At 65.8% G+C, this 57,344-nt stretch carries 51 protein-coding genes and 1 pseudogene (1 of these 52 running past the window's edge); 17 read left to right on the top strand and 35 right to left on the bottom strand.

The genetic code is table 11. From position 1 onward, the window contains the following. The 3 genes in view from ACIQ7H_RS09540 to surE are tightly spaced (at most 31 nt apart) and all read right to left on the bottom strand, a layout consistent with a single transcriptional unit that may run on beyond the window. Positions 1-26: the start of a YqaA family protein gene (locus ACIQ7H_RS09540; RefSeq protein ID WP_395790768.1), read on the bottom strand. It extends 289 nt beyond the left edge of the window; only the first 26 of its 315 coding nucleotides appear in the window; the start codon lies at positions 24-26; the stop codon falls past the left edge of the window. Continuing rightward, a complete protein-coding gene (locus ACIQ7H_RS09535) occupies positions 26-703 on the bottom strand; it encodes a protein-L-isoaspartate(D-aspartate) O-methyltransferase (protein ID WP_395790766.1) in 678 nt (225 codons plus the stop codon). Before ACIQ7H_RS09535 ends, ACIQ7H_RS09540 begins: the two co-directional genes overlap by 1 nt. Positions 704-734: 31 nt before the next feature. Next, positions 735-1,511, bottom strand: coding sequence for a 5'/3'-nucleotidase SurE (gene surE / locus ACIQ7H_RS09530; RefSeq protein ID WP_395790764.1), 777 nt, complete (start codon positions 1,509-1,511; stop codon positions 735-737). Positions 1,512-1,596: 85 nt separating this feature from the next. Between surE and ACIQ7H_RS09525 the strand changes: the two genes are divergently transcribed. Further along, a complete protein-coding gene (locus ACIQ7H_RS09525; protein WP_395790762.1) occupies positions 1,597-2,214 on the top strand; it encodes a Smr/MutS family protein in 618 nt (205 codons plus the stop codon). Between the two features lie 6 nt (positions 2,215-2,220). Here the strand turns inward: ACIQ7H_RS09525 and ACIQ7H_RS09520 are convergent, their stop codons facing one another. The 6 genes from ACIQ7H_RS09520 to rpsO all read right to left on the bottom strand — a co-directional run bounded on the left by ACIQ7H_RS09520 (position 2,221) and on the right by rpsO (position 10,950). Further along, a complete protein-coding gene (locus ACIQ7H_RS09520) occupies positions 2,221-4,146 on the bottom strand; it encodes an alpha/beta hydrolase family protein (protein ID WP_395790760.1) in 1,926 nt (641 codons plus the stop codon). A 117-nt stretch (positions 4,147-4,263) separates the two neighbouring features. Continuing rightward, on the bottom strand, positions 4,264-5,364 hold the full coding sequence (locus ACIQ7H_RS09515; protein WP_395790758.1) for a hypothetical protein: 1,101 nt from the start codon (positions 5,362-5,364) through the stop codon (positions 4,264-4,266). Positions 5,365-5,754: 390 nt separating this feature from the next. Next, a complete protein-coding gene (locus ACIQ7H_RS09510) occupies positions 5,755-7,920 on the bottom strand; it encodes an SUMF1/EgtB/PvdO family nonheme iron enzyme (RefSeq protein WP_395790756.1) in 2,166 nt (721 codons plus the stop codon). Positions 7,921-7,990: 70 nt separating this feature from the next. Further along, positions 7,991-8,443: a DUF4442 domain-containing protein gene (locus ACIQ7H_RS09505; protein WP_395790786.1), complete on the bottom strand. Its 453-nt coding sequence runs from the start codon at positions 8,441-8,443 to the stop codon at positions 7,991-7,993. A gap of 126 nt (positions 8,444-8,569) precedes the next feature. After that, positions 8,570-10,669 carry a polyribonucleotide nucleotidyltransferase gene (gene pnp, locus ACIQ7H_RS09500; protein ID WP_395790754.1) on the bottom strand — a complete coding sequence of 700 codons (2,100 nt, stop codon included), beginning with the start codon at positions 10,667-10,669 and terminating at the stop codon, positions 8,570-8,572. Positions 10,670-10,689: 20 nt separating this feature from the next. Beyond that, on the bottom strand, positions 10,690-10,950 hold the full coding sequence (gene rpsO, locus ACIQ7H_RS09495; protein ID WP_395790752.1) for a 30S ribosomal protein S15: 261 nt from the start codon (positions 10,948-10,950) through the stop codon (positions 10,690-10,692). Between the two features lie 440 nt (positions 10,951-11,390). On the opposite strand from rpsO, the gene ACIQ7H_RS09490 reads away from it, so the two are divergent. Genes ACIQ7H_RS09490 through ACIQ7H_RS09480 form a run of 3 tightly spaced genes read left to right on the top strand, consistent with a single transcriptional unit; the run spans position 11,391 to position 14,790 of the window. Next, positions 11,391-12,830: an efflux RND transporter periplasmic adaptor subunit gene (locus ACIQ7H_RS09490; protein WP_395790750.1), complete on the top strand. Its 1,440-nt coding sequence runs from the start codon at positions 11,391-11,393 to the stop codon at positions 12,828-12,830. Beyond that, positions 12,827-13,516 carry an ABC transporter ATP-binding protein gene (locus ACIQ7H_RS09485; protein WP_395790748.1) on the top strand — a complete coding sequence of 230 codons (690 nt, stop codon included), beginning with the start codon at positions 12,827-12,829 and terminating at the stop codon, positions 13,514-13,516. The genes ACIQ7H_RS09490 and ACIQ7H_RS09485 overlap by 4 nt, the downstream gene beginning before the upstream one ends. Continuing rightward, positions 13,513-14,790 (top strand): ABC transporter permease, encoded by a 1,278-nt coding sequence (locus ACIQ7H_RS09480; RefSeq protein ID WP_395790746.1) that lies wholly within the window; start codon positions 13,513-13,515, stop codon positions 14,788-14,790. Before ACIQ7H_RS09485 ends, ACIQ7H_RS09480 begins: the two co-directional genes overlap by 4 nt. Before the next feature lie 265 nt (positions 14,791-15,055). On the opposite strand, the gene moeB is transcribed toward ACIQ7H_RS09480, so the two are convergent. The 9 genes from moeB to ndk form a co-directional block, all read right to left on the bottom strand. Further along, positions 15,056-16,177, bottom strand: a complete 1,122-nt coding sequence (gene moeB / locus ACIQ7H_RS09475) for a molybdopterin-synthase adenylyltransferase MoeB (protein ID WP_395790744.1) — start codon at positions 16,175-16,177, stop codon at positions 15,056-15,058. Beyond that, complete coding sequence (locus tag ACIQ7H_RS09470) at positions 16,174-16,824, bottom strand: hypothetical protein (protein WP_395790742.1); 651 nt, start codon at positions 16,822-16,824, stop codon at positions 16,174-16,176. The genes moeB and ACIQ7H_RS09470 overlap by 4 nt, the downstream gene beginning before the upstream one ends. 7 nt (positions 16,825-16,831) lie before the next feature. Next, positions 16,832-18,241 (bottom strand): ribosome biogenesis GTPase Der, encoded by a 1,410-nt coding sequence (gene der, locus ACIQ7H_RS09465; RefSeq protein WP_395790740.1) that lies wholly within the window; start codon positions 18,239-18,241, stop codon positions 16,832-16,834. Between the two features lie 267 nt (positions 18,242-18,508). Further along, entirely contained in the window at positions 18,509-19,669 is a 1,161-nt protein-coding gene (gene bamB, locus ACIQ7H_RS09460) for an outer membrane protein assembly factor BamB (RefSeq protein ID WP_395790738.1), read from the bottom strand. A 2-nt stretch (positions 19,670-19,671) separates the two neighbouring features. Then, complete coding sequence (locus ACIQ7H_RS09455) at positions 19,672-20,319, bottom strand: YfgM family protein (protein WP_395790736.1); 648 nt, start codon at positions 20,317-20,319, stop codon at positions 19,672-19,674. 70 nt (positions 20,320-20,389) lie between these two features. Continuing rightward, positions 20,390-21,286 (bottom strand): helix-turn-helix domain-containing protein, encoded by an 897-nt coding sequence (locus tag ACIQ7H_RS09450; protein ID WP_395790734.1) that lies wholly within the window; start codon positions 21,284-21,286, stop codon positions 20,390-20,392. A 29-nt stretch (positions 21,287-21,315) separates the two neighbouring features. Further along, positions 21,316-22,092 carry a type IV pilus biogenesis/stability protein PilW gene (gene pilW / locus ACIQ7H_RS09445; protein ID WP_395790732.1) on the bottom strand — a complete coding sequence of 259 codons (777 nt, stop codon included), beginning with the start codon at positions 22,090-22,092 and terminating at the stop codon, positions 21,316-21,318. Next, positions 22,076-23,299 carry a 23S rRNA (adenine(2503)-C(2))-methyltransferase RlmN gene (gene rlmN / locus ACIQ7H_RS09440; protein ID WP_395790784.1) on the bottom strand — a complete coding sequence of 408 codons (1,224 nt, stop codon included), beginning with the start codon at positions 23,297-23,299 and terminating at the stop codon, positions 22,076-22,078. Before rlmN ends, pilW begins: the two co-directional genes overlap by 17 nt. Before the next feature lie 100 nt (positions 23,300-23,399). Further along, complete coding sequence (gene ndk, locus ACIQ7H_RS09435) at positions 23,400-23,825, bottom strand: nucleoside-diphosphate kinase (protein WP_395790730.1); 426 nt, start codon at positions 23,823-23,825, stop codon at positions 23,400-23,402. A 286-nt stretch (positions 23,826-24,111) separates the two neighbouring features. On the opposite strand from ndk, the gene ACIQ7H_RS09430 reads away from it, so the two are divergent. The 3 genes from ACIQ7H_RS09430 to ACIQ7H_RS09420 all read left to right on the top strand — a co-directional run bounded on the left by ACIQ7H_RS09430 (position 24,112) and on the right by ACIQ7H_RS09420 (position 28,667). Beyond that, on the top strand, positions 24,112-24,750 hold the full coding sequence (locus ACIQ7H_RS09430; RefSeq protein WP_395790728.1) for a TetR/AcrR family transcriptional regulator: 639 nt from the start codon (positions 24,112-24,114) through the stop codon (positions 24,748-24,750). Positions 24,751-24,797: 47 nt separating this feature from the next. Continuing rightward, entirely contained in the window at positions 24,798-27,158 is a 2,361-nt protein-coding gene (locus tag ACIQ7H_RS09425) for a 3-hydroxyacyl-CoA dehydrogenase/enoyl-CoA hydratase family protein (RefSeq protein WP_395790726.1), read from the top strand. A gap of 309 nt (positions 27,159-27,467) precedes the next feature. Beyond that, positions 27,468-28,667 (top strand): acetyl-CoA C-acyltransferase, encoded by a 1,200-nt coding sequence (locus ACIQ7H_RS09420; protein WP_395790724.1) that lies wholly within the window; start codon positions 27,468-27,470, stop codon positions 28,665-28,667. A 126-nt stretch (positions 28,668-28,793) separates the two neighbouring features. Here ACIQ7H_RS09420 and ACIQ7H_RS09415 read toward each other — a convergent pair whose 3' ends face one another. The 13 genes from ACIQ7H_RS09415 to rlmE form a co-directional block, all read right to left on the bottom strand. Next, on the bottom strand, positions 28,794-29,132 hold the full coding sequence (locus ACIQ7H_RS09415) for a DUF423 domain-containing protein (protein ID WP_395790722.1): 339 nt from the start codon (positions 29,130-29,132) through the stop codon (positions 28,794-28,796). 29 nt (positions 29,133-29,161) lie between these two features. Continuing rightward, positions 29,162-30,403, bottom strand: a complete 1,242-nt coding sequence (locus tag ACIQ7H_RS09410) for a DUF4340 domain-containing protein (protein ID WP_395790720.1) — start codon at positions 30,401-30,403, stop codon at positions 29,162-29,164. Next, complete coding sequence (locus ACIQ7H_RS09405) at positions 30,400-32,268, bottom strand: Gldg family protein (protein ID WP_395790718.1); 1,869 nt, start codon at positions 32,266-32,268, stop codon at positions 30,400-30,402. Before ACIQ7H_RS09405 ends, ACIQ7H_RS09410 begins: the two co-directional genes overlap by 4 nt. 17 nt (positions 32,269-32,285) lie before the next feature. Next, complete coding sequence (locus ACIQ7H_RS09400; RefSeq protein WP_395790716.1) at positions 32,286-33,020, bottom strand: ABC transporter permease; 735 nt, start codon at positions 33,018-33,020, stop codon at positions 32,286-32,288. Beyond that, positions 33,017-33,961, bottom strand: coding sequence for an ABC transporter ATP-binding protein (locus tag ACIQ7H_RS09395; protein ID WP_395790714.1), 945 nt, complete (start codon positions 33,959-33,961; stop codon positions 33,017-33,019). The genes ACIQ7H_RS09400 and ACIQ7H_RS09395 overlap by 4 nt, the downstream gene beginning before the upstream one ends. A gap of 251 nt (positions 33,962-34,212) precedes the next feature. Further along, complete coding sequence (locus ACIQ7H_RS09390; protein ID WP_395790712.1) at positions 34,213-35,334, bottom strand: polyketide cyclase; 1,122 nt, start codon at positions 35,332-35,334, stop codon at positions 34,213-34,215. A 224-nt stretch (positions 35,335-35,558) separates the two neighbouring features. Next, positions 35,559-36,410 carry a sulfurtransferase gene (locus ACIQ7H_RS09385; protein WP_395790710.1) on the bottom strand — a complete coding sequence of 284 codons (852 nt, stop codon included), beginning with the start codon at positions 36,408-36,410 and terminating at the stop codon, positions 35,559-35,561. Between the two features lie 105 nt (positions 36,411-36,515). Next, positions 36,516-37,169: an NUDIX hydrolase gene (locus ACIQ7H_RS09380; RefSeq protein WP_395790708.1), complete on the bottom strand. Its 654-nt coding sequence runs from the start codon at positions 37,167-37,169 to the stop codon at positions 36,516-36,518. After that, positions 37,162-37,350: a DUF1289 domain-containing protein gene (locus ACIQ7H_RS09375; RefSeq protein ID WP_395790706.1), complete on the bottom strand. Its 189-nt coding sequence runs from the start codon at positions 37,348-37,350 to the stop codon at positions 37,162-37,164. The genes ACIQ7H_RS09380 and ACIQ7H_RS09375 overlap by 8 nt, the downstream gene beginning before the upstream one ends. Positions 37,351-37,459: 109 nt before the next feature. Next, the gene (locus ACIQ7H_RS09370) at positions 37,460-38,140 is read right to left on the bottom strand and encodes an FKBP-type peptidyl-prolyl cis-trans isomerase N-terminal domain-containing protein (protein ID WP_395790704.1); all 681 of its coding nucleotides are present in this window, start codon (positions 38,138-38,140) and stop codon (positions 37,460-37,462) included. Between the two features lie 124 nt (positions 38,141-38,264). Beyond that, positions 38,265-39,167 (bottom strand): dihydropteroate synthase, encoded by a 903-nt coding sequence (gene folP, locus ACIQ7H_RS09365; RefSeq protein WP_395790702.1) that lies wholly within the window; start codon positions 39,165-39,167, stop codon positions 38,265-38,267. Between the two features lie 95 nt (positions 39,168-39,262). Beyond that, complete coding sequence (gene ftsH / locus ACIQ7H_RS09360; RefSeq protein ID WP_395790700.1) at positions 39,263-41,170, bottom strand: ATP-dependent zinc metalloprotease FtsH; 1,908 nt, start codon at positions 41,168-41,170, stop codon at positions 39,263-39,265. Further along, on the bottom strand, positions 41,167-41,880 hold the full coding sequence (rlmE, locus tag ACIQ7H_RS09355; RefSeq protein WP_395790698.1) for a 23S rRNA (uridine(2552)-2'-O)-methyltransferase RlmE: 714 nt from the start codon (positions 41,878-41,880) through the stop codon (positions 41,167-41,169). Before rlmE ends, ftsH begins: the two co-directional genes overlap by 4 nt. A gap of 34 nt (positions 41,881-41,914) precedes the next feature. Between rlmE and yhbY the strand changes: the two genes are divergently transcribed. After that, positions 41,915-42,217: a ribosome assembly RNA-binding protein YhbY gene (yhbY, locus tag ACIQ7H_RS09350; RefSeq protein WP_395790696.1), complete on the top strand. Its 303-nt coding sequence runs from the start codon at positions 41,915-41,917 to the stop codon at positions 42,215-42,217. A gap of 30 nt (positions 42,218-42,247) precedes the next feature. Continuing rightward, a complete protein-coding gene (locus ACIQ7H_RS09345; RefSeq protein ID WP_395790694.1) occupies positions 42,248-42,634 on the top strand; it encodes an Mth938-like domain-containing protein in 387 nt (128 codons plus the stop codon). A gap of 19 nt (positions 42,635-42,653) precedes the next feature. Here the strand turns inward: ACIQ7H_RS09345 and ACIQ7H_RS09340 are convergent, their stop codons facing one another. Continuing rightward, complete coding sequence (locus ACIQ7H_RS09340) at positions 42,654-45,173, bottom strand: protein kinase (RefSeq protein WP_395790782.1); 2,520 nt, start codon at positions 45,171-45,173, stop codon at positions 42,654-42,656. Between the two features lie 142 nt (positions 45,174-45,315). Between ACIQ7H_RS09340 and ACIQ7H_RS09335 the strand changes: the two genes are divergently transcribed. From ACIQ7H_RS09335 to ACIQ7H_RS09325, 3 genes are read left to right on the top strand one after another with little or no spacing between them, the layout of a single operon-like run. Beyond that, on the top strand, positions 45,316-46,647 hold the full coding sequence (locus ACIQ7H_RS09335; RefSeq protein WP_395790692.1) for a hypothetical protein: 1,332 nt from the start codon (positions 45,316-45,318) through the stop codon (positions 46,645-46,647). Continuing rightward, positions 46,647-47,408, top strand: a complete 762-nt coding sequence (locus ACIQ7H_RS09330; protein WP_395790690.1) for a hypothetical protein — start codon at positions 46,647-46,649, stop codon at positions 47,406-47,408. Before ACIQ7H_RS09335 ends, ACIQ7H_RS09330 begins: the two co-directional genes overlap by 1 nt. A gap of 3 nt (positions 47,409-47,411) precedes the next feature. Next, positions 47,412-50,213: an AAA family ATPase gene (locus tag ACIQ7H_RS09325; protein WP_395790688.1), complete on the top strand. Its 2,802-nt coding sequence runs from the start codon at positions 47,412-47,414 to the stop codon at positions 50,211-50,213. A gap of 110 nt (positions 50,214-50,323) precedes the next feature. On the opposite strand, the gene ACIQ7H_RS09320 is transcribed toward ACIQ7H_RS09325, so the two are convergent. The 3 genes from ACIQ7H_RS09320 to ACIQ7H_RS09310 all read right to left on the bottom strand — a co-directional run bounded on the left by ACIQ7H_RS09320 (position 50,324) and on the right by ACIQ7H_RS09310 (position 53,163). Then, a complete protein-coding gene (locus ACIQ7H_RS09320; RefSeq protein ID WP_395790686.1) occupies positions 50,324-50,962 on the bottom strand; it encodes a DUF2306 domain-containing protein in 639 nt (212 codons plus the stop codon). Positions 50,963-51,126: 164 nt separating this feature from the next. Then, positions 51,127-52,491, bottom strand: coding sequence for an ATP-binding protein (locus tag ACIQ7H_RS09315; RefSeq protein ID WP_395790684.1), 1,365 nt, complete (start codon positions 52,489-52,491; stop codon positions 51,127-51,129). 6 nt (positions 52,492-52,497) lie between these two features. Further along, on the bottom strand, positions 52,498-53,163 hold the full coding sequence (locus tag ACIQ7H_RS09310; RefSeq protein WP_395790682.1) for a response regulator: 666 nt from the start codon (positions 53,161-53,163) through the stop codon (positions 52,498-52,500). Between the two features lie 199 nt (positions 53,164-53,362). On the opposite strand from ACIQ7H_RS09310, the gene ACIQ7H_RS09305 reads away from it, so the two are divergent. From ACIQ7H_RS09305 to ACIQ7H_RS09285, 5 genes and pseudogenes are all read left to right on the top strand, one after another. After that, positions 53,363-54,169: a MipA/OmpV family protein gene (locus ACIQ7H_RS09305; RefSeq protein WP_395790680.1), complete on the top strand. Its 807-nt coding sequence runs from the start codon at positions 53,363-53,365 to the stop codon at positions 54,167-54,169. 135 nt (positions 54,170-54,304) lie between these two features. Then, positions 54,305-54,763 carry a hypothetical protein gene (locus ACIQ7H_RS09300; protein WP_395790678.1) on the top strand — a complete coding sequence of 153 codons (459 nt, stop codon included), beginning with the start codon at positions 54,305-54,307 and terminating at the stop codon, positions 54,761-54,763. Between the two features lie 285 nt (positions 54,764-55,048). After that, the gene (locus ACIQ7H_RS09295) at positions 55,049-55,648 is read left to right on the top strand and encodes a hypothetical protein (protein ID WP_395790676.1); all 600 of its coding nucleotides are present in this window, start codon (positions 55,049-55,051) and stop codon (positions 55,646-55,648) included. 67 nt (positions 55,649-55,715) lie between these two features. After that, a complete protein-coding gene (locus tag ACIQ7H_RS09290; protein ID WP_395790674.1) occupies positions 55,716-56,048 on the top strand; it encodes a nuclear transport factor 2 family protein in 333 nt (110 codons plus the stop codon). A gap of 1,032 nt (positions 56,049-57,080) precedes the next feature. Continuing rightward, a pseudogene (locus ACIQ7H_RS09285) lies at positions 57,081-57,344 on the top strand (hypothetical protein); the annotation flags it as partial.

Below are 57,344 nucleotides of genomic sequence, written 5' to 3'. Positions count from 1 at the left end.
TCATAGATCGGTCCAGACAGGCGCATCAGGCTGTCCCGCCCAGCAAGGGCACGAACAGGGCCGGCCCGAGGTCGTCCTGCTGCCAGCGATCGTCCACCCAGCGCAGACGCACCAGGCGCTGGCCATCGGCGCCGCCGACGGGCGCCACGAACACGCCGCCCGGCTTGAGCTGCGCGATCAGCTGCGGGTCCACCCGATCGGCCGAAGCGGTGACGATGATGGCGTCGAACGGCGCGTGCTCCGGCCAGCCCAGGCGGCCGTCGTCAAACCGCGCGCGCACATTGCCGAAGCCGAGCTTGCGCAAGCGCTTGCGCGCCAGCCGCGACAGTTCGTCGATGCGCTCGACGCTGCTGACCTGTTCGACCAGCATCGCCAACACCGCCGCCTGATAGCCCGACCCCGTGCCCAGCTCCAACACAGATGCCGGCAGGCCGAACTCGATCAAGGCTTCAGTCATCCGCGCCACCACATAGGGCTGCGACAGGGTCTGGCCGCGGCCGATCGGCAGGGCGGTGTCGTCGTAGGCGCGGGTCGCCAGCGCTTCATCGCAGAACAAATGCCGAGGCAGTGTGCGCATCACCTCCAGCACCCGTGGATCGCGGATGCCCTGCTCACGCAGGCGGTCGACCATGCGGTCGCGCGCGCGCTGCGAGGTCATGCCGAGGCCAAGCGCCTCGCGCGGTAAACGCAGGCCGAAGCTCATGTACGTGTGAGGCTCATGCGCATGGATGCACTCATGCACGCGAGGGCAAGGTGTCGCTGAGCGCCGAGACCCAGCCGGAGACCTTCTCCAGCGCCTGATAGCGGGTCAGGTCGACGTGGATCGGGGTGATCGAAATGAAGCCCATCCGTACCGCATGGAAGTCGGTTCCCGCGCCGGCATCCTGCTCAGGGCCCGCCGGGCCGATCCACCAGATGCGCCGGCCGCGCGGATCGTGCTGGGGGATACAGGGCTCGGCGCGATGGCGATGCCCAAGACGCGTGACCTCGAAACCGCGGATCTCGTCCCAGGGCAGGTCAGGCACGTTGACGTTGAGGATGGTGTCGGCCGGCAGCGGATCGATCTGCAGACGCTTGACAATCGCGCACGCGGCACGCGCGGCGCTGTCGAAGTGGCGGCCGCTGCCTTCGCGCGTCACCAGTGACACCGCAACCGCTGGATGGCCGAGAAAACGCCCTTCCATCGCCGCCGCCACCGTGCCGGAATAGATCACGTCATCGCCGAGATTGGCGGCATTGTTGATGCCGGAAACCACGATGTCGGGATCGAAGTCGAGCATGCCGGCCAGGGCCAGATGCACGCAGTCGGTCGGCGTACCTGCGACCCGATAGGTCTCATCGTCCATCTGCAGTACGCGGATCGGCTGGTCCAGTGTCAGCGAGTTGCTGGCGCCGCTGCGATCGCGATCAGGCGCCACCACGGTGACCTGCCCCAGAGCCCGCAGGCCTTGCGCCAGAATCTTGATGCCGGGGGCATCCACGCCGTCGTCGTTGCTGACCAGAAAACGCATCGCAAACCCCACTTGGAAAGCCGGCAATGATACAGGCCGCAGCCTCCGCCTTCCCCCTTCACGCACGCGCCGCTATGGTGACGTTATGTCTCGTCGCCCATCCAAGCCCACCGCCGCTCCCGTTCATCCGAGCGATGACGATCTCGCCCTGTTCCACGAGGCGATCGGCCCGGTGCGCCGGATCGAAGTGGAAGAAGCCGCCGCAGCCGCCAGTGCGCCCCGCCCTGCCCCGCGGCCACGACAGCGCGAAGCGGATGAACGTCAAGCCGGCGAAGACTTCCGCCTGCGTCCCTTCGAGTTCGCCATCGACGGCCTCGGCGACGGTTTGGAGTATCTGGCGGCGGGCCATTCGCCACGCATTCTGAAAGAACTCAAGCGCGGCCAATTCGCGGTGCAGGACGAGCTCGATCTGCACCGGATGAACGCCGGTCTGGCCGACGAGTGCATCCGCGTGTTCCTGGCCGAGGCCAACCAGCGCGGGTTCCGTTGCGTGCGGATCATCCACGGCAAGGGCCTGCGCTCGAAGGACTCGACGCCGGTGCTGAAGCTGCTCACCGACAAGGTGCTTCGCTTCCGCGCCGATGTGCTCGCATTCGCCTCGGCGCGACCGGCCGAAGGCGGCACCGGCGCCGTGGTGGTGCTGCTGCGGCGGCCGCGAACCCAGCACCATAACGCTGAATCTGATGACGGCGACGGACGCTGAGGCGGTTCAATCGGGCTGAACCGCCGCGCCCAGATGCCGCTGCAGAAAATCCAGCATGCGCCGGTAGTACTCGCGACGGTGTTCCAGCAAATGGAACCCGTGTCCGGCCGTGTCAACGTAGTACGTCTCGACCTCTGCATCGCGCTTGTTGAGCGCCCGCGCCATACGCCGGCTGTGCTCGATCGGCGCGATACGATCCTCTCCACCCGCCGCCAGCAGGACAGGCGCCTGGATACGCTCAGCCAGTTCGGTCGGCGATACCGCGCCGAGCTCGGATGCGTCTCCGACCCACTCTTGATGCCAGGCGAGGTTGCGGCGACCCGTTCCCTTCTCATCGCGGACCATCAGCGCCAGGTCGAACACACCGACATACCCCACCGCGCACGCATACAGCTCGGGCTCCCGCACCAGTCCCATCAGCGCGGCGTAGGCCCCATAGCTGGCACCGACGATACAGATGCGGTCGGGCGCGGCAATCCCCTGCTCCAGCGCCCACCGGGTCGCATCGGTGAGGTCATCCTGCATCGTTCCGCCCCACTGGCGGGCACCTGCCCGCTGGAATTCGGCGCCGAAGTTGCCAGAGCCACGATAATTCACCTGCAGCACGGCATAACCGGCCGCGGCCAGCATCTGGACTTCCGGATTGAAATCGATGCGGTCATAGACGCCGAACGGCCCGCCGTGCGGCAAAAGAACCAGCGGCAGCGCCTGCGATTCTGCGGCGTCGCGCGGCCGCGTCAGCAAGCCCTGCAGGAGCAGTCCGTCGCGGGCGGTGATGTCTACCGCACGCGTCGCGGCCATCTGCTCAGGGTCGATTCCTGGAAGCCGGCTGTTGAGGAATGTCGCGCGCTTCGCGACGGTGTCGTACAAGAAGAAGCTGCCGGGATCACGATCGCTGCGCACCTCGAACAGGCGGATCGGCGCGTCCACCGGTGCCGGGTGCAAGTAGACGTCACTGTTCGCAAAGCTGCGCTGCAGCGTGGCCTGCAGACGTGCATCAACGTGGTCAGGCTCGAAGAACTGGATGCGCCGACGCTCGCCGTGGAAAGCAACCCCGATCACCGACCCGTTGGCGTCGAGCACCGCTTCAGCAGGGTCGACGCGTTGATCGCGTGCAAGCTCGATGCGACTGTCATCGCCCGGGTTCCAGGCGGCGATCGAACTGCTGCCCTGCGCGGCAGTCACGCTGAGGTAGGCGCGCGCGCCATCCGGCGAGAAGCCCAGCGGAAACTCATCGCGACCGCTTTGGGCCTGATCGTTCAGCAGTCGCCATTCGGAATCTCCGGGCTGGCGTGCAAACAGCCGGCTGGAGGTGCCGTCGGCGAAGCCATACGCGAGGCGGGGCTCGCCGGATGGATCCGTGCGCACGGTGGCAGAACGTACCGGTGCGCTCATCACCAGCCTGCGCCGGCCGTTATCGAGCACGAGCCGCTCGATCCGACTGAGCGGGTTGGCGCCGGTCCACTCAACCACTTCGATCAGAATGCGGTCGGCATCCGCTGGCAAGGTGTCGATCAGCTGTGCGGTGCGATAGGTTCGGGCCTGCCCACGGTTGGCATTGCTGGATTCCGACTCGGCGGGGTAGCGCTGGAACAGCAGCCGCGGCGAGCTGCCATCCGTGCTGACCAGATGCAGTTCGCCAGTTGCCAGCGGGGTGTCGAGATCGCCGAATCGCTCCGCGGCGCTCACCAGCACACGCTGGTTGTCCAACCACTTGAAGCCCGCGACGGCTGAGTGCTCGGCGCCCGCCACACGCGCCACCGGCTGCATGTCCTCGCGACGGATCAGCACCAGGATCTCGCGATCGGGCATGGCATACGTCGCGGCCAGATGTCGGCCATCGGGCGAGAGTCGAATCTCGCCATACGCACCACGCTTGAGGAATACATCCAGGTCGAGGCTCTCGGCCTGGGCGGGAATCAGGGTGCTCATGCAGAGCAGAAGACAGAAAAGGCGCATTCGAAAAAGACCGCGGCAGCAGGGACGATCGCGGAGAATACGTCAGCGCAGCCCGCACATTGGAATCTCAGCCACGGGATTCGCCTGCGCTCAGTTGCCCGGCAGCGCCTTCAGCCGGATCAGGATCGAGAACCGCATGCGCCCCTCGGGCGAGGCTTGCACCTGCACCAATTCGGCGTTCTCCACATCGACATCCTCATGCAGCCAGCGCAGCAACTCGGACACCTCTCGATTGCTGCGGCGGCTGCCCTCAAACTGGACCTGCCCCTGTGTGGCCTCGAAACGATGGACCTCGTCGACGTTGCTGAGCCAGCTGCGCAGCCTGACCTCAAGCTGTGCCACGCGCTCATCCTCCGCTGCCTGCGGCGCATCCGGCACCACGGGCAGCGCCTCGATCACGGCGGTTGGCGGCGGTGCGGGTGCAGCGACGGTCGGAGACGCGGGCTCGATGGTGGCGAACGCGATCTCTGGGGGTTCGGAACCAGGTGTTTCCGGCGCTGCCAGCGCGGGCAGCCGCTGCACATTCAGTGTCCACAGAGCTTCCGGCTCCGCCGGGGGGAAACGCATCCAGCGCTGGGTGGTACTGACGTGGTAAGGGATACCTTTGCAGCCATCGCCACACCAAATCGTGATTTCGCGGCGATCGAGCTCGACGACGACCCTCATCAGCAGGCCGCCTTCGCGGTCGCGGGTCAGCCAGACCTCATCGCCGCCGGCAGCCGAGCTGCCTTCGAGGTCGACCTTGGCGGCAAACGCCTGACCAACTTGCATCCAGCCCGCCTCGCAGTGCGGGCGCAGCTGGAGCCAGGTGCGTTCCTGAGCAGGCCCATGCTCCGCCAGCGCATCAAAATGCAGCTTCAGGTTGCTGCGCAGATCGCCCTGAAGCCCGACGCCTTGGCGCGCCAGCCGCCACCAGGTCCGATAGGCCTGCGGGCTATCCGCTCGCAGGCGTAGCGCGGCCGCATCGACACTGTCCGGGTGCAGACGCTCGACCACGCTCACCTGTCCGTTCGTCTCCTGTTCGATGCGCAGGGTGCTCGGCAGCAGCGGCACGGGGTTCACGCCCTCGCGCTCGGCGATCTCCCGCTGCAGTTTGGCCGTGCGCGCATCGACCGCCAACGCGTAGTTGCCACGCAGATCCGGGCATTCAGGGGCATCGACAAATCGCGCCTGAAGGTCGGGCTCGGCCATTCCGGGTGGAAGCCCACCGCCAGAGCACCCCGCCAGAGCAAGCGCTCCAGCCAGCAACGGAAAACAGTGACGCCGCATGTGGATCTCCATGTCTGCGACGCCGCGGCGCCGATGCGGCCGTACCGGGGCCTGCGGGTGCGTAGTGTGACATCGTCATACCTGCCAGCTGCCAGCTGCAAGCGACATTCAGACAGTGGAGCTTCTGCGGATCCAGATTCCAGCCGCCCCTTGCGCGGCGAGCCGGACGGAGCGGGTTTCATCAGCAGCACGCGGCGCTGCGGCGTGGATCGCGGCGAGCGCAGACCAAGCCCGTCGCACGGGCCACTTGGCCGGACTCGGAGTGGCGCGGCAAGTTCGGAATCGAAACTGCGTCAGGCTGCTCAGCCAGCCTCAGTTCACAGCGGGGGGCAGCCGGGCCGGGTCGAGTTCGCGCAGCAGGCGCAGCCCGACATCGTCAAAAGCGCGGGAGGCGTCCGCCTCATCCACTGCCAAACGCAGATCCGCCGCAAAGGTTTCGCGCCAGGATCCACCGGCAACCAGACGCCGTTCGCAACCGCCACGCGCGCAGTCGACGGTCCACTCCGCCACATTGCCGCTGAAGTCGGCGAAGCCCAGCGCATCGGCCGGGAATCGACTGGCTTGTGCGGTGTTGCGCACGCCGTCGCGACAACCGTCGCGTTCGGCCAGGTTGGCCGCGCCACAGCGCGCAGGCCGGCTGCCGGCCTGCGCGGCATGGCGCCACTCGCCCAGGGTCGGCAAACGATAGCGGGCGCCGGAGCGTACGCTCAGCCATTCGGCGAACGCGCGTGCGTCAGCATGGCTGATGCAGACCACCGGTTCGTTCTCGTTCTGGTCAAACCCAGGATCGTTCCAGCGGCGGCGCAATGGCGAGGGCAGCAGACTGCCGCGGCGGCGGCATGACGAAGCATCGCGACGGGTGGCGACCACGAAACGGGCGTACTCGGCCCGGGTCAGTTCACGCTGCATGAGCGCAAAGGGCCTTTCGACCCGCGAATTGCCCTGCCGCGCCGGCACGAACAACAGCGGCGGACCGTTTGCATCGGCCAAGCGCATACCTGGCGTCGGCAGGGCCGCAATGCGTTCGGCCAAGAGGTTGATCTCAGCGCGGTCACCGCCGAGATCGCGCCAGCGCCCCAAGATTGAATCCGCGCCGATGCGGTCGAGCGCATCGATATTGGCTTCGACGCGTTGCCGCATCAATGCGGCCAAGGAACCCTGAAAGCGCTGCCAACCGGGGCGCGCCTGCAGCTGCGCGCTTTCCGCCAGCAGCCGTGCCTGCTCGACCGTCTCCAAGGCGGCGTCGTCCTGGCCCTGCGACAGGCCGGCGATGGCGCGCTGCGACAGGCCATCGAACACCGCATCCAGCCCGCTGAGCGCTTCCTCGTTCTCGGGCCTGGCCTGCAATACGGCCAGATAGCTCTCGGCAGCATTGTCGCCGGCAGGCACCACCAACTGGCCTCGCGCCAGCAGCAAGGCGGCTTCATCGAGGCGTCGCTGCACTGCAGCCGCAGCGGCAGGATCTTCGACCGGGACGGCCGGCATCGTCTCCGCCGGCTCCTGCGCGGGCGGACGAAGCTGATCGAAGACTGTGGCGCCGAGCAGGCTGACGAACAGCCCCAGCAACAACAGCACCGGCGGTGAACGCAGCGGCTGCGCCCGCGCCTGCAGCCACAGGCGACGAATATTCAGGCCGGACAGACCGTGCGCAGAGAGCGCATCCAGCGCGCGCTGCATCGCCTGCGCATTGCGGAAGCGTCGGCGCGGGTCCTTGGCCATGGCCTGGTCGATGAAGCTCTGCCAGTGCTTGACCTCCGTCGGCAGGCGCGGTGGCGGGCTTTGCGCATGCATCAGGGCCAGGGTGAGACCGTCGCTGGCCTTGAACGGCAGCTCGCCGGTGAGCAGCTCGAAGGTCAATACACCGAGGCTGTAGATGTCGGCACGACCGTCGACGTCTTCGCCGCGCGCCTGTTCGGGGCTCATGTAGCCGCCTGAGCCCAGGGCCAGGCCGTCGCTGGTGATGCGCGCATTGGTGCTGCGGCGTGACAGTGCAATTCCGAAGTCAGCCAGCTGCGGACGGCCGCCACTGTCGAACAGCACGTTCTCGGGCTTGACGTCACGGTGGACGATGCCGCGCGCGTGCGCATAGCCGAGCGCGTCCAGCAGCTGGGCGAGGATGTCGGCAATCTGGTGCTCATCGGCCGAGAGATCGCGCTGCGACAGATCGCCACGGGCGAGGTAAGGCATCACGTAATAGGGCCGACCCTCGCGGGTGCGACCGACCTCGTGAATGCCGACGATGCTCGGGTGTTCCAGCCGCGCGATGATCCGGGCCTCACGCTCGAAGCGCTCGGCGCGATCCGCATCGGCGCTGGCATCGAGCGCCATCACCTTGATCGCCACCTCGCGATCCAGCGACAGCTGCACCGCCAGATAGACCACCGCCATGCCGCCGCGGCCGAGTGGACGCAGCAGCCGGTAGCCGGCGATCTGCGGCAGGCCGTCAGCGGGCAGCGTGTGGTCGGCGTCAGAGCTCATCAGTGCGGCGGCTCATCCATATCTCGGGCCGGCGAGCATAGGCGAGCAGTGCGCTGCAGAGCGAGCCCTCTCACTCCGCTGGCCGTTTGCGGCGGATGTAGAGCTGCTTGCGGACGCGTGCCACCACCTCGCCATCGGCATCGCAGACCGTCGTTTCGAACCAGTGGCGGACGCTGCGCTCAGCGTCGGCCTGCACGCGCAGCGCATCGACCACACCGGGCTCGATCCGGAAGTTCGCGTGAACGCGGCCGCGGCCCGGGCGTACGAACTCGATCTCGCCGGCTTTATCCCAGACGATGTAGTCGCGCCCCAGCGCCTCCATCATCAGCAGCATCCAGAACGGATCGGTCATCGCGAACAGACTGCCGCCGAAATGGGTGCCGACGTAGTTGCGGTTGTACCAGCGCAGGTCCATGCGAACACGGGCCGCGCTCCAGTCCGCAGCGATGTGTTCAACCCGGATACCGGCGAACAGATAGGGCGGCCACAGGTTGAAAATCCAGCGCAGGCGGCGCGGAGTCATGCGCATGGATCTATCCGTACGGCTGAGTATGGGCGAGCCTTATACCGCAAATCGCCGGCCTGAAAAGCGAAAGGCGGACCCGAGGGCCCGCCTTTCACGCGGAAACTGCGCTTGAAATGCCGGCGATTACTCGGCGGCGTCTTCCAGCACGGCCTTGATCGACAGGCGGATGCGGCCCTGCTTGTCGACTTCCAGCACTTTCACCTTGACGATGTCGCCTTCCTTCAGCTTGTCGGAAACCTTCTCGACGCGCTCAGAGGAGATCTGCGAAACGTGCACCAGACCGTCCTTGCCCGGGGCGATGGTGACGAACGCACCAAAGTCCATCAGCTTGGCGACCTTGCCCTCGTAGATCCGGCCCGGCTCGACGTCGGAGGTGATCTGCTCGATGCGGGCCTTGGCGGCCTGCGCCTGCGCGGCATTGACCGACGCGATGACGATGGTGCCGTCATCCTGGATGTCGATCTGGGTGCCGGTTTCCTTGGTGATGCCCTGGATGGTGGCGCCGCCCTTGCCAATCACTTCGCGGATCTTGTCCGGGTGGATCTTGATCGTCAGCAAGCGCGGGGCGTACTCGCTCATCTCCGAGCGCGGTGCATTGATGACCTTCGCCATCTCACCGAGGATGTGCAGTCGACCGGCCTTGGCCTGATCCAAGGCGATCTTCATGATCTCCTCGGTAATGCCCTCGATCTTGATGTCCATCTGCAGGGCCGAGATGCCGCCCTCGGTGCCCGCCACCTTGAAGTCCATGTCACCGAGGTGATCTTCATCACCCAGGATGTCGGACAGCACGGCGAAAGCCTCGCCTTCCTTGATCAGGCCCATGGCGATACCGGCCACCGGCGCCTTGATCGGCACGCCCGCGTCCATCAGCGCCAGCGAGGAGCCGCACACCGAAGCCATCGACGAGCTGCCGTTGGATTCGGTAATTTCGGACACGCAGCGGATGGTGTAGGGGAAGGACTCCATCGACGGCATCACCGCCAGCACGCCGCGCTTGGCCAGACGACCGTGGCCGATCTCGCGACGCTTCGGACCCATCATCGGACGGGTCTCGCCGGTGCAGTAGGGCGGGAAGTTGTAATGGAACAGGAAGTGCTCTTTGTACTCGCCTGACACCGCATCGATGATCTGACCGTCACGCGCGGTGCCGAGGGTGGCCACCACGATCGACTGCGTTTCACCACGGGTGAACAGGGCCGAACCGTGGGTACGCGGCAACACGCCAGTACGCACACTGATGCCGCGGACGGTGGTCAGGTCACGACCGTCGATACGGGTTTTGGTGGCCAGCACCATCGCGCGCATCGTGCTGTATTCCAGCTCGCCGAATTCGGCGCCAAACTGCTTGGCGGTCCAGCCATTGGCTTCAAACTGCGGTTCCAAGGCGGCCAGCACGTCCTTCTTCAGAGCGTTGATGGCATCACGGCGCTCGGCCTTGACGCGGGTCGCGTAGGCCTGCTCCAGACGACCGCCGATCGCCGCCTTGATGGCATCGATGAACGTCGTGGCCGGAGCCGGCGCGACCCACGGGAAGGCCTTCACGCCGACTTCGGCGACCAGCTCGTTGATCGCATTGATCACCGTCTGCAGCTGCTGGTGGCCGAACATCACCGCACCCAGCATCACTTCTTCGGACAGCAGCTTGGCCTCGGACTCGACCATCAGGACTGCGTCCTTGGTGCCGGCCACGACCAGCTCGAGGTCGGAGGTCAGCAGTTCGGTGGCGGTCGGGTTCAGCAGATACTGGCCGTCCTTGTAGCCGATCTTGGCCGCGCCAATCGGGCCGGCGAAGGGCACGCCGGTCAGGCACATCGCGGCGGACGCACCGATCAGGGCCGGGATGTCGCCGTCGACTTCCGGGTTCATCGACATCACGGTCGCGACGACCTGAACCTCATGCCGGAAGGTTTCCGGGAACAGCGGGCGCAGCGGACGATCGATCAGACGCGAGGTCAGCGTCTCTTTCTCGGTCAGACGACCTTCGCGCTTGAAGAAGCCACCGGGAATCTTGCCGCCGGCGTAGAACTTCTCCTGGTAGTCGACCGTCAGCGGGAAGAAGTCGACCCCGTCGCGCAGGCCCTTGTTGGCAACTGCCGTGACCAGCACGACGGTGTCGGCCATCTTGACGAGGACCGCACCGCCAGCCTGGCGGGCGATTTCACCCGTCTCCAGCGTGACCTGGTGGTTTCCGTACTGAAAAGTCTTGGTTACTTTCGCCACGTTGTACTTCCCCTTTGGGATTAGCGACGGATGCCGAGGCGCTCGATGAGCGTCTTGTAGCGTTCAACGTCCTTGCCCTTGAGGTAGCTCAGGAGACTGCGACGCTGGTTGACCAGGTGGATCAGGCCGCGACGGCCGTGGTGGTCAAGCTTGTGAATCTTGAAATGGGCGGTCAGCAGTTCGATGCGCGCCGACAGCAGGGCGACCTGCACCTCGGGGGAACCGGTATCGGCCGGACCGCGCTTGAAATCTTCGATGATCTTCTGGGTGTCGATGGACATTTGGAGCCTCTTTGATGCGGGAACTGCAGGAACACCGGGGCGCGCTTTGGCGCGCGGTGCACCGCTCGGACCGCCGTGGGTGGAGTGTGGATTCGCCGCCTTCGATCACAACCGCGTGCAGCGGGTTGACCCGAGGGGCGCGAAATTGTAGTTCAGACGGGGGTTTGCCGACAACCGGCGTGTTGCGGGGAGTTTGGCGGCCGAGTCGATTTCGCATCTCTGTCACGTGACTTGCGGGGTTCGACCGCAGCGCAATTCACCTGCACGCTGTGTGGAACTGAATGCACCCGGGGCACGTCGCAGCCCGCGGCGACGGATTTCAGTCTAAGCCACGTTCGATGCCCCATTCGCCCTCTTCCCCTTTCGGAGTTTCTGGCCGCATGTCCACGCGCCCCACTGCCCCACGCCGTTCTCGTTCTGTGTATATCGTCGGTGTCTGCATGCTCATGGGACTGGCGGCTGGCGCCTACGTTTGGATGGGCGACTCGGCCCCCAAACTGAGCTACCGGACGGCCAAGGCCGAGCCCGGCGATCTGCGGGTAACGATCTCGGCCACCGGCGCATTGAAGGCGCTGTCGACGGTGGACATAGGCTCGCAGGTGTCCGGACAGGTGCTTGAGGTGCTGGTCGATTTCAATGATCGGGTCGAGCGCGATCAGATCATCGCCCGACTGGATCCCTCCAACTACGAAGCACGCCTGACCCAGTCGCGGGCCAGCCTGGCCAGCGCCCGCGCCAGCCTGCAGGAAGCCCAGGCCTCGCAGAAGAACGCGGAGGCCGACTACAACCGCAAGCAGGAGCTGGCTGTGCGCCAGCTGGTATCCCGTGCAGACGTGGATCTGGCCATTGCCGCTCGCGAGCAGGCCACCGCCCGGGTCGCTTCCGCGCGCGCCCAAATCCAGCAGGCCGAGGCCAATGTCGCCAACGCCGAACTTGATCTGACCTACACCATCATCCGGTCACCGGTCGATGGCGTGGTGCTCAGCCGTACTGCCGAGCCGGGCCAGACCGTGGCGGCCAGCTTCCAGTCGCCGGTGCTGTTCCAGATTGCCGAAGATCTGAGCCAGATGCAGATTGAGCTCAGCGTCGATGAGAGCGATGTCGGCCAGATCCGTGCGGGCCAGCCGGTTCGGTTTGGCGTCGATGCGTTCTCCGGCCGCGAGTTCAGCGGCGAAGTGCGTCAGGTGCGGCTGTCGGCAACCAACACTCAGAACGTGATCACCTACCCGGTAGTGATCTCGGTCAACAACCCTGACTTGAGCCTGCTGCCGGGCATGACCGCAAGCGCGAACATCGAGGTCAGCGAGCGCCGGGGCGTGCTGCGGGTGCCGAACGCTGCACTGCGTTTCAAGCCCGCCGATGCGCCGATCGCAGCGGCCGGCGGCTTTGGCGCCGCGTTCAATGTCGGCAGCGAGTTGCCGGCACTGGCCGAATCGCTGGGATTGAACGACGCCCAGCGCGCCGCCTTCGAGACCGATGCCGCGGCCGCGCGCGAGCGCGCCGAGCGTATGCGCGAGCAGTTCGCCCAGCGTGCTGCGCAGGGCGGCGCCGGCGGCGGCGTGCCGTCCGGCGCGGTGATGATGGGCGGTGGCAGCGGTGGCCCGAATCCGGCGGCGCTCGCCGCGGCGGTGGGCACGCGAATCAAGGAAGGCTACGCAGACTTCTACGCAAGTCTCGACGCCGCCCAGCAGCAGCAGTTCGACGCAGGGCTGACCGCCCTGCTGAGCGCACGCGCGGTGACCCTGTACGTGCTGGAGGACGGCAAACCGGTCGCGATCAATACGCGCGCCGGCCTGTCCGATTCCAGCCATACCGAGATTGTCGGCAAGGCGCTGAAGCCGGGTGCCGAAATCATCATCGGCAGCGGGGCCGGCGCGTGAGTCCACGTCCACCGGTGATCCATGCCGACAGTCTGCGCAAGGTGTACGCCGAGGGCACGGCAGCCGAAGTGGTCGCTCTGCGCGGCGTCAGCTTCGACATCCGCCACGGCGAGTTCGTTGCGATCATCGGGCCGTCCGGCTCGGGCAAGTCGACCCTGATGAACCTGATTGGCTGCCTGGATTCAACCAGCTCGGGCACCTATGTCTGTGACGGTGTGGATGTGGCCGAACTCGATGCCGCCCAGCGCGCGCGGCTGCGACTGGAAAAAATCGGCTTCGTGTTCCAGGGCTTTCATCTGCTTACCCGCATGAGCGCGCTGGACAACGTCATGTTGCCGCTGACCTATGCCGGCGTGCCGCCACAGGAGCGCCGCGAGCGCGCCCACGGCGCGCTGAGCGAAGTCGGCCTTGGCGAGCGCTCTGGCCATCGACCGAGCGAGCTGTCGGGCGGCCAGCAGCAGCGCGTGGCCATTGCCCGCGCGTTGATCAACCGCCCACCGATCCTGCTCGCCGACGAACCCACCGGCGCGCTCGATTCGAAGACCGGTGAGGACATCCTCAACCTGTTCAAACGGCTGCAGGAAAACGGGCATACGATCGTGCTGATCACGCACGACCCGGAAGTCGCAGCGCGCGCCGACCGCGTGCTGTCCATGCACGATGGTGAGATGAAGGAAGTGCGATGAGCCCGAACCCGCCCAGTACCTTTGCCGCACCCGGCCACGTGCGCGTCCGCGACATCCTCTACATGGCAGTGTTCGCGCTGCGCGGCAACTGGTTGCGCAGCACCTTGACCGCTCTCGGCGTGATCATCGGCATCGCCGCGGTGATCATCATGGTTTCCGTCGGCCAAGGGACCCAGGCCCAGCTCGATGAAACCATCTCGCGACTGGGCTCGAACCGCATCGACGTGATGCCCAACTGGGGCCGCCAGGGCGCCGTGCGCATGGGCGCGGCCAGCGTGTTCTCGCTGACCAGCGACGATGTCGAAGCCATTCGCGAGCGCATCCCGCAGGCGCGCCATGTCAGCGGCATCGTCAGTGGCAGCGTGCAGGTCATCAATGCCGAACAGAACTGGAGCACGCGCTGGCAGGGTGTGGAGCCGGACTACTTCCAGGTCCAGGACTGGACCCTCGCGCTGGGCGATCCGGCCGAGTTCGGCGATTACGCAGGTACCGACACCATCGTCATCCTCGGCCAGAGCGTGCGCGACAAGCTGTTCGGCGAGGAAGATCCGGTCGGCAGCTCCATCCGCGTCGGTCGGGTGTCCTTCACTGTGGTCGGCGTCACCAACGTCAAGGGCCAGAGCGGTTGGGGCGGCGATCAGGACGACGTCATCTTTGTGCCGCTGGACACCGCGCGGCGGCGCTTGATGGGCCAGATGCAGATGCCGCCCGGCACGGTGCAGCAGATCACGGTCGGCGCCGCCAGCGCGGCCGATATGGCCAGCGTCGAGGCCGAGCTCAACGCGCTGCTGAAGGAAACCCACAAGATCCCGCCCGGTGGCGAAGACGATTTCATGGTGCGCAATCTGACCCAACTGGTCAGCGCACGCTCGGAAACCACCCGCCTGATGTCGATGCTGCTCGGCGCCGTCGCCGGCATTTCGCTGATCGTCGGCGGCATCGGCATCATGAACATCATGCTGGTGTCGGTCACCGAACGGATTCGCGAAATCGGCCTGCGCATGGCAGTGGGTGCCGGCCCCAAGGAGATCCAGCGCCAGTTTTTGGCTGAGGCGATGATGATCTCGCTCGGCGGCGGCCTGATCGGCATCGCCATCGGCATCGCCGGCGCCCTGCTGGCCGGCCGCATCGGCGCCCTACCGGTTGAGCTGAATATGGAGGTGATCCTGCTCGCAACCGGTTTCTCAGTCGCCACCGGCCTGTTCTTCGGCTTCTATCCGGCGCGCAAAGCGGCCCAGCTCGATCCGATCGAGGCACTGCGGCATCAGGGTTGAAGACCGGCTGGGCAGTGACGCAGCGGGCATCGTGAGCTGCAAGGGCTCGCGCTCGGCAGCTCCGCAGTGCAGCGGCTCCCCGGCTCAGCCGCGATGGCTCGGGGCTGGGGACTACAGCAGCGGGGCGATGGCGTCAGGGTTGCCGGCCCTGGCCAAACGCTGGCGCAGCCATCTCTTGCACAGACTCATCGCGACGTCAGTGACGGCAAGTCCGGTCGAATCCGCCAAGGCTCGTCACAACGCGCGATCCGGCCTAAGCACCCGCTCAGCGGGCTGAGCAGGACTGCTCGTAGTCGAAGTAGCCACCGAACACTCGCCCCGGTGCGCAGACCACGCATTCGGGATCTACCGGCACCTGCAGCTCACGAAAAACCATGCCGAGCGCATCGACACTGAGCAGGCGTCCGTCAAGCGCACGCCCGATGCCGAGCAGCCACTTCAACGCCTCGGTCGCCTGCAGCATGCCGATGAGGCCCGGCAGTACGCCAAGCACGCCGGCTTCGGCACAGTTGGGCGCCTCCAGCGGCGGCTCAGGAAACAGGCAGCGATAGCACGGCGATTGGCCGCGCCGGAGCCCGGCGGCGAACACGCTGACCTGGCCGCTGAATCGCTCGACCGCGCCGTAGACCAAGGGCAGCCGAAGCTGCACGCAGGCGTCGGAGATGAGATAGCGGGTCGGAAAGTTGTCGCTACCATCGATGACCAGCTCGACGCCATCGAGCAGACGCTCGATGTTGGCGGCGTCGATGCGGCTGGCGCGGGTGTCGAGGTCAAGCGTCGGGTTCAAGGCCAGCAGGCGCTCGCGGGCGGAGTCGACCTTGTAGTCACCCACCGCCGCTTCGGTGTGCAAGACCTGACGCTGCAGATTGCTGCGGTCGACGCGATCGTCGTCGATCAAGCGAATATGGCCCACACCAGCGGCCGCCAAATACAAAGCAACGGGCGAACCCAGGCCACCAGCGCCGATGATCGCCACCCGCGCGCGCTGCAGCCGGCGCTGGCCTTCAAGGCCAACCTGCGGCAGGCGCAGGTGGCGGTCGTAGCGTTCCAGGAAGTCGGCCGGCTCCAACGCCTGCGCCCACGGCAGCGCGTGTACCCGCCACGCGCCGCAGCCACCGCGTATCGAGGCCACCCGTGCATAGCCCAATGCCTGCAGCTGAGTGGCTGCGCGCAGGGAGCGCGCGCCGGCCGCACAAATCAGCAGCAGCTCGCGCTCAGTGTCCGCGTGCTCATGAATGCGCGCCGCGACCTGGCCCAGCGGCAAGGCGATCGCACCGACCGGCAGGCCTGCGGCACGCTCGCTGTTCTCACGAACATCCACCAGAAGTGCGCCCTGCCCTTGCCGTAGCAGCGCTTCCTCCGGATCGAGCTCGATCACCCGATTCACGCGGTGACCGGCTTGGCGTACTGCAGGGCTGCGATCAATGGACGCACCCAGTGTTCGAACTGCAGCTGAAGTTGAGCCGGCTCCGAATCGAGCCAGAGCAAGCGAGCGCGGGAGCTGCGCCAGCCGCGCGGGCCGCCCATTGCCGCCGCTGGCAACCCGATTCCGAGCCGCGGCAGGCACTGCAGCAGCGAAGCTGCAGCCTCTGCAGTGGCGGTGATGAGCACCAGGTCAAAGGAATCGACCGCGTCGCCGAGGGCAGCCTCGATGCGCGCGGGAGTCTGCGGCAGTGCCGGCCAGGCCAGTGACTCGATATCCAGCCCTGAAAGCAGCGCCTGCAGCATCGGCGAGGCGGCATCAAACTGCGCCCCGGGCACCGGCGATGCGCCGGCATGCAGCAAGGCATCGCCGAAGCTGAAAACAGCAACGGTTGGCCGCGGATAGACCTCAACGCGGGCGGCACCCGTGGCTGCAATCGCAGCGATCTGCAGCGCCTGCAGGGGCTCGCCGGTCGCGATTTCCAGAACGCCAGCGCCGGCGTAGACCCGGTTCAACGCACGCGGCAGTGGAACCTGCTCCGTACGCAGCGGCAGGCCGGGAACACTGGCCAGCAGTGCACCTGTGAGCGCATCTGTATTCGGCGAAGACATCGCCACTTCAGCTCTTGCGCTTGACGAACTTGATCAAGCGCTTGCGCTTGGCTTTCTGGCGATCGCTGGGTGCATCGCGCGGCTTGTCCTTGAAGGGGTTCTCACCTTCGCGGAACAGCAGCGCGACCGGTGTGCCGACCAGCTTGAAACGCTTGCGGAAGAAGTTCTCGAGGTAGCGCTTGTAGCTGTCCGGCAGAGTGCGCAGGCGATTGCCATGCACTACGATGGTCGGCGGGTTGTGCCCGGCCATATGCGCGTAGCGGAGCTTCGCCGCATGCCCACCGACCATCGGCGGCTGCGCAGCCTCGAACGCCGCCTCAAGCGCCCGGTTGATCTCGGAGGTGCTGATGATCCGGGTCGCGGACTCATGCGCCTTGTGCACGGCGCGGAACAGTTCACGCAGGCCTGTGCCGTGCTTGGCCGAGATGGTCACGATCTGCGCATAGCTGACAAACGCCAAGCGCCGCTCCAGGTCGGCCTTGCATTGTTCCTTCTGATAGACGCTCAGCCCGTCCCATTTGTTGACCGCCACCACCAGCGAGCGCTGCGCCTGCAGCACATGGCCGAGCACGGTGGCGTCCTGTTCGGTTACGCCTTCACTGGCGTCCAGCATGAACACCACGGTCTCCGATTGCTCGATCGCCTGCAGCGCCTTCAGCACGCTGAACTTCTCGACAGCTTCCTCGACCCGCGCCTTGCGACGAATGCCCGCGGTGTCGATCAGCCTGTACTTCTTGCCGTCACGCTCAAGATCGACGGCAATCGAATCGCGCGTGGTGCCGGCGACCTCTGAGGCGAGCACGCGCTCTTCGCCCGCGATCCGATTCACCAGGGTTGACTTGCCGACGTTCGGACGGCCGACGATGGCCAGCTTCAGGCGATCGCCGGGCGCTTCCAGTGCGGGGTCGAGTGCGCCTTCGACAGCCGCCGGAATGCGCGCGTACAGCGCCTCGATCAGGCCCAACACACCACGCCCGTGCGAGGCCGCCAGCGGCTGAACGTGCTCGATGCCGAAACGCGAGAACTCAGACATGGCCGTGGTTTCGTCCAGCCCGTCGGTCTTGTTCACGGCCAGAATCACAGGTTTGGACTGACGTCGCAGACGGCGCAAGATCTCGCTGTCGTCGGGGGTGATGCCGGCGCGCGCATCGACGATGAACAGCAGCACGTCGGCCTCTTCCACCGCCGCCCAGGACTGCACTTCGGCGCGCTCGCCAAGACTGCCCTCTTCCGAACCAATGCCGCCGGTGTCGACCACCATGAAAGGCCGATCACCGAGACGACAGACGCCGTACTGGCGATCGCGCGTCAGACCGGGCTGATCGGCGACCAGGGCGTCGCGGGTTCGGGTGAGGACATTGAACAGTGTGGACTTGCCGACATTGGGTCGGCCCACGAGGGCGACGAGAGGAAGCACGGTTGAATCCTGGTCTGGCGTGCAGACGCGCGGCACGCCGGGAATGATGAGTGAGCTCCGCTTCGCTGGCAAACCGGCGATCGCAGTGCCTGCCGGCCCGCAGGGCCGGTCTGGCGGAGCCTGTCGCCCTGCAGATGCAGGCGACGCAAGAGAAATCGGTAGAAACGCAGACGCCGGCCAACGGGCCGGCGGACTGCCTTGAAACTGCGGCGGCGCTCTGCGTGAGCGCCACCGCGATCGCTGAGATCAGCGCGCGCGATCAGTGGATCAGAGGACCCGGAACGCGGCCAGATCACCGTCGGTGCTGGCGACGATCAGAAGGTCGTCGACGACGATGGGCGTAGCCCGCAGCGGCTTTTTGCCGACTCGCTCACGCGCCAGCAGTCGACCGTCCTCGGCGCTCATCCAATGCACATAACCCTCGACGTCACCCGCTGCGATGTGGCCGCCGTGCACCGCCGGCGTGGTCAGCCAACGGAATCCAAGGCCGTCCTGCTTCCAGGTGGCTGAGCCGCTGCGGCGATCCAAAGCCCACACATTGCCGCGATCATCAGCCACTACGACGTTCTCGCCCACCAGGGCCAGACCGCCATAGGTGGACATTTCGCGGTTCCAGACTGGCCGCGAGGTTCCCGCGTCAAAAGCGACCACCTGCCCACGGTAGCTGCCAGCAAAAACCTGCCCGTCGCGGAACACCATTTCGCCATCGACATCAACCATGCGGTCGAGATCGGTGCGACCTTCGCCGATCGCCACCGGCTGTTCCCACACCGGCGAGCCCGACTCGATTCTCAGCGCAACCACGTTGCCGTCGTCATACCCCGCAAACACCGCAGAATCGACGATCAAAGGCGGGCTGTTGCCACGCAACGTCAAACTCGGCAGGGCCCGGTCGTACACCCACCGACGTGCACCGTCGGTGGTTCCGAACGCGAACAGTCGACCGTCGTTGGAACGCACCACTGCCAAGCCACGGCCCACCGCAGGCGCGGCGATGACTTCGGAGGAAACTGTCGCACGCCAGCGTTCGGTGCCCGAATCGGGGTTCAACGCGAGCACAATGCCGTCCAGCGTGGTCAGCACAAGGGTGCCTTCACCGAACCCGGGCGCGCCTGCAAAACGCAGATCCTCGAACTCCTGCTCCCACAGCACGCGGCCGCTGGCAGCCTCCAGTGCCGACACCTCGCCCTTGATGTTGGCGAAGTAAAGTCGACCATCACCTGCAACCGGGCGCTGGCGCAGGCCCATGCGGCCTTCGCCCTTGCCCATCGACGTCTTCCAGACCCGCTCGACCGTGATCGAGGGCACCAGCTCGGCCAGCTCGGCCGGTGGCTGCACGTTCTCGCGCTTGCTGCCTGCGGAACCACCGCAACCTGCAATAAGGACGCTGCCGACAAGGATCAGCGCAAGTGCTGCAGCGCGCCCCATGCTCAGGACTCCAACGGCGCGGAAGCGCCCAAGTCAGCCAGCTTCAGCTCGACCAAGCCACGCGCTGGCAGGCCTTCCTGCAGATGGGTCAACGCGTCCTGATAGGCCTCAACAGCTTCGATCGGCTTGCCCTGTGCGCGGAGAATGTCACCGCGCAACTCGCCGGCGAGGCCGGAATAGCTCTTGTCGAGCCCTGACAGCAGCGCCAAGGCCTCGTCCAAGGCACCTTGGGCGTGCTTGATCCGAGCCATCCGCAGCGCCGTCAGATCCTTCAGCAAAACCTCGTCAGTGGCCGCACGCGCGGCTTCCAGCGCAGCAAGCGCGGCATCAAAATCGCCAGCGTCAGACTTGAGCTGCGCCATCTGCAGCTGGGCCAACGCCACATACGGAGAACCCGGGAACTTGTCGTTCAGACCCTTCGCAATCTCGGCGACAGTCTCGGTCTGATCCGATTCGACCGCCTTGCGTACGGCCTCGTACTGCATTGCGGCGTCATGCTTGGCTTGGAGCTGACCGCCCTGATGCCACTGCCAGCCAAAAAATGCCAGAAGGCCGATACCCACTCCGCCCAGCAGCGCGCTTCCGTTGTCGTGCAGCCAGCGGCGAACGCGTTCGCCGCGCTCATGTTCGTCCATCAATTCAATCGACATTCTGGATTCCGTGCGAGTAGTTCGATGTCGGCGGCCTACGTCAGCGCCGCACGTTTCAGTCCGGGGCGTTTCAGCCCGGGACTGGGGAGGTCAACGCGCCGTCCGCGGCGAGTCTAAATCGGGCGACGTTGGCGCGCCTGAACTCGGAGACATCGATTGCCTCGCCATTCAGCCGCAACTCCACGCCATCAGCGTTGCCGAGCGAGACCCGCAGGCCACCGCCAAGCTCCAGCCGCCGCTGCGTACCAGCCCGCAGCAGGGACGATTCAAGCACCCGCCCGGTTGCGTCGTGAATCTCCACCCAACTGTCCGCATTGAGGCGCATTTCAAGCCCCATCATGGCCGCACCTGCAGCTGCATCGGCCGCCGCAACGGGCTCAGGCGGGCCAAGTGGCGCCGGCGCGGGAGCGATCTGACTACGCGCAGGAAACATCGGCGTGAGCGAGGCCATAACCGCAACATCAGGCGGATCGGCCATCGCGGAGCCCGACGAAGTCGACGTGCCTGTCGCCCCAGATTCCAGGTCCTGAGGCGGTGGGACATCCAGCGAGGTCAAGGTTGCCCGCTGGGAAGGCAACTGGTCGGAAGTCGCCAGCCAAATCGAGGGGACCACGATAGCCGCAGTCAAAAAAACATGGCCGAGCTTGCTGGTGTAGCGGCCGACCATGCTCCGGTATCGCGGCACGGTGTGCGTCATCAGTGCCGGGGACTCCGGTTGCACGGCTGGCGAAGCGGCGACGGCGACCAAGGGCAGACCAACGGCGCGGGCATAGGCCGTCAGGTAGCCCTTGGTGAACACCCCCGCACCCAGCTCATCGAGCGCATCGCGCTCGATGCTCTCGATGATGTGCGCGCGCAGCTTGAGCTGCACCGCCAGTTCGGCGACCCCAAGCCCCAGGGCCTCCCGGCGCTGGCGCAATCGCTGGCCGAGACTTTTGCTCTCACAACCCGGCGTGCCGGCAGGCAAGCCGAGTCCCTCGCTCTCTGTGTGTCCGCTCATTGGATCGCTGGCTCCCCCGGGAGCGTCTGTGCGGCGTTGTGGTCAGGAAACTCGGTTCGCAGGCGATCCCGATAGCGTTCAGCTGCTGCCGGGTCCCCCAAGCCGACTTCGATGGCAATGCCCAGCTCAAGCGCATCCGGCGCAGGAGCTGAAATTGCCTCGTGCCTCTGCAGAAAGGCGCGTGCCCGCAGCAACTCGCCCTTGTTCTTCTGCAAGCGTGCCATGTCGAGCAGCACGTCGCCATTGGCCGGGTCAAGCTCAAGCGCGCGGCGCAAGTGCTTCTCAGCCTGCTCGTTCAAACCCGAGTTCAGCGCGCACACTCCCGCATTGCTGTACGCCAGTGCAGGAGTCGGGTAGAAAGGGTCATCGATGGCCTTCATGAAGCGCTGCTCCGCCTCGGCAAAGCGGCCGCCCCGGCACAGGAACTGGCCATAGTTATTGTTGACCGAGCCGTCATTCGGCTTGAGTTCGGTCGCTCGGCTGTAGTGCACCTCGGCACGATCAGGCCGACGAATCTGTTCGTACAGCACAGCGATCACGGTGTGCGCGTCAGTCGAGTAAGGATCCAGCTGAAGCGCTTTGGTTAGCCTTTCCAGCGCGATCTGCAGTTGACCGCGCTGCATGTAAGCGCGCCCCATCTCAACCTGGTTGGCGGCAGCGATCGCGTTTGCCGAATCTGGGTCGCTGCTGCGGCCACCGCCGGTCGTGGCGCAGGCCGCAAGCATCACCACCGACACCGCAATCAGCAAAAATCGATCAGGCCGCAGCATCATCGGCGTTCGCCTCCTCTAGCTTGCGGCGGAAATCCGCCTGGCGTCGGGTTCGATCCATCACCTGTCCCTTGAGCTGGCCGCAGGCGGCATCAATGTCGTCGCCGCGGGTGCGCCGCACCATGGTGAGGATCTGCCCGTCCAGCAGGATCTTCTGGAAGGAACGGATGTCCTCTTCGCTGCTGCGCTCGTAGCGCGTGCCGGCGAAGGGATTGAAGGGAATCAGGTTGACCTTGGCCGCGTCGGCGTACTGCACGACATTGGCGAAGCGGCGCATCAAGCGCACCAGCTCGCGCGCGTGCTCGGGGCGGTCGTTGATGCCACGCATCAGGGTGTATTCGAAGGTGATGGATTCGCGCTTCTTGCGCAGCGCGTAGCGCACGCAGGCATCCATCAGCTCGGCGATCGGGTACTTCTTGTTGAGCGGGACAAGCTCGGTGCGCAGATCGTCGATCGGTGCGTGCAGCGACACCGCCAGCGAGACGTCGGATTCCTCGGCGAGGCGGTCGATCATCGGCACCAGGCCCGCAGTCGACAGGGTCACCCGCTTGTTGGCCAAGCCGAGACCCAAGTCATCACGCATGATCGACATGGCCCGCACCACGTTGTCGAAGTTGAGCAGGGGCTCGCCCATGCCCATCATCACCACATTGGTCAGCTTGCGCTGCTGGTGAGCCTTGTTGCCAAGATGCTTCGACGCCGTCCACACCTGACCGATGATCTCGGCGGTGGACAGATTGCGGTTGAAGCCTTGGGTTGCGGTGCTGCAGAAACTGCAATTGAGCCCGCATCCCACCTGGCTCGACACGCACAGGGTGCCGCGGCCTTTGTCCGGAATGAACACCGCCTCGATCGAGTTCGAGGTATCCATGCCCAGCAGCCACTTGTGGGTACCATCGGTGGAAGCTTTGTCCAATACCACCCGCGGCGGCCGGATCTCGCAGTGTTGCTCCAGCTTCGCACGCAGCACCTTGCCGACATCGGTCATCTGGCTGATGTCGGTGACATGCAAGTGGTACATCCACTTCATGATCTGGTGCGCGCGGAAGCGCTTTTCGCCGAGCGTGTCAGCGAAGAAATGCTCCAGACCCGCGCGATCGAGATCGAACAGGTTGATCAGGCCCGGGGGGGCGACTGCAGAGACGACCGAACCGGCGCTAGTCGATTCGGCGCTGCCCGAATTCGACGTGAGCGTGACCGGACCGATCAGTCTGGACCTGATCGGTGCCTGTTCCGTCGTGCTGCCTGTGGGCGTGGCGGCGACTTCGGTCACGTGCTCTCCATCAATGGGCGGTCGGCTGCGCTCGCTTTCAGCGCGGGCACAGCTCGGTGGCGGCGAAGAAGTACGCGGTTTCGATCGCAGCGTTCTCAAGGCTGTCCGAGCCGTGCACGGCATTGGCGTCGATGCTCTCGGCGAAGTCGGCACGAATGGTGCCCGGCGCTGCGTCCTTCGGGTTGGTGGCGCCCATCAGGTCACGGTTCTTGAGCACCGCGTTGTCGCCTTCCAGCACCTGGATCATCACCGGGCCAGAGATCATGAACTCGACCAGCGCATTGAAGAACGGGCGCGCGCTGTGAACTGCGTAGAAGCCCTCGGCCTCCTTGCGCGACAGGTGCTTCATCTTGGCTGCAACAACTTTCAGACCGGCCTTCTCGAAGCGGCTGTAGATCTCGCCGATCACATTTTTGGCGACCGCGTCAGGCTTGATGATGGAAATGGTGCGCTCGAGCGCCATGGTGAAACTCCGGATGAGGATTGGGAACTTGCGGGCGGCGCCGTGGCCCGGGACGGTTTTCGACCGAAAAACGCGGGCTTACAGCTGATTGGTCAAGTAGTGTAGCCGAAGCTTGTGTCAAAGGCACAATCGTTGGCGCGGGTCTTTCGTTGGGTGGGGAGGGTCGTGATCGCCATCGCATTCGCCCAAGCGATGCGGCGCCCGGACACGTTCGGACATTGACCCCGGTCGCCATCCGCCCTAGTCTCTCAAACGCTTGTTTGAAACCAGCGCTGGGACCTCACGCTTGAGCCTGACCCACTTCTCCACCAAGGAACGCCTGCTGACGGCCGCTGAACAGCTGTTCGCCGAGCACGGCTTTGCGGCGACCTCGTTGCGCCAGCTGACCGGCCACGCCGACGTCAATGTCGCTGCGGTGAACTATCACTTCGGCAGCAAAGAGAACCTGATCACCGAGGTGTTCCGGCGCCGCTTCGACGAGCTCAGCGAGCGCCGCCTGCAGTCCTTGAGTGCTGCGATCGCGAGCGACCCGGATCATCTCGAGGGCATCCTCGCTGCCTTCATCGTACCGGCCATGCAGATCGGCATGGAGGGCGAAGGTGCGGCGTTTGTACGCGTGGTCGCGCGGGCCTATGCCGAGAAGAACGAACGATTGCGCAGGTTCTTGTCCGACAACTACGGCCATGTTCTGCGCGAGTTTGCCCGTGCAATCAGCCGCTGCCTGCCCGATTTGCCGAAGCAGGATCTGTATTGGCGGCTCGATTTCATCGCCGGCGCGCTGACCTACGCCATGGCGGATTTCGGCCTGATCCGACGCCAGCCCGGCATCAGCGAGCAGGCCCACTGCGACCTCGCTGCCGACAACCTGCTGCGCTTCGCAGTCGCCGGCCTCAAGGCGCCGCCGGCAAGCCCAACACTTTCCTGAGTTCCGCTCCCGCTGCATTTACCCCCAGCCCCCAACGAGGATTCTCCATGTCGCAACCCCTCCGCATCCGCAAGGTAGCCGTGCTTGGTGCCGGCGTCATGGGCGCGCAGATCGCCGCCCACCTCGTCAACGCCCAGGTCGAAACCCTGCTGTTCGACCTGCCCTCGAAGGATGGTGACCCCAGCGCCATCGCCAACAAGGCCATCGCGAACCTCGGCAAGCTTTCCCCTGCTCCGCTGGCGCTGCCGCAGCTGGCCGGCGCGCTGGTGCCCGCCAACTACGACCAGCATCTGCCGCTGCTGGCCGATTGCGATCTGATCATCGAGGCGATCGCCGAACGCATCGACTGGAAGAAGGACCTCTACGCCAAGGTCGCCCCGCACGTGGCCGCGCACGCGGTCTTCGCCACCAACACTTCGGGCCTGTCGGTCAACGCACTGTCCGGAGTGCTGCCCGAGCAGCTGCGCCACCGCTTCTGCGGCGTGCACTTCTTCAACCCGCCGCGCTATATGCATCTGGCCGAGCTGATTCCGACCGCGCACACCGAGCAGTCCGTACTCGACGGCCTGGAAGGCTTCCTCACCACCACGCTCGGCAAGGGCGTGGTGTTCGCCAAGGACACGCCGAACTTCATCGCCAACCGCGTCGGCACGATGGCGATGATCTCGACCTTCCACCACACCGCACGGCTGGGCCTCGGTCTGGATGTGGTCGACGCGCTGACCGGACCCGGCATTGGTCGTCCGAAGAGCGGCACCTACCGGCTGGCGGACGTGGTCGGTCTGGACACCTTGGGCCACGTGGTCCGCACCTTGACCGAAAGCCTCAAGGACGACCCTTGGCACGCGCACTACGTGGTGCCGGCACCGTTGGCCAAGCTGGTCGAGGCGGGCGCGCTGGGCCAGAAGTCGGGCGCCGGCTTCTACCGCAAGCAGGGCAAGGACATCCTGGTGCTGGACATCGCCAAGGGCGACTACCGCCCCAGCGGCGAGAAGCCGTCCGATGCCGTGCAAGCCATCCTCGCCATCAAGAACCCAGGCGAGAAGCTGGCCGCGCTGCGCGCGAGCGACGACCCGCAGGCGCAGTTCGTGTGGTCGATCCTGTGTGATCTGTTCCACTACAGCGCCTACCACCTGGCCGAGATCTCCAACAGTGCACGCGAGATCGATTTCGCGATGCGCTGGGGTTACGGCTGGAAGCAGGGCCCGTTCGAGACCTGGCAGGCGGCCGGCTGGAAACAGGTCGCCGAATGGATCCGCGAGGACATCGCCGCTGGCAGGACCATGAGCAATGCGCCGCTGCCGGCTTGGGTGTTCGACGGTCGCGATGGCGTGCACGGCAATGAGGGTTCGTATTCGGCCTCGGGCAACAGCCTTAGCCCGCGCTCGAAGCACCCGGTGTATGCGCGCCAATCCTTCCCGGATCCGCTGCTGGGCGAGACCGCCAAGCCGGGCAGGACCATCTTCGAGAATGCCGGCGTGCGGATGTGGGACGGCGGCGACGACGTCGCTGTGCTGAGCTTCCTGACCAAGGGCAGCACCGTCAGCGATGCCGTTCTCGACGGCGTGCAGGAAGCGATCACTCGCGCCGAGCGCGAGCACAAGGGCCTGGTGATCTGGCAGTACAGCGAGCCCTTCTCCTACGGCGCCGACCTCAAGGGCATGGCCGGTTTCGTTCAGGCCGGCAACATCAACGCGCTGGAGGCGATGATCGCCAACTTCCAGGCGACCAGCATGCGCATCAAGTACGCGCTGGTGCCGGTGGTGGCGGCCGTGCGCGGCATGGCGCTGGGCGGCGGCTGCGAGTTCCAGATGCACACCGCACGCACCGTGGCAGCGCTTGAGAGCTATATCGGTCTGGTCGAGGCCGGCGTCGGCCTGCTGCCTGCGGGCGGCGGCCTGAAGGAGCTGGCGGTGCGTGCCGGTCAGGCCGGTGGTGATGTCTTCGACAACCTGAAGAAGGCCTTCGAGATCACCGCCATGGGCAAGACCTCGACCTCGGCGCTGGAAGCCAAGGCCATGGGCTTGCTACGCCAGGACGATATCGTCGTGTTCAACGCCTTCGAACTGCTGCATGTCGCCAAGGCCCAGGTCACCGCACTGTCCGAGAGCGGCTATCGCCCTGCCCTGCCTGCCAAGGTGCCGGTGGCCGGCGACATCGGCATTGCCACGTTCAAGGCCAATCTGGTGAACATGCTGTCCGGCCGCTTCATCAGCGAGCACGACCTCGAAGTGTCGACCCGCATAGCCACCGTGCTCTGCGGCGGTCAAGTCGACCGCGGCAGCGTGGTCGACGAGAACTGGCTGCTCAAGCTGGAGCGCGAGCACTTCTTCGCACTTGCGCAGATGGAAAAGACCCAGGCCCGTATCGGCCACACCCTCACCACCGGAAAGCCGCTGAGGAATTGATTGGAGCCGGGATCCGGGATTGGGGATTCGGGATTCGCGAGAGCAACCTCCGGCAAGCCTGAAGTTGCCGGCAAGCCAGCTCGCAACACGCCCCGCTTGTTGAAGCCCTGAACCCGTAGAAGCCGGGATACAGCAGCGCTCGAGTTAAGCCTCAGCCAAGAGCCCCTCTCCCCTCGTGGGAGAGGGGTTGGGGAGAGGGGGTAAACCTCGCGCCAGTAGCGACCCCACCCACTCTGAATCCCGCATTCCCACTCCAGAATTCCAGCCCTCAGCCAACGCACCGCGATCATCTAACCAAGGATCCAGACCATGTCCCACCGCCAGATCCAGGACGCCTACATCGTCGCCGCCACCCGCACGCCGGTCGGCAAGGCCCCGAAAGGCGTGTTCCGCAACACCCGTCCCGATGACCTGCTCGCCCATGCCCTGCGCCACCTCGTGGCCCAGACCCCCTCGATCGACCTCAACCAGATCGATGACGTCGTCGTCGGCTGCGCGATGCCCGAAGCCGAGCAAGGCATGAACGTCGGCCGCATCGCCACCCTGCTGGCCGGCTTCCCGGTCGGCGTGTCGGCGCAGACCATCAACCGCTTCTGCTCCTCCGGCCTGCAGGCCGTGGCGCTGGCCGCTGATCGTATTCGACTCGGCGAGGCAGATCTGATGATCGGTGCCGGCACCGAAACCATGAGCATGGTGCCGATGATGGGCCACAAGGTCGCCATGAACCCGGCGATCTTCAAGGACGAGAACATCGCCATCGCCTACGGCATGGGCATCACCGCCGAGAACGTCGCGAGCCAGTGGCAGGTCAGCCGCGACGAGCAGGATGCCTTTGCCTACGCCTCGCACCAGAAAGCGATGGCCGCGATTGCATCCGGCGAATTCAGGTCCGAGATCAGCCCCTACGAAGTCATTGCGCGGATGCCCGACCTTGCCGGAAACACGGTGCGCATCAAGAAACTTCTGGTCGAGAACGATGAAGGCCCGCGCGCTGACACCACCATCGAAGTGTTGAGCAAGCTGCGGGCGGTGTTCCGCGCTGGCGGCTCGGTCACCGCCGGCAACAGCTCGCAGATGTCCGACGGCGCCGGCGCAGTCATGCTGGCCTCGGAGAAGGCGATCAAGCAGTACGGCCTGACCCCGCTGGCGCGTTTCGTCGGTTTCGCCGTCGCCGGCGTAAAGCCCGACGTGATGGGCATCGGCCCCAAGGAAGCGATTCCGAAGGTACTGCGCCAGGCGGGCCTCACCGCCGATCAGATGGACTGGATCGAACTCAACGAAGCCTTCGCCGCGCAGGCGCTGGCGGTCATCAAGGATCTCGGCCTCGACCCCAGCAAGATCAATCCGCTCGGCGGCGCAATCGCGCTGGGGCATCCCCTGGGCGCGACCGGAGCGATCCGTACTGCAACGCTGGTGCACGGCCTGAAGCGCCGCCAGCAGAAGTACGGCATGGTCACCATGTGCATTGGCACCGGCATGGGCGCAGCAGGCATCTTCGAGTCGCTGTAACCCCCGCTACGGCGTGCGCAGGCGCGCCGTAGTCGAATTCACAGTACGCCACGCAAACGGCCCGCCGGGTAACCCGGCGGGCCGTTTGCTTTCAGACCCATCTCGGCACCGATCGCGATTCAGACCTCAAGCGCGCAATCGATCCACACCCAGCAGGAGCCAAGCCAAAATCAGGCTCATCCCGCCGTAGGGCGCGAACCGCGTCGGCCAGCCGAACAGCGCAGCACCGATCAGGCTGCCGGCAAACAGCAGCAGACCGACGCACAGCAGCGCCAAGGCACCGCGAGCGAGCCGGTTGTGCGCCGATGGCGCGAGCACCAGTAGCGCCATTCCGTGCAGGAACAGGTACAGCGAGGCCGTCTGCAGCCAGGCCTGGGCCTGACCGCTGACAGCGTGCGATGCGTAGGCGCCAAGCCCTATGGCGAGTGCACAGGCCACTCCGCCGGCCGCAGCGAGCACGCGCATGCCTACTCCCGCAGAGCCCGGCGACACATCTAGGCCTTTGGCTTCAGGTAGGCGTCCATGCTGCGTCGCAGGCTTTCGGCCTTCGACGCAGGCAGCTTGAACACCCATCCATCGACGGTTGCCTGCAACGCGCTGACTTCGGCCTGCAGCTTGTTCAAGCGCTCGGCGCGATCAGCCGCCGCATCGCTGACCGCCAGCGGGGGCTCCGGCGGCTCGACGGCTGTAGTGGCTGGGGCTTCTTCGGCCGCGCCATCCGCGGGCGTCGCACCATCGGTTGCGGCGTTGGCAGGATCCGTCGCAGGCAGTTGCGTCGCCTTGAGCGCGGCTTCATAGGCCATCGCCTCGCGCGCCTGTTCGCCTTCGATGCGCTGGTCCGCAGCGGCCTGATCGAGGCTTACTGCGATTCTGGCCCAGGTCTCGCCCTCAAGCGTCCAAGCCTCGAGATCGAGGTTGATGCCCTCGCGGGTCTCGAAGCTGGCCTTCGTGGTTTCGCTGCCTTCATCGGGCGTGAAGCCTGCGGCGGGCTGCACGTCGTCCAGACGCAAGCCCGACAGGACGCCGGCGGTCGCATCGACCACGAAGGCGCTGGCAAGCTCACGCCCAGCCGGCAGGTAAGCGAGACGGAACTCGCCCTCACCGCCTTCGGTGTTGGCTTGGATCTGCACCTCGTCCCCTTCATCAGGCTGCACCTTGATCGAGGTGATGCGGTTCGCCGCGATATCCAGCAGATCGCGCCGCAACCAGTCGCCCGCAGTCCGCTCGGCGGCCAGATTTCGATCCACCAGCCAGCTCTGCGCCTCACCCTTGAGCCGCACAAAGGTGCCGACTCCGCGACTGTTGTTCTGGCCGAGTATGACTTCGACCGCTGACGCGCCGCTGCCAATCTGCAGCAACACGTTGCTGGCACCTTCTGCATCGATGTCCTGCACACCAAGCACCGGGTAGGAACTCGCGACAGCCGTCTTGGGTTCGATCCGACGCGCCTGGGCCACGTTGAGCAGCAGCTCGCGCAGCTTCGCGATGTCGGCCGGGAAGGCGTGTTTCTCCGGCACGATCCACGTTGAATCAACCCGCTTGAGCGTGATGGTCTCGCCGCCTGCGACCCGCACCACCACGCTGTCCAGCGCGTTCAGTTGAGCTTGCAGCCCTGCTGCCAGTGGGCCTGCGCTGGGGGCTTCCTGAACCGGCTTGCGTGATTGGGACACGAATACGGCGACTGCCATCAGCAGCACCGCTGCGACGCCGAGGCCAATGATCTGTTTCTGGTTCATGCCTGCGACTCCTGACGACGACGGCGCACGCGCGACCACGCAAAGGCAATGGCCAAGACGGTCAGCAGCAGCGGTACGCCGGCGATATTGATGATCTTCAGCTGCGCGCCGAGCCGCGAGATGTCTTCGTCGAGCTCGCGGCGCACATCGCGCAGATCTTTGCGAATGCGCAGCTTCTGGTCCTGGAAGCGCTTGATCGCCGCCTGCTGCTCGACCGACAGCAGCATGCCGCCATCATCGCCGCTGCGCTGCGACTGCAGTTCGGTCAGCTGCCGCTCGGTTTCGGTCAGTTCCGTCTGCAGCTCCTGCTCCTTGGCGCGGAACCGATCATCCGCCTGACGCTTGAGCATCTCGACGCGCGTGAACGGCCGCGATGAGGTGGTGCGAGCGCGCACCCCGATCAGATCGCTGCTACCGACCAGGTTGTCGACCGCATTGACCACCAGATCGCCGTTCTTGGCGAACGCCGTCATCGCCCGCTGGCCGAAGAACTGCTGGACCTGCACCCACATCCGATCGCTGAGCAGATCGGTGTCGCCAAACAGCACGATGCTGACCTGCTCGGCCTCGGCCAGATGCCCTTCGCCCACACGCGCCGGAAAGGCCGACTTCAGCGGGCCTGACAAGCGCCCGGCAAGCACAAAGGCCTCGGTGGTATTCGGCTGGAAGCCGTTGAACAACTCCTTCGGGTCCGGCACGAAGCGGATGCGTTCGGTGCCGACGGTCGCGGCAGACAGCGACGACTGGATCAAGGGCTCCAGCTTGAGCGTACTGTCAGCCTTCATCACGAAATGGCCGGTGCTGGCCAGATTCACTGCGTCCAGCTGCGCGGTGATCACATCGTCCTGGTTCATGTGCGTGCGGCCGATGCCAAGCACCGCCAGATGCCGCTGCGGCGGCTGGTCCGGCTGGGTCTGCAGCTGCAGCGCGTTCTCCGCATCCAGCACCACGCGGGCCGGGTCAAAAGCAACACCCCAGGCATCGAACAAGGTGCCCAAGGTGGAAGACTTGTCGGCCATCATGCTCGCCATGGGATCGGCGCCATCGCCGGCCGATTCGGCCTCGGCGTGCGGATCTACGAAGGCCAGCAAACGGCCACCGCGCAGTACGAACTGGTCGATCGCATACAGGGTGTCGTCCGACAGGCTCTTCGGATGCACCACCATCAGCAGCTCGACGTCATCGTCGATGCGCGTCAGGGTGGTTTCCAGCGCGCGCAGTTCGAACAGACCGGCGAGTTCGTCGTTGACGACCCAGGCAGGCGTCATTCCGCCGCGCGCAGGGTCGAACCCACCAGCCATGTTCAAGCCGCTCAGCACGCCCACCACAGGTTTGGCCGGGCCTGACAAACCGCTGATCAGCTTGGCGATGTCGTACTCGAGAAAGGTCTCCTTGTCCGGCTGGAAGAACGGAATCGCCATCTGGCCGTCGACCGCATTGCTGCCGGCAAGACCGAAGAACAGGGTTTCGGCACCGCCACCCAAGGGCACGGCCTGCAGCCCGAAACCGGTGGCGCGGTCTTCATCCTCGGAGAACGGCTGCGGGTCGATCACTTCCAGACGCAGCTTGCCCGGCGCCACGGCCACCATCTCCTCCAGCAGTTCGCGCACGCGCGCCGCATAGATTCCCCAGCCCGGGTAGTTGCCCGCTACCGAGTCGGAGAAATAGAACTGCAGATTGACCGGTTCCTCGATCTTGTTGATCAGTGCGCGGGTGCCGTCGGACAGGGTGTAGAGCTTGTCCTGGGTCAGGTCCACGCGGGCGCCACGGAACAGCACGCCGGTGAGCATCACCAGGGCGATGAAAAGCACAGCCAGCACCACCAGGGTGGAACCGGTCAGTGCGCGTCGATTGAGAACAGACATGCGTGTGGGCTCCTGGCTTAGTCGGCTTTCTTCAGGTCGATCACCACGGCGCTGGCGGCAAGCCAGAAGCCGATCGTCAACAGGAAGAACAACAGGTCACGCAGGTCGATGACGCCGCGTGAGATGGCTTTGAAATGGGTCAGGAAACTCAGGCTGGCGACGGCATCCACCAGCACCGACGGCAACAGCGCGCGGATGAAATCCAGCACCAGCGGAAAGCCCGCCAGCAGCAACAGGAAGCACACCACTACGGTCAGGATGAAGGCGACCACCTGATTGCGGGTGGCGGCCGACAGGCAGGCGCCAATGGCCAGAAAGCCGCCCGCCATCAGCAGGCTGCCAAGGTAGCTGGTCAGAATCACCCCGTTGTCGGGCTCACCCAGATAGTTGACCGTGATCCACATCGGAAAGGTCAGCACCAGAGCAATGCCGATGAAGGCCCAGGCAGCCAGGAACTTGCCGAGTACCGCCTGCCACATCGTCACCGGCAGGGTCAGCAGCAGCTCGATGCTGCCGGACTTGCGCTCCTCGCTCCACAGCCGCATCGACACCGCCGGCACCAGGAACAGGTACAGCCACGGATGAAAGACGAAGAATCGCTGCAGGTCTGCCTGGCCATGCTCATAGAAGCCCCCGAGGTAGAAGGTCAGCGCGCCGGCCATCGCCAGAAAGATAACGATGAAGACGTAGGCCACCGGCGTAGCGAAGTAACTCGCCAGCTCGCGGCGGGCGATTGCGAGAGTGGGGTTCATGCGTGCGCCTCCTGCTTGCCTGCAGCCGGCAAGGTGATGCTGCGGAACACTTCATCCATGCGGCCGCGCTCAAGCTGCATTTCGGAGACGTCGATCTTCTGCGCAAGCAGGAACGCATTGATCCGATCAAGAATGCGTTCGCCACGACGCGGAAAGGCCGTGATCCGGCCGTCCTGGGGATCGATCTCGACAGCGGACACGCCTTCGATGCGGGCCAGGCCTTCCTTCAACGCGACCGGGTTGGACACGGTCAGCGACACCGCCTGGTGATAGCGCGAGCGCGCCTCAAGCTCGTCAGGCGTGGCATCGGCCAGCAGCTTGCCGCGCGCGATGATGATGGCGCGCGAGCAGACCGCGTGCACTTCTTCAAGGATGTGGGTCGAGATGATGATGATCTTGTCGCGCGCCATCGACTGGATCAGCGCGCGGACTTCGTGCTTCTGATTCGGGTCCAGGCCGTCGGTGGGCTCGTCGAGAATCAAGGCCTGCGGGTCGTGCAGGATCGCCTGGGCCAAGCCAACCCGGCGCTTGAAGCCCTTGGACAGCGTATCGATGGGCTGCTGCAGCACCTTGGCAAGCTGCAGCCGACCGACCACTTCATCGATTCGGCGGATGGTGTCGGCGGTGCTCATGCCGCGCACCTCGGCCACAAAACGCAGGAAGCCCAGCGGGGTCATTTCGCCGTAGCTGGGTGCGCCTTCAGGCAGATAGCCGAGCACGCGCTTGGCGGCGATCGGGTTGTTGGAAACGTCAAAGCCGCAGACGCTGGCGCTGCCCGAAGTCGGAGCAAGAAAGCCGGCAATCATCTTCATGGTGGTGGATTTGCCGGCGCCGTTGGGGCCGAGAAAACCCAGCACCTGACCGGGCTCGACACGGAAACTCACGCTGTCGACCGCGGTGAACTGGCCGTAGCGTTTGCACAACTGTCGTGTTTCGATCATGGATGTCGTCCTGTTGTTGTCATGCGCTGACGCGGCGCGACGCTGGCGGCATCTCCCTGCACTGCGTTGGCTGAGAGTCGGGATGCGACGCTTCGCCCGTGTTCGCCGCGACCCGAATACCACGATGGCGAAAAAAAGTTCCCGGCTCGGCACAGCGGTAAGTGCCGAGTTCGCGTGTCTGGAAACGACAGCGGGCGCGGAGTTGCCCCCGCGCCCGCTGTGATTGCCGGCAGCCGAAGCCGCGGCAGGCTCTAGAGAATCGGCCAGTACACCTTGAAGGTCGAATCTTCCACCGAGGTTTCGCTGATCTCGGTCAGGTATTCCTCGTAGGCGCGGTCAGTCACGGACAAACCGTGCGTTGCCGCGTAGGCACGCAGCATGTCACGGATCAGCGGCAGCGATGCGGGGTGGCCAGCGTAGTCGGTCATCAGCACCGGGCCGCCGTAGGTCACGCCAGAGACCACGGTCTCAGGCAGGTTGAGCCCCTCGAACGCAATCGCCGGCGCTGCAACGGCGGTCGGCACGGATGTCGGGGTGGCGGCGGGCGATGCCACGTCAGCAGCAGGATCGGTTGCGGTCGCTGCGCGGCGACGCACCGGGATGACCACGTCGAAGCTGTACTTCTTGTCCGCGAACTCGACCGTGACCAGACGCGGCGAGCCGTCGGCTTCGAGACCGTTGGATTCGATCACACCGCGCAACAGGGTGATCTTGGCGTCGAGCTCCTCTTCAACCGCCGAGATGTTGCGATCCGCCGTAGTGCTTGCGATCAGGGCAGGCTGCGAGTTCACGGTGGTCTGTTGGACATCGACCATCGGGTTCTCGTAGTTGAAGTTCGGCACGGTCGCGAGCAAACCGGTCAGGTTGGTCAAGCCCAGCTTGATGTCATCACCGACCGTGCGGGTGACATACAGGCCGGCGTAACGACCGAACAGGTTCCAGCCGTAGTCGACGTCGTACTCCCAGTTGATGTCGACGGTCTTGCCACGATCATCGAGGGTGAACACGGCGGTCTTGTTGTAGCCGTAAGCCTCGCTCTCGATGGTGAACTCGATGCGCTCGTTCTGCACGGACTCGCTGATCGTGAACGAGCCGCTGCCGATCTTGGGTTGATCGCTTGCATACAGCAATTTTGCGCCCAGACCGCGAGGCTCGCCCTGCAGGGTGTAACTGATGGCTGGATCATGCATGCGCAGCGGATGCCACTCACCGAACCGCTGAAACCCGTTCAGGAGGTCAAAGACAAGGCGGGCGGGACGGTTGGTTTCGACGCTATGGCGCACGTAGCGATGGCTCGGCAGGAACACGCCAACCAGCACGAACAACAGTGCGACTAGCACCAAGGCGATGACGAATTCAATCAGACGGGTCATTCAGGATCTCCGGGTGTGACCTGCATCCCGACGCCGGCTGCCCGGGCTCCCTCCAGTCGGATGCAAGGCCCGCAAGAATAGCCGAACAACCCCCCAGCGGCCAGCCGCCATTCAGCTCTTGACGCCCGACAAATCCGAGCACGTTTTTTCGCTGCTTCGCAGTTCACACGATCTGAACTCAAGCGATGCAGCAAGCGCGCCCAAACGCGTGGTCTGCCGTCGGATCAAGCATCTCCACGCCCTACCGGCCGACTGCTGTCACTGCACCACTCGCTCCAGCTTCCCGCATAGATGCTGGCACCGGACAAGCCAGCGTGCTCCATTGCCAACAGATTGTGGCAGGCGGTCACGCCCGAGCCACACATCAGCACGACATCGCGGGGCGCGCGCGGCTGGATCAGACGCTCGAACTCGGCATGCAGCACGGCCTCCGGTTTGAACATCCCGTCGGGGCTCAGGTTCTCGATGTAGGGTCGGTTGAGACCACCCGGAATGTGTCCGGCCACAGGATCCAAGGGCTCGACGTCGCCGCGGAATCGCTCGCGGGCACGCGCGTCGATCAAGGTGGTGCTGCCGTTGGCGAGACGCGCGGCGAGCACCGCGGTGCTGACCACTTCGCGCACCGAGAATCGAGCCCGATACTCGCTGGATCGCACCCGTGCAGCGCCCGACTCCATGCGCCCGCCTGCGCGCAGCCACGAATCGAGCCCGCCCTCAAGCACCGCTGCCCGCGTGTGCCCGAGCAAGCGCAGCATCCACCACAGGCGCGCGGCCAGGGCCCCGTCGCGCCCGTCGTAGGCCACCACCTGGTGAGCCGGAGCAATACCCCAGCGCCCGAGCGCCGCGCAGAAGCGATCCGCATCCGGCAAGGGATGACGCCCGCGGCCCTGCTTGCTGAGATCGGACAGGTCGCGCTCGAGGTGGGCGTAGGACGCACCCGCGATATGCCCCAGCGCGTAGGCGCGTTCGCCCGCCGAAGGCTCGCGAAGGTCGAAACGACAATCGACAATCGCGAGCAGCGGCGCATCGAAGGACTCTTTCAGCGTGTCCGCCGATACCAGCGTCGTCCAGTTCATCCGCGTTTCCCCTGTTGGATGATTCAGCCGGTTCAACCCGGTGCTCGGCACCGCTTGCCTGCGCTCTACCCTAACCATGCCACGCCAAGTCGGATGGGAAAGCGATCACGGTGCCCGGTGATGGATCGCGGTGCTTTCAGACAAGCGCTCGCGCAGATTCACCAGCATCGCCGCGGTGGCGCCCCAGATGCGCTGGCCGCCGAACTCAAAGCTCCAGGTCGGACGGCTACGACCGGCCAGTTGAGAGCGCTCGATCGCGACACTGGACGGGTCCATCAGGAAGCGCAGAGGCACTTCGAACACTTCGGCAACTTCTTGCGGATCGGGCATCGATACATGTGCTGCAGCAACCCTGGCGACCACCGGCAGCACCAGAAAGCCGGTGAAGGTTGGCAGCGGATCGATATAGCCCAGCGGACGCACGTGTTGGCGCGCCAGCGCGATCTCTTCCTTTGCCTCGCGCAACGCAGTGTCAAGCAGGCTGGCGTCGGCGGGGTCGAAGCGACCACCCGGGAACGCGACCTGCCCCGGATGATTGCTCAAACCCTCGGTGCGCCGGGTAAGTATCACCTGCGTGCCCTGACCTCGGTCGACCAAGCCGACCAGCACGGCTGCACGACGCAGTCTGGATGCCGGTGGGATCAGATCCAGCAGCTCGGCAGGCACCGGCAGCGGCTTCTGCGGGGGCTGCGCCAGCGGATGCAGGGCAGCCGCGACCCAGGCATCCAAATCGCAGGGCGAGCGTGGCCATTCAGACACGATCGTGCTGATCCTCTCGCTGCGGCAGCACGAATTGCATCAGGTAATCGCGCTGGCTCGGGCTGAAGGCCGACCATGCGGCGATCTCATCACCGGTGCGCCAGCACCCGGTGCACAGGCCATGTTCGCCCAACTCACAGATGCCGATGCATGGGCTCAAGATGGGGACGGAAAGGCTCACGAGCGGCGACTCCCGGCCTCATCAGGAGGCCACAAAAGACGTGGGGGACAACTGCCTGGCAGTGTCCCCCACACGAGTTTCCGGCGGGCGCCGCGAACGGCGCGCCGAATCAGTTCATGCTGACGAGTTTGACGTCGAACACTGCGGCCTGGCCAGGCCCGATCGGCGAGCGCGGGCTGTCGCCATAAGCCATATCGGAGGGCAGAAAGACCTCCCAGCGTGAGCCGACCTTCATCATCGGCAGAATCTCACGCAAGCCGGGCAGCGGCGCCTCGGAGATCTTCATCGACACCGCCTCATTGCCAGTGTAGGTGCTGGCGAACTCCTGACCCGTGGTCAGCGAGCCGCGGAAATGGATCTGCACGGTGCTCTCAGCAGTCGGCTGCGGGCCGGTGCCCTGCTCGATGATGCGGTACTGGATTCCGCTGGCGAGGTTCTGGATGCCCTGCTTGGCGCGATTGGCGGTCAGGAACTGCTCGCTCTTGGCCTTGTTCTCGGCCGACACGCGCTCGAACTCAGCGCGGGCCTGGGTCAGGAGTTGTTCCTGCATTTTCTCGACGGCAGCGCGCATCTCTTCCGGCGGAACGCTCGGATCGCGCTTGGCGAAGCCTTCCTGAACGCCGCTTACGACGGTGGCTACATCAAGGTCCACTCCACGCTCAGCCATTTCACGGCCCAGCTGATAGCCGATGGCATAGCTCAGCTTGCCCTTCTCCGAGGTGGTGTCCTGCGCGTGCGCAGCACCAATGCCCAGCAACGCCACGGACGCAAACAACCAGCGCAACTTCATGCACAACCTCCTCAAAGTGAACCGCCCACCTGATGGGGACGGCGTAAAGCGGGTAAGCATAACCGCGCGCGGTTGGAACCGCCATGGCGCGGCAGAATGCGGTCGCCGAAGCGATTCAGGCGCTTCAATCCTCATCGCCCCAGCGCGGCGCCACAGACCGCACCGAAGGGCTCAAAGTTCGCTGCGGAAGGGCTTGCAGAACCGCGAGGCCATCGCGAGTCGCGGCAACGTCGTGCACCCGCAAAATCCGGGCCCCGCGCTGCGCGGCAAGAACCGCTGCCACGACCGAGCCGACAGTGCGATCCGGCAAACCTCGGCCGGTAATCTCACCAATCATCGCCTTCCGCGAGACCCCCACCAGAAGCGGCGGCAGACTATCAGCCAACTGCGCGAGCCCGCTCATCAGCTGCGCGTTGTGGGCAAGCGTCTTGCCGAAACCGAAGCCCGGGTCAGCCAGGATACGTGCGCGCGGGATACCCGCCAATTCGCAGGTGAACACGCGGTCGGCCAGGAAGCGCTGCACCTCCGCACACACGTCGTCGTAGAGCGGCGCCTGCTGCATCGTGTCCGGCTCGCCCTGCATATGCATGAGACACACCGGCACGCCCAAGTCAGCGGCGGCCGCGAGCGCGCCCTCGCGCCGCAGCGCCCAGACGTCATTGATGAGTCCGGCGCCCGCGGCGACTGCGGCGCGCATCACCTCAGGCTTCGAGGTATCGATCGAGATCGGCACCGCGCTTTCGGCGACCAGACGCTCGATCACCGGCACCACCCGATCCAGCTCCTCCTGGACGCTGACCATGGCCGCGCCCGGGCGGGTTGACTCGCCGCCAACGTCGATGATGTCGGCGCCCTCTTCCACCATCTGCAGCGCGCGGCGCAGTGCTTCATCCAAATCGCCCAAGCGGCCGCCGTCGGAGAAGGAATCCGGAGTCACGTTCAACACGCCCATGATCCGCGGGCGGTCCAGGATCAGGCGACGGCCGGCGCAGTCAAAGCTGTGGCTCAGATCAGATGCATCGAACATTGCGGACCTCGAAGTGGCTGCATGCGGGGCGCACCAGCGCCGCAAAGGCAGACGCCCGCACAAGGCGGGCGTCTGTCGAATCAGTCGTGCCGGAGTCAGGACTGCGTGGCAGGCCCACCCACCGCACCCGCGGCTGGGCCCGAGCTGTCACGCGGTGGTGTCGGGCTGTCGTGCTTGACCCAATCCGCCGGCGGCGGCGGCAGGCGCCCTTCCATGATCGCGTCGATCTGCTTCGCGTCGATGGTTTCGTAGGTGAGCAATGTATCCGCCATCACGTGCAGCTTGTCGAGATTCTCGGTCAGGATCTCGCGGGCACGCTCATAGGCGCGATCGAGAATGCCGCGAATGACTTCATCGATCCGGCGCGCAGTGTCATCGGAAACGTTCTTGTGCTGGGTCACCGAACGGCCCAGAAACACCTCGTCTTCCTGCTCGCCGTAGGCAATCGGACCCAGCTCGGACAGGCCCCATTTGGTCACCATGTTGCGAGCCATCTTGGTGGCGCGTTCGATATCGTTGGAGGCACCGGTGGTGACCTTGTCAGCGCCGAAGATCAGTTCCTCGGCGACACGACCGCCGTACAGCGAAGACAACTGGCTTTCGATGGCCACCCGGTTGTAGCTGTAGCGATCACCTTCCGGCAGGTACATGGTGACGCCCAGTGCTCGACCGCGCGGAATGATCGTGACTTTGTAGACCGGGTCGTGATCCGGCACCACTCGACCGACGATTGCGTGACCCGCCTCGTGGTAGGCGGTCAGCTTCTTCTCTGACTCGCTCATCGCCATCGAGCGCCGCTCAGCGCCCATCATGATCTTGTCGCGGGCCTTGTCGAAGTGGGCCATCTTGACCTCGCGTGCGCTCTCGCGCGCCGCGAACAGGGCAGCTTCGTTGACCAGGTTGGCAAGATCCGCACCGGAGAAGCCGGGCGTGCCGCGGGCCACCACCATCGGGTCGACGTCCGCAGCAGCCGGAACCTTGCGCATGTGCACCTTGAGGATCTGCTCACGCCCACGCACATCGGGCAGCGGCACGACCACCTGACGGTCGAAGCGGCCCGGGCGCAGCAACGCAGGGTCAAGCACGTCAGGACGGTTGGTTGCAGCGATGACAATGATGCCTTCGCTACCCTCGAAGCCGTCCATCTCGACCAGCAGCTGGTTGAGGGTCTGCTCGCGCTCGTCGTGACCGCCGCCAAGCCCGGCGCCGCGGTGGCGACCTACGGCGTCGATCTCGTCGATGAAGATGATGCAGGGCGCGTGCTTCTTGGCCTGCTCGAACATGTCGCGGACGCGGCTGGCACCGACGCCAACGAACATTTCGACGAAATCCGAGCCGGAGATCGAGAAGAACGGCACCTTGGCCTCACCCGCGATGGCTTTCGCCAGCAGGGTCTTGCCGGTACCCGGCGAGCCCACCATCAGCACGCCGCGCGGAATGTGGCCGCCGAGCTTCTGGAACTTGCCCGGGTCGCGCAGAAACTCGACCAGTTCGGAGACTTCTTCCTTGGCCTCATCACAGCCTGCGACGTCCGCGAAAGTGATCTTGACCTGATCCTCGCCCTGCAGCTTGGCGCGCGAGCGCCCGAAGCTCATCGCGCCGCGACCGCCCGAACCGGCCTGGAGCTGTCGCATGAAGAAAATGAAGATTCCGATGAAAATGATGTACGGCAGGATCGTGATCAGCAGCGTCAGCAGGCCCGGCCCGGAGGGCGGCGTGCCTTGGACCTCCACGCCATAGCGGATCATGTCGCTGACGAAGTACTCGGCATCACCCGGATCCTGGGTGGTGAACCGGCCACCGTCCTTGCGCGTCACGTGGATGCTTACGCGGTTCTCGTCGCGAACGGCTTTGGCGATCTGGCCGTCCTGCACCATCTCGATGAAGCGGTTGTAGCTCACCGTTTCGTTGCCGCCGGTACGCGGCGTGAAGCTCTGGAACACCGCCATCAGAACGACAGCGATAACTACCCAGAGCAGGAGATTCTTGGCAAGGTCATTCATTTACTGGCCTCGTTGGCGCCGCCACGTCTTCCCGTGGCGAGCGCGTAGACTTCCGGTGATCGATTGCGGGATGCCTTGGGTTTGCGCACCTGCACTTTCGTGTAGCGACTGCGCAACTCCTTGAGAAAGGCGTCCGAGCCCTGTCCTTGGAACAGCTTGATAAGCAAGTTGCCGCCTGGGCGCAAATGCTGATCGGCGAAGTCGCGGGCGAGTTCGACAAGATGCATGCTGCGCGGTTGGTCGACTGCCGCCATCCCGCTCATATTGGGCGCCATGTCGCTGAGGACAAGGTCCACAAGTTTTCCACCCAAGGCCGATTCCAGCGCCGACAGTGGCTCCGGCTCTCTGAAATCGCCGTGAATGAAGTCAACCCCGGCGATCGGCGGCATGTCGAGAATGTCCAGCGCGATCACCCGCCCGCTGTCGCCAAGCTCACGACGGACCAGCTGCGACCACCCCCCTGGGGCTGCGCCCAGATCGACCACCAGCATGCCGGGCTTCAAGAGCTGATCGCGTTCGATCAACTCCTCGAGCTTGTACACCGCGCGCGAGCGCATGCCTTCGGCCTGCGCTCGCTTCACGAAAGGATCCGCGAAGTGCTCGGCCAACCAGCGGCGGCTGCTGGTGCTGCGGTTGATGGTGGGGGTTTTCAGAGGCGCGATCCTTTGAGAGCCTGGACAGCCGGCCGGCAAGCCAAGGCTGGCGCGCATGATACCCTGTGCGGCCTCACGCAGAAGTTCGACCATGTTCCAGCAGCTCAGCAATACCCAGCAACGCTTCCTGCGCGGTCTGGCCCACGCCCTGAAGCCGGTGATTCTGATCGGCGGCAAAGGTCTGACCGACGCCGTGCTCGCCGAGCTCGACCTTGCACTCGAGCACCACGAGCTGGTGAAGGTGAAGGTGTCGGCCGAAGACCGCGATGCGCGCGACGAGATGGTCGCCGAGATGGTCACCAAGAGTCGGGCCAACCTGGTTCAGCGGATCGGCAACATCGCCACCCTGTACCGCCGCAGTCGCGACCGTCAGCAGATCACTCTGCCGCGCTAAGCGCAGCAGACTTCATCCGACCTATCGCCCATGCCTCTCGCCGAAGAGCGCCCCGAAGGTTTGTACGCCATTCGCTGGGTTGGCGACGGCTGCGTCCGCATCGACGACACCGAATTCCGCTCCAGCCTGCTGGTGATGCCTGATCGCGTCTGGCAGGACTTCCCCGCTCGAGTACCGGGCGATCTCGGCGCCGAACTCATCAGCGAAATGCTGGCGCTGCAGCCGCAGGTGGTGATTCTCGGCACCGGCGCCAGGCAGGTGTTTCCGCCGCCTTCCGTGTTTGCGGGCTTTCTGACCCGCGGTATCGGCCTTGAGGTGATGGACAACGCGGCCGCGGCACGCACCTACAACCTGTTGGCCTTGGAAGGTCGACGGGTGGCGGCGCTCCTGCTGCTGGACCCACCCGAGCCCGGTTGAGCTGGCGCGGCGCAAGCAATCAGCCGCCGGCCTGTTCCAGGCGCGCACGCAAAGCTGGCAGTTCGGTGTTGTTGGGTTCGAGTTCCGCGGCACGTTCAAGCGCCTGACGCGCCGGCGCTGTCTCGCCGCGGCCCAGGCGCTCGGTGGCCAAGCCCACAAAGGCTGCCGCCAGACGCTGCCGCATCGAGGGCAGTGCTGCGTCCGCGGGCGCAACTACCTGCAGCCCTTCGAAGTACCGCAACGCTCGGTTGGGCTGGTTGATCGACATTGCCGAATCGAACCGCTGCCTGGCCTGGCCGGCGAGGCTGTCCATCAATTCGCGCGCACGCGCATTGCCCGGCTCGATTCTCAGCGCCGCACGCAGACTGTCGAATGCGCTCTCGCCCGGCGGCTGCAGCAGGCGCCCATCAATGATCGCGGCCTCGGCCGCGGCGATCAGCGCCGCCACCTTGACCGGGTCAACGCTCTCGCCGCTGGGCAGCCGTTGGTAGCGCGCGCGCGATTCCTCCATGCGTTTGCGTGCCGCGGCGAGACCCTGCGGCGGTGGCGCCAGAAGGGCTGCAGAATCCAGCGCGGATTCGGCAGCAGGGAAGTCGAAATCGGCCATCGCCGCATCGGCACGCCGCAGCAGGTCGGCGCCCATGCGCCGCAGCGCCTCCCGCGCCTCGGCGTGCTCGGGCTCCAAAGCCAACACCGCCGTGAAGGCATCGCGCGCACTGCCGCCAGCCGGCGCAGTGAACTCGCCGCGCGTGATGCGCTGTCGCGCCTGCCTCAACAAGACCTCGACCTGCTCGTCCCGACCCTTGCGGGCTTCGGCCAGCCGGCCCTTGAGCTCAGGCAGCTCCAGGTGGGACGGGTCGATCTGGGTCACCGCAGCAAGCAGACGCTCGGCCTCCACGAACGCGCCAGCCTCGACGTGTGCGCGTGCGCGCTGGATAAGTGGCGCCAGCGCATCGCGCAGGCCGGCTCGCGCCACCGGATTGTTGGGCTCCAGCGCAAGCGCCCGCTGGTACAGCGCCAGCGCGCCAGTATCGGGTTCCTCGATGCGGCCTTCGGACACCGCCAATGCGGCCGCGTCCACCAGAGCAGCGAGCTCGCCCTCAGCGACGTCCCGACTGCCCGGGTTCTGCAGCAGCGATTCGACTTCGGCCAGTTCAGCAGCGCCCACGCCGAGTCCGCGCGCCAGTCCAAGTGCTGCGGTGGCCTCAGCCACGCGCCCATCAGCGGCAGCTGCACGTGCCGACTCCAGATGGCCACGACCAACCCGCCGCAAGCCTTCACGCGCGGCTTCGTGGTCGGGCTCCACAGCCAGAATGGCGTTGTAGAGACTGCGTGCACCGGGGCCGCTACCGTCGTCCTGCAAGCGTCCGGCCGCGAGGGCCTGCTCCGCACGCTGCAGTTGTTCGGTGCGGCTTGATGAAGTCCACAGGGCTCGCAGCCGATCTTCGAAGACATAGCCCGCAAGCAGCACCGCCAGCAGCGCCGCCCCGGCAGCGAACACAAGCTTGCGCGACCGCCGTGCCGTGCTCGATGGACCTGCCGCCGATGTGCGCCGCGCGGGCGGTTCGCGTCGGCGATCGGGCGCTCGTCCGATCGACTCCATCGCCCCCAGCACCGGACCGTGCGCATGCCGCTCGCGGCTACTGGCGGCCGGGACATCCGGCGTGGTCACCACGGTGGGAGTATCGAGCGGCGCCGGCGAACGCCCGCCGCGACCGCGCGGTGGCGCGGGCTCGGGCAGTTCGATCGCCAGACCGCTGAGTCGATCGAGTGCTTCAGCCAGCGCTTGGCCGCTCTCGAAGCGCTGCGCAGGATCTTTGGCCAGCAATCGATCAAACAACGGTTGCAGCACGGCCAGCGATTCCGGCAGTCGCGGCAACGGCGCAGTGATGTGCATGATCCCTACAGCGACCGAATCATCGGCCTGGTAGGGCACCTCACCGCGCACCAACTGATACAGCACCACGCCCAGACTGTAGAGATCGGCACGGCCGTCCAGCGGCAGGCCACGCGCCTGCTCCGGGCTCATGTAGTGCGGCGTACCGATGATCGCGCCGGTGCGGGTCATCCGCATCGAATCGCCCGCGCGGGCGATGCCGAAATCGGTCAGCACCGCGCTGCCGTCCTCACGCAGCAGAATGTTGTCCGGCTTGATATCCCGATGCACCACGCCGCGGCGGTGCGCATAGTCCAGTGCGCTGGCGATCTCGCGCACCACCTTGCGTGCAAAGGCGAAATCGCGGCGCGGCCCACGCCGGGTCAGCACCGGCCCGCCAGGCAGGTGCTCCATCGCCATGTAGTGGTGGTCTTCGTGCCGACCGACGTCGTAAAGGTGGACGACATTCGGGTGGCGCAGGCTGGCGGCGATGCGCGCCTCACGCAGGAAACGCTCGCCGAATTCCTCATCCCCGAGCAGGGTGCCGGACATGATTTTCAACGCGACTTCGCGCTGCACGGATTCCTGCAGAGCCAGATACACGGTCGACATGCCGCCGCGGCCGAGCGGGCGGTCGATTCGGTAGCCAGGAATCTCGATCACGACGGACAAGTAAGGATTCAGCAGAAGGACGCGACAGCATAGCAACTCTGCCACGCCTCGCCCCGCCTGCAGGCTCGGCTTGCAGCACACCGGACTTTGCACCACCCTACGCCGCCCCGCCTGCCGGCGCGCCTTTCTGTAGATGTCCGAAACCCCCGACGACCGCTTCAACGACTACCTCGCCAGCGGGGTCAGCGCCGAGGAACTGCCGGGGCTGGCGCATCTGCTGCGCGGGCGCGACCTGCTGCGGGCGTTCTCCGCCCTGTTTCACGGCAGCGAGGGTGCGGTGTTGGCCCGGCTGCTGGTGCTGCGCACGATCGGTGCGCGTATCGACCCGCCCGACATCAGTCCGGCAGAACTGCGCGAACAGCTGTGTTTTATCGACCCAGTCAAGCTCGACACGATCATCGGCCGCCTGAAGGACCATGAACTGCTGGTCTGGGAGCCCGAGATCCAGCGCTATCGGGTCGGGCCGCTCGGCCGCAAGGCGCTGGCTGCGCTCGCCACCCTGCTGGAATTCAAGGCCTTCGATCAGGACGGGCTCGGCTATCTGACCGCGCAGATCGCCGCCAGCCAGGCAGTGGGCGTGATTCCCGCCGACGAGCTTTCGCACCTGCTGTCGCGCCTGACCGAACTGCGCGACGACTTCGACCGCGCGGTGCTGTCTGGCTCCGAGCACCGTATCCGCGCCGCCGCCGAGCGCCTGGACCAGGTCTGGCAATGGGTCGAGCGCGGCACCGAGGTTGTCCGCAAGATCACCACCGATATCGATCTTGACCTCGACCCCAGCACGCATCGACTTGCACAGGCCGTGGGCCGCGCGCAATCGGCCCTGCTGCGGCAGGCCAGCGTATTCGCGCGCGCGCTGAACCAGATCGACCGCGACCGGATCCATCTCGGCCACTCGGGCCTTTCCTCCTCGGATCTGGTCAGCTGGCTGCGCGAGCAGGACGCCATGCGGCTGATCGAAGTCGCCGATGAGCTGTGGTTGATTCCGTCGCGGCCGGCCTTTATCCAGGACCAGATCGCGCTGGATGTCGCCGAGTTCGAGCTGCTCGACCGCGAGCGCGCGGCCCAGCAGGTCGCCGCCCTGCCCGGCTCCGCGGCCGCACCGCGCACCGCCGAACTGCCGATGGCCACTGAAGACAACAGCCGTCTGTACCGCTGGCGCGACGAGCTGGCCGAGGTGACCACCACGACCGCGCTGTCGACCCTGGTGCCCGCCGAGGACTACGCCAGCAGTGCCTATCGCATGTCCCTGCTCGGCCTGCTCGGCGACCCGGAATCCGCCGCGCTGGATGGCCCCGCGGCCGAACTCGCGCGGCTGGGGCTGCGGGTCAGCTTCAGCAACGACAAGATCGACCTGCACGGGCGTGGCGGCATCCGTCTGATCAGCGCAGGCGACGTGCGGCCGCTGAGCATGGTTGCCGACCCAAGCAGCGATCAGCGCGATGCTGATCGCATGGAGGACTGATGCAAGACCCCGTTGCCACCCTTATCGCGCGCCTGCTGGCGCAGCGCTGGCTGCCGCGCGAGGACGAACTCGCGCGACGCGCCCTGCTCGATGAGCCCTTCCGCGAAGACCTCGACAAGCGCTTGGCCGCCTGCGGCCTGAGCCTGCGCGAGCACCCGTACGCGGCTCACATCGGCCTGGCCCTGCTGCGCGCGCAGGAAAAGCAGGTGTTCGCCCATGACCAGGGCTGGCTGTCGAACCAGCTGCAGCTCGACCGCAATGCGGTCGCCCTGCTGATCGTGCTGTGGGCGCTGATCATCCTGCCCAAGCGCCAGCGCCAGATCGAACGCCAGGACTCGGATTCCGCGTCGGCCCAACAGGGTCAGATGTTTGCCGAAGAGAAGCCCATTCCGGTCCATGCCGGCGTCGCGCCGGTGGTCAGCGAGCGCACCCTGGTGGCCGACTTCGGCGACAAGCTCGGCGGCAAGATGGGCCTGAACGTCAATTTGGGCGTGCTGGCCCGGCACGGCTTCATCCTGCGCCGCGCCGGCGAAATCAGCGAAGGCCCGCTGCTCGATCTCGCCTTCGATTACGAACGCACCAGCCGACGGATTCTTGATGGCGCGCTCGCCGATCTGCTGTCGCCGGCCGCGCGCGCCGAACGCGCGATCCGCGCCGCCGAAGCGCCGTTGCTGGACACGACCGCGCCCGACCAAGACGAGCCGGAGGCCGAACGGGGTCTCGATCTCGACCTGCTCGCCACCGATCCCGAAGGCAACTAGGCCATGTTCGAATTCCGTGAGCTCGAAGTCGTCCACTGGGACTACTGGGAGCGCTTCAGCCTGCCAATGGACGCCCACATCATCACCGTGGTCGGCCCCAATGGCTCGGGCAAGACCACCCTGCTCGATGCGCTGCGCACCCTGCTGACGATCGATTGCGCCGGCAACCGCGACTTCAAGAGCTATCTGCGCCACAACGGCAAGCCCTTCGCCTGGCTGCGCGCGGTGGTCGGCAATACGCCCGGTCCGACCGGCGCGCGGCCGTTCTTTCCGGTGATGGACCCGAAGGCCAGTCTGTTCTGCCGCATTCAGAAAAAAGGCGGCGAGTGGACGCGGCAGTTCGCGATTCTCGGCGGCGAAGTCAGCATCGAAGAGGCCGACCAGCGCGGCGAGTGGATCGGCCTGCGCGAGTACCGCGTGCGGCTCGAAGCGGCCGGCCTGTCGAGCGCGATCCGCCGTGTGCTCACGCTTGAACAGGGTGCCACCGACAAGCTCTGCCAGCTGTCACCGCGCGCCCTGCTCGATCTTGTATTCGATGTGTTCGGTGACAAAGCCACCCTCGACGACTACCAGCGCGCCCGCAATGAGCAGGAGGAAGCCGAGCGCGAAGGCGCCTCGCTCAATCACCAGCTCAATCTGCTCGGCGTCAGCCTGCAGGCGGCGGAAGGGCGCGCACGCGCCCATGCCGAGTGGCAGGCATTGAAGCGTGAACGCCAGGACCTGATGCTCGATGTGCTGCCGCGGGTCGAGCTGGCCGAACAGCTGGCGGTGATCCGCAACGCGCGCCCGCAGCTCGGCGTGCAGCGACGCAAGGCGCGCGAACTGCTGGCGCAGCGCAGCGAGCTGTCGCATCTGATCAGCGATTGCGACCTGGCGGAAGAGCAACTGCGCATCGAGCAACAGACTGCAGACGCGGCACGGCAGGCGGCGATGAAAGCGATGGAGCGCGCTCGCGCGGCACATACGGCAAACACCGTGGTGCTGCAGCAGCGAGATCGCCTGAATGCGCAGCTCGACAGCCAGGATCAGGTCGACGCGCGCGCCCTGGGCGAAGAAGCCCAGGCCGCACGCGCAGAAGCCGGCAAGCTGGCCGGCGAAGAACAGAGCGTTCACCGTGAGCTGGAGGCGCTGAAGGGCAAGCTCGGCGCCTGGCGCAGCGGCCGCCGCTTCGTGCCCGAGTTCGAAAGCCAGTTCCGCGCCGAACTCGACCGCGCCGGCATCGCGCATCGCATGCTGAGTGAAATCGTCGAAGTCACCAACCCGGCCTGGCAGGCCGCGGTGGAGGGCGTGCTGGCCGGCTATCGGCATGTTGTTCTGCTGGAGAACGCCAGCGACCGCGAGGCCGCCTGGGCGATCGGCGAACGGCTCCGCTACAAGCATTTCGTGGTCGCCGACCGCGCACCCGTTGGCAGGGCCACGCCGGGCACCCTGCTCGATGTGGTCGACTTCAGCGCGCTGCCGCCGGAGTGGCTGCCACGCCAGCTCGAGCGCATCCAGCGGGTCGAGGACGTCAAGCTCGGTGCCGGCCTGCCGCGCGAGCAGGAGTGGATCACGCCCGCGGGCTACTACAAGGAGCGTCGCGGCGGTCGCCACCTGGGTGTGGACGACAGCTACTTTGGCACCGCCGCCCGAGAACGCCAGCTGCGCGAAGGCGAGGCGCGCTTCGCCGAGCTCGAGTCGCGTCTGCTGGAGCTGGTCGACCTGCGCCGAACTCTGAGCCAGCGCGTGGCCGAGATCGACGCACAGCTGGCCGGCAGCCAGGCCGGGGCCCAGCTCGCCGCGCGCGCGGAGGAATTCGCCGAGGCCGAGAGCCAGCGCGAAATGCTCGAAGCCGCGGTGCAGCGCGCGGCCGAAACCTTCGCCGCTGGCGAAGCGGCCTACGTCGAAGTGCAGACCCGCCGCCAGCAGAACTCGCGCGAGCGCGACCGTCTGGACGCCGAACTCAAGCAGGAGGAGCGTCAGCGGAGTGAGGCCGAACGCAATCTGATGGGCGCGCGAACCGAGCAGTTGCAGCGGCTGCTTTCCTTCCGCCGCAAGCGCGCGCTGATTCCGTTCGAGAAGCGCAGCACTGCAGCCCTGTCGGAACTGCGCGAGTCCTACGAGACCCCGCAGGCCGTACGGCGCGAGGTCGACCGCCTTGAAGCCCGCCTGCGCGAAGGCCACTGGGAAACCGATGACAATGTGCTCGGCCTGCGCGACAAGCTGGCCGACGACCACCATGCGCTGAAAACCGACCTCGAACGCCGCGCTGCGCACGCCGAGCGCGCACGCCGCAGCACCGATGAAGCCCGCGGCGCCTACCTGAGCGTGCTGCGCGCGACCCTGCGCCAGTACGCACGCAACCTGCGCCACTTGGCCGAGCTTGCCGGCATCGGCGTCGACATGGACCTGCCCGAGTTCGGCCACGACGATCTGGCGCTGGCGCAGTCCGGGCTGACGGTTCGTTTCGAGTTCGACAAGAAGGGCTGGATCGGGCTGGACGATGGCGAGGCGTCGGGCGGCCAGCAGGTGATGAAATCGCTGCTGCTGCTGGTGGCGCTGATGCGCGATGAGCACCGCCCCGGCGGCTTCGTGTTCATCGATGAACCGTTCGCACATCTCGACATCTTCAACATCGACAAGGTCAGCGCCTTCCTCAAAGCCACTCGCGCGCAGTACGTGCTGACCACGCCGGTCACCCACAACATCAACGTATTCCAGCCCTCCGAGCTGACCCTGGTCACCAGCAAGCGCAGGCCAGGCAGCCCCTGGGCGCAGCCGGTCGCGGTGCTGCGACGGGCCGACGACGGTGAGATGGCTGCGTAGCAAAGCCGTTGGATGGCGTGCCGTATCTGCGCCGGGACCCATCGTTCACCCCGTGAGCGCTGGGTTGGCGGCTCGGCAGCGGCGCTCGCAGGTGGCACGACGACATGCTTTCAAGCTGCGGCGACCGCGGCAGAGCGTCTCAGGTACCACTCGGCCACCCACAGATTGGGCAGCCAGCACAGCCAGGCGGCGACCGGATAGGCCTGTTCGAACTCGACACCCAGCAGCCCGGACAGGGCCATCCATACGCGCAGACTGACCGCCGCCAAGCTCAGTGCGTAGTTGCGCAGCATCCAGCGCCGATGATCGACAAAGTCGCCGGCGCGCACTCGAACGAACGCGATCACACCGCTGAGCAGCCATGCGCTGGCCAGGCAGAAGAATCCCAGCCTCGCGGGCACTCCACCTTGTGCAGTCAAGGCCAGCAGCAAGCCGCCACTGCCGCCGATGGCGACTCCGCAGATCAGGTAGACGCGACCCAGCCAACGGTGCAGCGCCGGCCTGCGTCGGCGCAGCCCCGACAGCCAAAGCCAAGGACCGATCAACAGCGCGCAACCCGCGCCAAAGATGTGGCTCAGCAACAGCGCGTAGCGGGCCTCGAATACGGCTGCCATGGCTGGGTCCACGAGCTGTGCGGGCGGCAACCAAGCGTAGGCGATCAAGGTGTAGGCAGCCGTCGCAAGCGCGAGGAGGCTCAGCAGCGCCCACACGACATGCCGGCCACGTGGACTCATCTGGATTTCGGACATGGGCAGCCCTCGAAGATCGAGGCGCCACCCTAGTCGGGGCCGTGGGCAGACGCCTTAGCGCGAGCTTTGGTCGAAGCAATCGCCCGCCTGTTGGGCTGCCGGCCCTAAGGTCTACAGGCCGCCAACCTGAGGTCTTGAATTCCGCTCGTGCGCTCAGATCACGCTCAATTCGAGCGTCTCCACTGCAGCCGGAAGCAGCAACCGCGCCCATCGAGGCCGGCCTCCAGACTCAGGCCGGCTCCGAGTTGTTCTGTCGCGGACTTGACGATCGCCAGCCCCAGGCCAGACCCCGACCCCTGAGCATCTGCACCACGACGGAAGCGCTCGAAGATCCGCTCGCGATCCTGTTCGGAGACGCCGGCACCGTCGTCGCTGACGCATAGTTCAACCGTTCCGTCGCGTAGCGGCGAAAGCTCTACTCGCACGCGCCCTTCCGTCAGCCCGTAGCGCACCGCGTTTCCGACCAGGTTGTTGAGGATCGACTCGAGTGCATCACCTGGCGGGGTCTGAACCAGACTGTCGGGGCCCACGTAGCCAAGTTCGATCTGCTTGCGCGAGGCTTCTTCGGCATGGGCTGCGAGGCTGTCGCGCGCGAGGTCGGCGACGTCCACCGACCGAGGCGTTGCTTCCACGGCGGAATCAAGCCGCGCCAGCGCCAAGAGCTGGTTGACCAGACGCGAGGCGCGGCCGACCCCTTGATGCAGCCGACGCGCGGCCTCCTCGCGATCAGTGCTTGAGCCGGCGTGCAGAAGGGTGTCGACCTGCGCCGACACCAGCCCGATCGGTGTCCGCAATTCGTGCGCCGCGTCCGCCAGGAACTGGCGCTCACGCTGCAGCAGTGCCTGCAAGCGACCCAGCGTCGAGCTCAGTTCATCCACGACCGGCGCCAACTCCGCGTGCACCGCGGGCGTCTGCAAACGACTTAGATCTCCGGGCCGTCGCTCCGCCAACTCGCCCACCAGCCGGCGCAAGGGCGACAGCCCGGTATAGACCGCAAGCCACACCGGCAGCATCAGCGTCGGAATGCCCAGCAACAATGGCAACACCAGCGCTTCGGCACTGAGCATCACGCGGTCGAACTCGCGCTGGCGCAGCTGCAGCGACTGCGTGACCTGGACCCGCCAGCGACGGTCGGCGGTCCAGTCGACGTAGGCGCGCCAGCGAGGCTCCTGCGCGTCATCCTCGTACCAGCCGGGGCCTGCTGCATCGCCCGGCCCGGCCGAGATCGCGGGCAGGTGCGCGCCGATCAGCACGCTGCCCTCCGCATCGCTGATGCGAATTTCGATGAACGGATCCGGATCGTCCACCAGCACGCTCCAGCCAGCGACGATCATCCGCAGTTCGGTCGGGTCTGGATGCGCATGCGCGAGCTCTACGCTGGCCTCGCCCACCCAGCGCAGCTCGTCGTCGAAGTTGCCGCCTTCGGCCAGCATCAGCTGCATGCCCTGCAGATAGATCGAGGCCCACACAACGATGCAGGCAAGCGACAGGGCCAGAAAGGTCCTTCTGGCGATTGATGGCTTCAACATCCGGGCTCAGCCTCCGAGCACATAGCCCACGCCACGCACCGTACGGATGGTGTCCGCACCGAGCTTGCGGCGCAGGTTGTGGACGTGCACCTCGAGCGCATTGAACTCCAAGGGTTCGCCCAGCGGCGCCAGCGAACGCGCCAGACGATGTTTGGGCAACACGCGGCCTGCGTGCCGAGCCAGTTCTGCGACGATCATGAACTCCTTCGGCGACAGCCCGATCACGTCACCGTCGATCTGCACCTCGCGCCGGCCGGTGTCGATCTGCAGCCCGGCAACCGACCACACCTGGCTGCTGTGCCCGCCGACACGACGCGTCACCGCGCGGATACGTGAGGCCAGTTCTGCGGGTTCGACCGGCTTGATCAGATAGTCATCAGCGCCGGCATCCAGCCCCGCCTCCCGCGAATGAAGCGCATCGCGCGCAGTGAGCACGATCACCGGCAGGTCAGAACCGCGAGCGCGCAGCTCCGTCAGCAAATCGAGGCCCTCACCGTCGGGCAAGCCAAGATCCAACAGGACGCAGGCGATCGCCGCGTCTTCGGCCTGCGCCAGATGCGCGCGGGCGTCACGTGCGCAGCGCAGCCACACGCTGCTGAAGCCTCGTCCCTGCAAGGCGCGTTGGATCTCGGCGCCGAGGTCCAGATCGTCTTCCACCAGCAGCAAATGCACTCGCACCTCCTCGATCCGTGCGGCAAATCGGTGTCGGAAAGTTCGTCCATGTCTGGCATGTGCCGGCGGACGCGCTTTCTGCATCGCAAGCAACGATACCGGTCGCCCGTGTCGTGTGCGCACGCGAGCCACCCACAGCTAAGCCAATCCAAAGCGGCCACTGCCTACAGTGCGCGCCCCACCCACTTGGAGCGTCCCGATGCGAAACCGGAAGTCATGCGCGCGGTTGCGCGCCCTCAGCTTTGCGGCACTCGCTGCCCCCGGCCTGGCTTGGGCTGAGGAACCCGCAGAATCACCTTGGGAGGTATCGCTTGGGCTGGGCGCGCTGCATCAACCGACGTATGCGGGCAGCCCCAACCGACGCACCACGGCCGTACCTTTGGGCGGAGCCACCTATCGCCACGAGCGCTTCGGAGAGTTCGCGTTCGATCATCGCGGATTGAGCTGGACGGCCTTCCGCCATGCAGGTTGGCAGTTCGGCGCGGTGCTCGGGGCTGATGGCGGCCGCAAGGACAGCGACCCTTCCGGCCCGGTGGAATTGGGCGATGCGCGACTGGCCGGCATGGGCGAGATCGAAGCCAGTGCCGAGTTCGGCGTGTTCGCCGGTTACGGGCCGCTGACCCTGCAAGTGCAGCGCGGGTTGGGCTCGGACGGTCACAAAGGGTGGCGCGCGGCGCTCGCCGTCGAGCATCCGATCATGCTTTCGCAGCGTGCCGGGCTCTCTCTCGGCGCCAGCGTGCACTGGGCGGATGAGCGCTACCTGCAGAGCTATTTCGGCGTCAACACGGCGCAGGCGGCGGCAACAGACTTCCGGCTCTACACGCCGAAGGCTGGACTGCACGCGGCCGATCTCAGTGTGGGTCTTGAGTACCAACTCAGTGCACGCTGGTCGGTGCAAAGCGCCCTGGTCTGGACCCGGCTGCTCGAACAGGCCGCAGACAGCCCCTTGGTCGAACGCGAAGGGGATGCCAGCGCCGTACTCGGCCTGGTGTATCGCTTCCGCTGAGCGTCCGGGTACGGCTCCGGCGTGCACGCTGGCCACGGACGGCCGCACACGCTCACGCAGTGCGGTTGCCGGATCACGCGTGGCCGGAGTGCAGTTAGACTGCGCGGCGTGTAAGCGCCCGCTGGAGCTGCAGCCATGACCACACGCGTCCGCACCATCCTTGCTCGGCTTGCGCGCGGCGCACTGGCCACCGTGCTCGGCACGGTCGCGGCCGGCCTAAGCATCGCGAGCATCGAGAAGCTGGGACATCTGCTGTACCCCCCTCCCGCCGGATTGAAGCCCGGCGACCTCGACGCCATCGCCGCCCACGTTGCGACCGCGCCAGTCGGATCTCTGCTGTTGGTTCTGTTGGGCTGGCTGTGCGGGGCGTTCCTCGGTGGCCTGCTGGCTGCACGCATCGCGGGCCGACGTCCACGCCTGTACGCGGGCGTGATCGCGGCCCTGGTGCTTCTCGGTGCAATTACCAACTTCGCGATGATTGCTCACCCGGCCTGGTTCATCGCACTGAGCATCGTGGCCTTGCCGCTGGCCGGATTCGCCGCTGCCACACTGGCTGATCCGGTCGGCAGGCGAGGCCTCACCAGTCCGGTCTGAGCGCCCAACCTGTCTGGTTCACGCTGCTTGCTGCGTGTTTCGATCAGTCGCAGCCGATGCAGCGCCTCTTGCAAGACCCAACACAGCCCGAACGATCACCGCCACCCGCACCTCTACAGCACACTGCTTGCCGTCGCCGGCTTTGCAGGGGCACTGCTGTGTGGAGTTGCGCGTCTGCTGTCGCTGTTGGCGCCAACCCAGCTGGAGTCGGCGATACGGCATCCGCTTGCCAGCGAGCTGCGTACACGCGCAAATGCACAGCCGCAGCGCTTGCAGGAGGCTCGCTTGGGCCGGCTGGCCGAGCGAATGCTCAGCCAGAACTCAGCGCGCATCGCCCAGCTCAAGGCCAGCATCTCGACCGGGCTGCTCCAACGCATTGACGCGGTGCTGAACGAAATGCTCAAGCCCGACTGCGAGTGCCGGCAAGGCAGCCGCCGGGTCGGCGCCACCGAGGGCGCCGTGCTTGAGATCGCCGACCTGCAACGGGCCGGCACTCGCTTGACGGCGCTTCTTCAGTCCGAGCACCGCGAGCTCGCCGCCAAGCTGCATCGCGAATTCCGCATCTTCACCGGCGCCGATGCGCGGGTGCTGCTGGCCGTGGGCTTCACCGCGGCGCTGCGCCGGCGTGTCGTGCCGCACCTCTTGCCAAGCGCGCTGTTGATCCTCACCGCCACCCCGGTGGTCGCAGGCTTCTGTCTGTTCGGTCAGGACTGGCTGCGCACCATCGTGTTCGGCGACTACGCGGGCTTCGGCTATGTCATATGGATCGGCGTGGTGTCGCTGCCGCTGCTTGACGTGGTGTTCAATCGCGGCCAGATCGCCACCGCGCTGCTGAATGGCCTTCTCGACGCCGTCGGCAGCACTGCGAGCGTTTGCGACTGTTGAGCAAGCGCGCATCCAGCCAGACGCGTAGCTGTGGCAGGCTGGGCGCTTGCCAACAAGGACCCACCTCGTGAACCCGACCCGCATCGCCCAGCAGCAGCTCGACGCCTACAACGCCCGCGATCTGCAGCGCTTTCTTGAGCTCTATGCGGAGGACGTCGAGGTCTGGCGCATGCCCGCCAGCGAACCCAGCCTGCGCGGACGAGCAGCACTGGGCGAGTTCTACGCCAACGAGCGCTTCAACCTTGAAGGGCTGCATGCCGAGCTGGTCAATCGCATCGCCGTCGGCGACACCGTGATCGACCACGAGCGCGTCAGCGGCATCCGTGATCAGCCCTTCGAGGTCGCCGCGGTGTATCGGATTACCGATGGGCTGATCCGCTGCGTCTGGTTCTACAGCTGAGCGCTACCCGCGCGGACATCGACTGCGGGCGGCGACTCCGCTGGTAGCCAGAACTCACTCCCACGGCCGCGGCAGCGAGGCTCCCGATCGAGCCGAGGGCGCCGCCAAGACAGTCGATCTCGCTTGACAATCCTCCACCCGGCCAGCTTCAGCATCGATACATGCAGGCCAAGCAGCCGTGAGTTGTGCACAGCAAAATCCGCTGCTCTGTCAAGCGACAGTTTTGCGGCTTGCCCGATCCACTCGACATCAAGTTGATTTATCAAGCCATTGAATATCAAGGATTTATCTGGATTGGGCAGTTTTTGCCCAGCCACCAGCAAGCCCTTGATGTACGGGGCTTTGCGCAGCACGGCCCCAAAGCCATGCACACACTTATCCACAGGCCGTGTGGATATCGGCAAGTCGCTGCCGTGTAACGAAGTCGAATTCGACGCCGCGTGCTGGAAGGCGCCGCCCGATGGCTGGAGCGCCCCGCCGCACGGCCTCGTTCGTCCAGGCAAAGACCGCGGTCGGGCCGTCCGAGCCGCGCAGCGAAGTTCTGCCGACGCCTCCATCGTTGATGGTTTCCCCGCGAACCCGGCTTGGACACCTACGCTCGGCACGCCCAACTCAAGCCGCCCCAGCAGCAACCCGAAAACCGGCGCCGCAAGAGTGGAGCAGACCGGCAGCGCTGGCACCGTTCGCTGACCCACAGACTTGCGCAGACCACGCGCTGAGCTTTTCCAGCTGGCCAAGCTGCGCTGCAACGATGCTGACCACACTGAGCGAACGCCCAACTTCACTTTCGCCGCGGCACGGCCGCACCTGCGTATTCCACGCCATGCCGGTCACCCGTTCCAGCGCATGCCGGTCACCAATCCACGGCATGCCGGTCGGGGTGTAGGCGGGTAGCCCGCTACCGTCGGCCTCCCAATGACAGCGGAGGTCGACGGTGGCTCAGACGAGGTTACCCATGCGCAAGATTCTTGAAATGTCAGGCTTCACTTTGAACACGGCGCCAGCGGCCGGGCGATTGCCCAAGCAGTCTGCGTGGCGCTCGCCACCGTGCAGGACTGCCTGCGGCGGTTTGCGGCTTCTGGCCTGAGCTGGCCGGTCGATCTGGACGCGGAGGCGCTGGCAGCGCGGCTGTATCCCCAGGCCGCCAAGCGGTGTGCACCGCCACTGCCGGACTTCGTGGCGATCCAGCAATCGCTGCGGAACGCGTCAACCCCTTTGAGACAGCCTGTTCACCAGATAGCTGTCATTCGTTCTCCTGAGTGGCGGATTCGCTCATGCTTGCGATCTCGTTGCTTC

It is taken from the genome of Aquimonas sp., from assembly GCF_044377145.1.
GTDB lineage: Bacteria > Pseudomonadota > Gammaproteobacteria > Xanthomonadales > Xanthomonadaceae > Aquimonas.
Note: the sequence above shows the minus strand (reverse complement) of the source record. Positions and strands in the feature narration are given on the sequence as shown.

Bases quoted from the DNA above. Each gene is read 5' to 3' on its own strand.
- ACIQ7H_RS09535 (WP_395790766.1), bottom strand. From the start codon at position 703: ATGAGCTTCGGCCTGCGTTTACCGCGCGAGGCGCTTGGCCTCGGCATG.
- surE (WP_395790764.1), bottom strand. From the start codon at position 1,511: ATGCGTTTTCTGGTCAGCAACGACGACGGCGTGGATGCCCCCGGCATC.
- ACIQ7H_RS09525 (WP_395790762.1), top strand. From the start codon at position 1,597: ATGTCTCGTCGCCCATCCAAGCCCACCGCCGCTCCCGTTCATCCGAGC.
- ACIQ7H_RS09520 (WP_395790760.1), bottom strand. From the start codon at position 4,146: ATGAGCACCCTGATTCCCGCCCAGGCCGAGAGCCTCGACCTGGATGTA.
- ACIQ7H_RS09515 (WP_395790758.1), bottom strand. From the start codon at position 5,364: ATGGCCGAGCCCGACCTTCAGGCGCGATTTGTCGATGCCCCTGAATGC.
- ACIQ7H_RS09510 (WP_395790756.1), bottom strand. From the start codon at position 7,920: ATGAGCTCTGACGCCGACCACACGCTGCCCGCTGACGGCCTGCCGCAG.
- ACIQ7H_RS09505 (WP_395790786.1), bottom strand. From the start codon at position 8,443: ATGACTCCGCGCCGCCTGCGCTGGATTTTCAACCTGTGGCCGCCCTAT.
- rpsO (WP_395790752.1), bottom strand. From the start codon at position 10,950: ATGTCCATCGACACCCAGAAGATCATCGAAGATTTCAAGCGCGGTCCG.
- ACIQ7H_RS09490 (WP_395790750.1), top strand. From the start codon at position 11,391: ATGCTCATGGGACTGGCGGCTGGCGCCTACGTTTGGATGGGCGACTCG.
- ACIQ7H_RS09480 (WP_395790746.1), top strand. From the start codon at position 13,513: ATGAGCCCGAACCCGCCCAGTACCTTTGCCGCACCCGGCCACGTGCGC.
- ACIQ7H_RS09470 (WP_395790742.1), bottom strand. From the start codon at position 16,824: ATGTCTTCGCCGAATACAGATGCGCTCACAGGTGCACTGCTGGCCAGT.
- bamB (WP_395790738.1), bottom strand. From the start codon at position 19,669: ATGGGGCGCGCTGCAGCACTTGCGCTGATCCTTGTCGGCAGCGTCCTT.
- ACIQ7H_RS09455 (WP_395790736.1), bottom strand. From the start codon at position 20,319: ATGTCGATTGAATTGATGGACGAACATGAGCGCGGCGAACGCGTTCGC.
- pilW (WP_395790732.1), bottom strand. From the start codon at position 22,092: ATGATGCTGCGGCCTGATCGATTTTTGCTGATTGCGGTGTCGGTGGTG.
- ndk (WP_395790730.1), bottom strand. From the start codon at position 23,825: ATGGCGCTCGAGCGCACCATTTCCATCATCAAGCCTGACGCGGTCGCC.
- ACIQ7H_RS09425 (WP_395790726.1), top strand. From the start codon at position 24,798: ATGTCGCAACCCCTCCGCATCCGCAAGGTAGCCGTGCTTGGTGCCGGC.
- ACIQ7H_RS09420 (WP_395790724.1), top strand. From the start codon at position 27,468: ATGTCCCACCGCCAGATCCAGGACGCCTACATCGTCGCCGCCACCCGC.
- ACIQ7H_RS09415 (WP_395790722.1), bottom strand. From the start codon at position 29,132: ATGCGCGTGCTCGCTGCGGCCGGCGGAGTGGCCTGTGCACTCGCCATA.
- ACIQ7H_RS09410 (WP_395790720.1), bottom strand. From the start codon at position 30,403: ATGAACCAGAAACAGATCATTGGCCTCGGCGTCGCAGCGGTGCTGCTG.
- ACIQ7H_RS09405 (WP_395790718.1), bottom strand. From the start codon at position 32,268: ATGTCTGTTCTCAATCGACGCGCACTGACCGGTTCCACCCTGGTGGTG.
- ACIQ7H_RS09400 (WP_395790716.1), bottom strand. From the start codon at position 33,020: ATGAACCCCACTCTCGCAATCGCCCGCCGCGAGCTGGCGAGTTACTTC.
- ACIQ7H_RS09395 (WP_395790714.1), bottom strand. From the start codon at position 33,961: ATGATCGAAACACGACAGTTGTGCAAACGCTACGGCCAGTTCACCGCG.
- ACIQ7H_RS09390 (WP_395790712.1), bottom strand. From the start codon at position 35,334: ATGACCCGTCTGATTGAATTCGTCATCGCCTTGGTGCTAGTCGCACTG.
- ACIQ7H_RS09385 (WP_395790710.1), bottom strand. From the start codon at position 36,410: ATGAACTGGACGACGCTGGTATCGGCGGACACGCTGAAAGAGTCCTTC.
- ACIQ7H_RS09370 (WP_395790704.1), bottom strand. From the start codon at position 38,140: ATGAAGTTGCGCTGGTTGTTTGCGTCCGTGGCGTTGCTGGGCATTGGT.
- folP (WP_395790702.1), bottom strand. From the start codon at position 39,167: ATGTTCGATGCATCTGATCTGAGCCACAGCTTTGACTGCGCCGGCCGT.
- ftsH (WP_395790700.1), bottom strand. From the start codon at position 41,170: ATGAATGACCTTGCCAAGAATCTCCTGCTCTGGGTAGTTATCGCTGTC.
- rlmE (WP_395790698.1), bottom strand. From the start codon at position 41,880: ATGCGCGCCAGCCTTGGCTTGCCGGCCGGCTGTCCAGGCTCTCAAAGG.
- yhbY (WP_395790696.1), top strand. From the start codon at position 41,915: ATGTTCCAGCAGCTCAGCAATACCCAGCAACGCTTCCTGCGCGGTCTG.
- ACIQ7H_RS09345 (WP_395790694.1), top strand. From the start codon at position 42,248: ATGCCTCTCGCCGAAGAGCGCCCCGAAGGTTTGTACGCCATTCGCTGG.
- ACIQ7H_RS09335 (WP_395790692.1), top strand. From the start codon at position 45,316: ATGTCCGAAACCCCCGACGACCGCTTCAACGACTACCTCGCCAGCGGG.
- ACIQ7H_RS09330 (WP_395790690.1), top strand. From the start codon at position 46,647: ATGCAAGACCCCGTTGCCACCCTTATCGCGCGCCTGCTGGCGCAGCGC.
- ACIQ7H_RS09325 (WP_395790688.1), top strand. From the start codon at position 47,412: ATGTTCGAATTCCGTGAGCTCGAAGTCGTCCACTGGGACTACTGGGAG.
- ACIQ7H_RS09320 (WP_395790686.1), bottom strand. From the start codon at position 50,962: ATGTCCGAAATCCAGATGAGTCCACGTGGCCGGCATGTCGTGTGGGCG.
- ACIQ7H_RS09315 (WP_395790684.1), bottom strand. From the start codon at position 52,491: ATGTTGAAGCCATCAATCGCCAGAAGGACCTTTCTGGCCCTGTCGCTT.
- ACIQ7H_RS09305 (WP_395790680.1), top strand. From the start codon at position 53,363: ATGCGAAACCGGAAGTCATGCGCGCGGTTGCGCGCCCTCAGCTTTGCG.
- ACIQ7H_RS09300 (WP_395790678.1), top strand. From the start codon at position 54,305: ATGACCACACGCGTCCGCACCATCCTTGCTCGGCTTGCGCGCGGCGCA.